This is a genomic window from Agarivorans sp. D1326, assembly GCF_056958115.1.
Genome location: NZ_JBTWEN010000003.1, coordinates 403,515 through 461,185, shown reverse-complemented (window position 1 = coordinate 461,185; position 57,671 = coordinate 403,515). Strand labels below are relative to the sequence as shown.

The window sequence follows — 57,671 nt, the reverse complement described above, 5'->3', positions numbered from 1 at the left end:
GGTTTATGCTGCGCATCGTCATACCAATCTTCATTATCTATTCGTGTAGGTCGTTTGGATTTAAAATGGCAAACATATACATGTACGTTCTCCTCATCGGCATGAGGCTTTATTTGAAAATGCAGCACCGGGCGAGAGAAGCTATTAATATCTAAGTCCAAGGCGCCGGTTTGCGCATCATCCCCTTGGCTGGCTAACTTAAAGCTTGCTGGAAACTGACTAATCCACTCCGCTTGCCCTACCAGCAATTCATTACGCACTGCTGCTGCACAAGCAATTTTACCTTGATGTCCATCGGGCACCAGTAACTGATATTGAGAATCTAACCCAGCATTTTGGAACAAATCCAATAAAGCATCGGCATGCCACAATTCTTGAAAACCCCATAAATCCGCACCAATAGTTTGCAACTGATTTACTAACCAACGCACCTTATTGTCGTACTCGTTTGGCAACCAACCTTGTCGATCCCTATACATAGGTAAATTGGGTCTATTAAGGTTTAAGGTATTCGCTGTCGCTACAGAAAATTTCACCGCCATGGCTTGCTCCGCTTAATTAGTAGTCTCTCATTAAGCAAGTATGGTGCAATTTAGCAGTTTTATTATTGCGGATTTATGATTTTGTTTTTAGACAAAAGTTATAGCAAGCTTTAGCGGTATACGGCCTTAGGAGCCAAGTGCTTTGCCCACAAAATCTAGCACTCATGAGTTAGCTACTTAGGCAAATGCGCTTTAATTATTTGATACAACTCCGGTCTACGCTCGGCGATCTCCTTTGGGCTTAAACCTTCAAGAGAATGCGGATACTTTAACCATTGCTTGGTTTCATGCAAATAGTAATCTGGCACTCGGTCGGTTTTATTGCGCTCTGGCTTAAAATACGGAACCGCAACCCGAATATCACTAGGGGTATTTAACCTCGCTAAGCGGCTTAGCTCATTAATAATCGCTTCAATAGAGCGGCCGGTATCGAATACATCATCAACAATCAATAAACGGTCATGCTGCTGTACATGCTTCACCAAGTAGTTGAGCCCAAATACCTTAACCTGCTTTGCTTGACTATCTATCGCTGCAGCGTACGAAGATGTGCGAATGGCAATGTTATCGCTAGCAATGCCGTGATAAGCCAAAAATTCTTGAACCGCGATACCAATCGGTGCACCGCCGCGCCACACAGCAATAATAAAGCTAGGTTTAAAATCGCTTGCCAATACTTTTTCAGCCAAGCGAAATGAGTCTTCGAGTAGCTCTTGCCCAGTGATGTAAAGTTTGTCGCTCATAATTACCTACGATTAAAACTGACCTTTTGGTCAAAGGTGTAGTATAAAACTATCATTATAGAACTCGTAAACTCAAGGACACTTTTCATGCCAATGAGCCAGCCGACAGCCCAACTACAAAAGCACTACTTAGATGAAGACAGCTTAATTCAAGATTCCTTTCGTTTAGCTGTGCATATTTTCGAAAGTGGTTTTCGCCCTACTTTTATCGTTGGCCTGTGGCGCGGAGGCAGTGCTGTAGGCATTTACGTGCAAGAGTGCTTACAAACCTTAGGAGTTAAAACCGACCATATCTCGGTACGTACCTCCTACCAAGGGCAAGCCAATTATCATCAAATACTCCAAGAACCCGAGTCGATAAGAGTTCATGGTATTCAGTACTTACTGGAAAACCTAAACGTTGAAGATAGCTTATTGATAGTGGATGACGTGTTTAGCAGTGGCCACAATGTAGAAGCAGTGATTAAGCGTTTAAAATCCAAGCTAAAACGCAATATGCCTAGCCAAGTTAAAATTGCCACCTTATGGGAGCGACCTAAGTTTAACCAAACATCATTAAAGCCCGATTTTTGCCTGCACCAAACCGAGCAATGGCTAGTCTTCCCATATGAATTAACCGGCTTGAGCTTAGAAGAAATACAGCAACACAAGGGCTTTGTAGCGCCACTGATTAAACCAGAATTATTAGAGTAAAGTTCTTCTGATATAAATAAAGCGGCTATTAGGCCACTTTTTTCTGCGCACGGGGGCTAAGCTAAAATCGGATATTCTCCCCTTTGCATTTTGAAATCTAATACTGCTGATTAGCTTTTCGATAATTACCTTGATAATCAAATATTCGGTGTTCAATAACCCAGTAGTGCTTTTGCTTTTTAGCGATAACAAAATCGGGGGATACAAGTTTTGTTATTAGTGCTTCTGCTTCTTTTGCATCGTTAATAAGAGCAGCTTGCTCAGAGACTCTGCGACTAAACAAGGTGTTAAATTGTTGCTTGGCTTTGGCGTAATCAAAATTAAAGGATTCGCTAAGCTCTGCGCCATCTTCATCGTGATAAACCAATTTAAGTTTATTTCCATCACAGCTAGCCGAGATGCCGCTGCACCTTAACACTTTACGATCTTTTAACTGCAGCGCATCTTTAAGCTGCTTGTCTGGGTCAATTAATTGAAAGCCACAGCTTTCGCATTGCCGTGCTGCAATATCGTTTTCGGCATTACATTGTGAGCATTGTTTGTATTTATAGCGGTAACTACATTGGGTTTGTTTTGCTGGCTCGTCAGGGCCTGCCACTAACCCTTGGCAACGTCGACCATAATGCTCAATAACATCGCCATCTTTATCGGTAATGCCCCAAAACATATTGGCAAATTGGCATTGCGGGCAACTTACTTGCACCAATGTGCTGTTAGGGTTGGGTTTTATTTCGCCAATTTCTGGCTGATAGAGATCGTAGTTATTACCTGCATAATCAACAATTAGGCAATCGGTTTTGTCTTTGAATAAACGTAAACCTCGGCCGGCGATTTGTTGATACAAGCTTACCGAAGCAGTGCGCCGCAAAATAGCAATTAAGTCCACATGCGGTGCGTCAAAGCCCGTAGTTAACACCGATACATTCACTAAAAACTTAAGCTGCTGGTGCTTAAACTGTTCAATTAAGCTGTCTCGCTCAACATTGGCGGTAGCAGCGGTGATGACCGCCGTTTGTCCTGCTGGTAAATAGTGTGCAATTTCCTTGGCATGGTTAACCGAAGCAGCAAACACCATTACGCCTTTACGCTGCTCTGCCAATTTACCCAGCTGGTTACATATGGCTTGAGTGACTCGTGGGCAAGCAGCTAAAAATTGGTCGAGCTGTGCCTCGCTGTATTGCTGCGGTAAATCATCAAATTGATAACGCGCCGCGGGAGCATCCACCACCATCGGCTTAGTTAAATATCCTTTAGCAATGAGATGGCGCATCGGCAGCTCGTAAATACACTTTTTAAACCAAGCTTGATCGCTGCCACGTACATAGCCGTGATAATGATGTTGGTAGATCCAACCTCTATCTAAACGGTACGGGGTAGCCGTTAAACCCAGCACTTTTAGTTGTGGGTTTTGTTGCTTTAAATGCTGAATAATTTGTTGATACTGACTGTCATCGTCTTCGCTTACCCGGTGACATTCATCAATCACTAGCAAAGAGTAGTAGCCAGAAAAAGCTACAAGGTTGCGACTTAAAGACTGCACACTGGCAAAGGTAACTGGAAGTTGGTTTTGTTTTAAGCCTAAACCTGCGGCATAAACGCCTGACTCAAAACCATAGTCTTTAAACTTTTGATGATTCTGTTCGACTAACTCTTTGACATGGGCCAGCACCAGAATAGGGTGACGCGCTAAACGCGCAAGTTCGGCAATCACGATGCTTTTCCCAGCACCAGTTGGCAGCACCAACACAGCGGAATCGTCACTTTTTCGAAAGTGAGCGAGAACGGCATCTACCGAGGCTTGCTGATAGTCGCGCAGTTGAAACATTACTTGTTAACCCTAAGCTAGTTAAAAATCGGCTTATTATGCCATGTTTAAGCCGGTGTGCTTTATAGTGGTTATTTAGTTGCGTCATAAAGCGGCTACCAAATTGGCATTAAAAAAGGCGGCCTGAGCCGCCTTGTTCAAAAGGTATAAATACTAAGGTAACACTTCACAGCTTGGCGCTTCAAAGCTTCCGTTGTATCCACCTTGAAGACCAAATGAGGTACTTTGGCTAGGCGCTAAACGACCGTTGTAAACTTCGTTCACAGCAGTTAAACCTAAACCATCACTTGAGGCTTGGTATTTAGCATTCCAACCATTTACCAAACTAATTGGTTGAGGGAAGCTTAGGTGAACTTTCCACCCGGTTACCTCTTCACCGCCAGCATTAGTCACTTGAAGGTTGCCTAATACAAAGCCAGTATTCCAAACATTGGCTTCGCCAACAGTACAAGTAAGCTCAGAATCACCACCGCCTACAGGAGGCTGCTCACCCGCTTTAACATTTAAGTTTAAGCTAGCTTCGGCTGATAATTCTTCACCTTGCTCGTCGGTAGCAATTACTACAATCACTACCTGCCCTTCTGTTTCTGGCATAGTCAGTGCTACGTTACCGCTGCCAACTCGACTGGTTGCTAATGCACCATCTACGTATACATTCGCGCCATAAGCATTGGCTAAATCAAGACGAAGCTGAACTTCACTAGCTGGTCGAACTTCACTGCCATTGCTAGGAGAGCTAATTGCTACTGCAGGTACAATCGGTTCTGCAACTGTAACTGTGACTTTAGCTTCTGCTGACTTAGCACCTTGGTCATCAATCGCCAAGAAGGTGAAACTATCGCTACCAAATGTACCCGTATTAGGTGTGTAGGTTGCAAATTTACCACTAAGACTAACCGAGCCATTTGCAGGCTGAGAGGCTATCTCGTAACTAACAACATCACCATCAGAATCACTGCCGCTTAGCTCAACAGACACTGCTGTGTCAGACTCAGTGCTAACACTTTGGCTTTGCGCAATAGGCGCACAGTTGATGCCAGTAGTTGGGCCACAAGCAGCCGATGGTTCGTTACCCCATACCAACTCGCCGTTATCATACAAAGCAATGTTATTAGCTAGCTTGTATGCATTGCTAAAGTTTTCCCAAGATGGGTCATTACTGTTGTCCCAATCTGGGTTGTTGGTATTGGTTGGTAACGATAAACGGAACTGCACTTCTTTCTTAGAAGCTGATTGACCGCCAGGGTATATATCTACGCCATCAAAGCTAATCTCAGCGTAATAGATATTGTCTTGGTTATTGCCCCAAGCGTGTAGACCGCTATACCCAGAACCTTGGCTGTAAGCTGTTGATAAACGTACATCATCAACCGAGTAACCAGCATCAAACACTTCAGTTAGATCTACCCAGTAGCGATAGCTTAATTTATCGGTTACCCGTGAAGGCCACGCAGTATGGTTGTGTACACGAGTCGCTAACTCAATATGGCGAGTGCCTTGTGAGTTAATTTTAGCTTCTACATATAGCTCGGTATCGCGAACCTCTTTAGCTGGGAAATTTGCTTCTGCAATGGGATCACCGCCATGGTCAAGCCACAGGCGCGCTAACGCAGAGGTAAAGCCAGCATTGTAATCGGTTGCCACTTCGTTTTTCACGTAGTCGCCACGATCATCGGCCCACGAATCATCCAAACCTGGGCCACCAACCAATGCACCAACTAATAAGTGACGGTTTTCTACTGGATCGCCAGAGTTGTCATTCCAGGTACCATGCGCAGTGCGGTGATGCGGCTTGGTTGGGTGGTAATCGCCATAACCAATTTGGTAAGAAATATTTAGTGGGTTATCACCTAAAATGTAATCCAACTGGCTTTTAGCGAAGTTGTAATACACATCTGCTTTAGCGGTTTTGTTGGTGTTTTCTTTAAGATAATCAGAATACACCAAAGCTAAGAAAGAGGTATTTGAGGTATAACGTGCAGCCCCCCAAGTATCTAGGAACGCTAATCCACCTGGCGTGTAACGAATTTTTTGGCCATTGTAGCCAACGGTCCAATAATCTAACCAACGCTCAGCATCAGCTTGATATTGTGCTTCTCCAGTTAGGCTTGCCATTAATACATAGGCGCCGTAAGACTTATCATCCCAGGCTTGGCCCCACTTGTAAGAACGCGTATCTGTTTGCGGTTCAGTACCTAAAGATCCGTATTCTGTTTTAGCTTTATTTAGGTAAGTGTCGTCGCCAGTTGCGCGGTATAACCAAATGGCACCCCACACCAATTCATCTTGATAACCGCTCCAAGAGTTGTAAAAAGCGGTTGCATCGGTAATTGCATCTGAGTATTTGCCACGGTAGTTATCGGCAAACGAATACAGCTGCTTGGCGTGCTCTAACAACATAGCGGCATAGCTCGGATCGCTATCTTTAAACACCATAGAAATAGACGCTAACGCCGCTGCGGTTTCACCCGCTAGATCAGATCCAGGGTTAGCCGCGTCAATTTTGTATGAAGGACGCTCCATTTGCATCACTTCGGCCGAGCCCCACCAAGCGTGATCCACGCTACCTTTGCCAACTTGGCCATAAAACTCATTAGGCGCAGTGTGAGCCTTAACAAAATAGTCGGCAACAAAGCGTAAATTGTTTTTGATATGTTTAAGCTGGTTGGTTTGCTCGTAAGCTTGTGGGTAATCAACTACCCCCCAAGCAAGCATGGTGGCAGTGGCCGCCATAGGAAAACCAAATTTTACGTGGTCACCTGCATCGTACCAACCACCGGTAAGATCTACGTTGTTATCGCTACCGTCTTTTAGCGCAGAATCACCACGCCATTCAGTACGATTCCAACTAGGTAATACCCCAGACTGCTGGGCTTCATAAAAATAAATCGATTTTTGTAGCGCTTCACCATAATTTGCTGCTTGAACAGACATTGCACTGGAAATGATCGCGCTTGCTAGTAAGGTTTTCCTTAACATCTTTAGTTATCTCACAAAAATTTAGAACGTAATCCTTCTTCAGCCATTCTTTGTAGCGGTAAGAAGTAATGCCGTTTACCGAAAACTAAACTCTTTGCCCAATAACCATTGGTGTTGTGCAAGTTCACCGCACAGCTATTGAAGCTTAGGTTTCTGAAATGACCAACAAATATGTTATTCATCAGTAAACCCGCAAGAGCTTACCCTAGTTGGTCAGAGTTTTTTATTTCCAGTGCTAAAAAATACTCGGCAGCTGAAACTGTGAAAAGTTTAGGAAGGATAGTTTTATTATCTAAACAACAAAGCCAAAAATGAAGTAAACAGCATATAACACTAGCGTTAAGTAAAGCCTTTTCCCAAAAAGTAAAAAAGCCCTCAAATTGTAATGAGGGCTTTACAGCTATACTGCTAATTTAGTCAATAAATTGAAGGTCTTACTAACGCATACGACAGCTCGGTGCAGCAAAGTTACCTGAATGACCACCTTGCAAACCAAAGGAGATACTCGCCCCTGGTGCTAATTGGCCATTGTACGCTTCATTGGTGACCTCGATGCTTTGGGCAGAAGCATTAAACACGCCGCCCCATCCACCCACAAGCGTTACACTTTGCGAGAACTCAAGCACTGCGTTCCAAGATGAAACAGTATTTGAGCCGGTATTTGTAACCGTAATGCTGTTAATCACAAAACCGCTAGCCCAAGAATCTGCCGCGCCAACTTCACAACTCAAGTTTGCCGCTGCCGGTTCAAGCACTTTTAAGCTAATACTGTCTGTTGCATTAAGGTTTTGTCCCTGCTCGTCTTGCGCAGTCACCGTTAAGGTGTAATCCCCTACTTCTGCAGGCGCAGTTAACTCACCGCTGGTACCACTAAACGATTGCAGTTGTCCGGCTAAGTTAGTTTCAAACCCTGCGGCATCTTTTAAACTCACTGCCACACTAAAGCTACTACCGGCTTCAATACTGGTATTGTTGGCAGGTGCACTTAAGCTTACTTCTGGCTGCAGCGGTACTTCGTTCAGAGCACTTAAAGTAATGCTGTCGCTTACTGCCATCTCCGTACCGTTGCTGTCTACAGCAACAATCATGATGGTGAAATCACCTTCTGCCGCGGGAGCGGTGATACTAGCACTGCCTGCAGTAGGTGCGTTTTTCACCAAACTTCCATCAAGATAAATATTAACCGAAGCCGCTTTGTTCACCGAGTAACCAAGCACGACTTGTGAGCCTGTAAGCACAATGCTATTTGCAGCCGGAGAATTGATGCTTACCGAAGGATTTAGCCCTTGGTAGTAATCATTCAAACTAATACCGGTAGTACTGCCCTCTCCTCCAAGTGCAACCTCATGATCTAAGCTAATAAATTTGCCAGCATCGTTAGTCCACAAAGAAGGCTTAAACAAAGCATATTTATCTTCGTCCCAAGTTGTCCAATCGTGGCCTAGCAAGCCTCCGGTATCGCCAGAGTTAGGATTAATACACCAAAAGGTGTGGTGTAATTGATGCTCAATAATCAAATCACGGATTGCTACCATCCAAGCTTCATTTGGACCGCCATCCATAAAGCCGCCCCACTCACCAATTAGTAGCGGTGCAATGCCTTCTTCATGAATAAACATCCAGTTATCTTTCCACACATCTTGGTACAAGGTGTCTTTGTTAAACCCTGGATAGAACCACTCTTGCTCAAATACTAAAGGCCCATAGTCGTGTGGTGAGTACATAAATTGCTGTTGGCGTGCGCCTAAATCAATCGGGAATTCACGTACGCCACGTAAATTACCGCCCCACCAATTAAAGTGAAAGTCGTCTTTACCTTTGCTTTCCCAGTTTTTACCTTCCACGGGATACGCTTCAATGCCTTCACACATCACTAAGATGTGAGGGTTAATATCTAACACACGGTTAGATACTGTTTCACAGGCATGCTTCCAGTTGTTTTCATCGGTACTGTCATCCCACTTGGCAAACTCACCAGCGGCACTTTGCTGAGGGTTACCATGGGGTTCATTTTCTAGGTCATAGGCGATGATGGTGTCATCATTTTTATAACGTTCGGTTACCCACTCCCAAGTGGAGTAAAAATCTTCTGAAGTAATATCGCCTTTGTACCAAAGCGGCGCAATATGCCCCATGTTATCGGCTTCGGCGCCGTGAACATCAAGCAAGATCTTCATACCGCTCGCTTTAGCAGCGGCGATTAAGGCATCAAACACTTCCAATGAAGTAGCTGTCGCTAAATCTGGATTGGCCGAAGCATTCACTTGAATTGGCACAAACTGGCCATTTTTCCATTCTTTAAGTAACTCGGTAGAAATAGGCACCCGCAGTAAGTTGACACCGCGAGTAGCAATATCCTGAATGGTGCTCTCTAAGTTCACCGACCACAAACCATGCAATACTCGCTCGGTAGTATTAAAGCCAAACCAGTTAGCCCCGGTAAGCCAAACCGTATTGCCTTGCATATCTTTAATTTGATTGCCTTCTACGTGAAGCCAATCATCGCCAGGCAGCGGAGCCGCCAGTAAACTTGCGCTGCATAACGAGGCCGCAGCAAAACCCACGCATTTAGCGAGTAGTGTTTTAGATGTTTTCATTATGTTCTCCATAACATGTCCCAATGAGAAAAGCGGCCAATGAAGGCCGCTTTGGGGTGTTAAGTTCTAAGGTAAAACTTCACAGGTAGGGGCAACAAAGGTGCCAGAATGCTCGCCTTGTAGACCAAACGAGGCACTTGCATTAGGCGCAAGCTGACCGTTGTATACCTCGTTACTAGCGCTAATACCTAAACCATCACTTGAGGCATTAAGCTGGGCATTCCAACCGTTAGCTAGGCTCACTGGGTCGGTAAATACTAGATTTACTTTCCAGCCACTTACCGCTTCGCTGCCTGAATTGGTTACCGTGATACTGTTAATCACAAAGCCGGTAGACCAGGTGTCAGCTTTACCTACTTCACAGCTTAAGCCATCACCTACTGGAGGCTCTGCACCTTGCTTAACCACCAAGCTTAAGCTGGCTTCTGCGCTTAACTCGCTTCCTTGTTCATCAGTGGCAATGACTAAAATAGCCACAGCACCTTCTGTAGCAGGCATGCTAATAGTTACCGCACCACTGCCAACTCGGTTGGCGGCTAATGCGCCATCAAGATAAACATTAGCGCCATAAGCGTTGGCAACATCAAGCTGCAACACAACGTCACTGCTAGGGCTAACCTCTGTGCCGTTATCCGGTGAGCTAATAGCTACCGCTGGGATTATTGGCGCAGCAACCTCAACCGTTACCGTCGCTGTTTGAGAGACTTCACCTTGATCATCAGTTGCGGTAAAGGTGAAGCTATCGCTACCAAAGAAACCTGCATTAGGTACGTAGCTAGCAACATTCCCTGTTAGTGTTACCGTACCCTGACTTGGCTGGCTAGCAATGGCATAACTTGCTATAGAACCGTCACTGTCGGTAGCAGATAAGGTGACAGACGCCGGAGTATCAAAGGCTGTATCTACCGATTGGTTTTGGGCAATTGGCGCACAGTTAATACCGGTAGCACCTCCACACGCGGCACTTGGCTCACTGCCCCACACTAAAACGCCTGCATCGTACATGGCGATTTTCGGTGCCAGTTCATGTGCATTAGTGTAGTTATCCCAAGAAGGATCGTTTGCGTTATCCCAATCTGGATCGTTGGTATTGGTTGGCAAGGCTAGTCGGAACTGTACTTCTTTTTTCGATGGCGATTGACCACCTGGGTAGATGTCTACACCAGCAAAGCTAATATCTGCGTAGTAGATGTTGTCACCATCATTCCCCCATGGGTGTAAACCGCTATAACCAGTACCTTGGGAGTAAGCCGTTGAGATAGTTACATCGTCAACGGTGTAACCCGCGGCAACCACTTCGGTTAAATCAACCCAATAACGAATACTTAGATCATCGGTAACACGAGAAGGCCAAGCTGTGTGGTTGTGTACCCGGGCGCTAATTTCGATATGGCGCGGCCCTTCTGAGTTTACTTTTGCATCAACAAATAACTCGGTGTCGCGCACTTCTTTAGCCGGGAAATCGGCTTCAGCAATTGGCGCTCCACCATGATCTAGCCATAAGCGCGCGAGAGCTGAAGTGAAACCAGCGTTATAGTCGGTTGCAACTTCATTCTTATAGTAGTCACCACGATCATCGGCATAAGAATCATCATCACCAGGGCCGCCCACTAATGCGCCCACTAACAAGTGACGGTTTTCTTCTGGATGGCTTGATAAGCTATCAGCCCAAGCGCCATGCGCCGTGCGGTGATGAGGTTTGGTTGGATGGTAATCGCCATAGCCAATTTGGTAAGAAATGTTCAGTGGGTTATCACCCAAAATGTAATCTAATTGGCTCTTCGCGAAGTTGTAATAGGTTTCCGCCTTGCCTGCTGCAAGGTTATTGGCTTTTAAAAAGTCGGAATAAATCAGCGCTAAAAATGACGTATTAGAGGTATAGCGCGCTGCGCCCCAAACATCCAAAAAGGCTAAGCCACCCGGTGTGTAGGTGATTTTTTCGCCGTTAAAGCCGGTGGTCCAATAATCTAACCAGCGCTCTGCATCATCCTGATAAACTTGCTCGCCAGTAATTTTAGCTAACAAAACATAAGAGCCATAAGACTTATCATCCCACGCTTGGCCCCATTTATAAGCGCGATACTCTGTTTGTCCCTCGGTGCCTAAATTAGGATATTCAAGTTTGGCTTTATCTAAGTAAGCAACATCGTTAGTGGCTTGATACAACCAAATTGCTCCCCACACCAACTCGTCTTGATAACCACTCCATGAGTTATAAAAGGCTTTTGCATCGGTAATTGCATCTGAGTATTTGCCACGATAATTATCGGCAAAGGCATAAAGCTGCTTCGCGTGCTCCAACAACATCGCTGAGTAACTAGGGTCACTGTCTTTAAACACCATGGAAATGGCTGCTAGCGCTGCTGCGGTTTCCCCCGCTAAATCAGAACCAGGATTAGCTGCATCAATTTTGTATGATGGACGTTCCATTTGCATTACTTCGGCAGAACCCCACCAAGCATGGTCTACGCTACCTTTACCTACTTGGCCCCATAATTCGTTTGGCGCGGTATGGGCTTTAACAAAATAGTCGGCCACAAAACGTAGGTTGTTTTTAATGTGTTCTAGTTGGTTGGTTTGCGCATAAGCTTCTGGGTATTCCACTACCCCCCAAGCCAACATTGTGGCGGTCGACGCCATTGGGAAGCCAAACTTAACGTGGTCGCCTGCATCATACCAACCACCGATTAGATCTACATTGTTGTCGCTACCGTCACCAAGTGCCGAGTCGCCACGCCATTCATTTCGGTTCCATTCGGGCAAAACTCCCGATTGTTGAGCTTCGTAAAAATAAATGGATTTTTGTAGCGCTTCACCATAATTGGCTGCGTGCGCCGACACCGCACTGGTTACCATCGCCGTAGCGAGAAGTGTTTTCCTTAACATCATTGCGTATCTCTCTATATTTGCAAAATTAGCTATTTTCTTCCTCTTCATCTTTGTGAAGGTAAGAAGCACACTGGTGTGTAAACCGCTGCAAACGAAGAGCTTAACCATGCCATGCTAACTCATGAACGCTCTCATTAGGCCTCACACCATTTTTGGCAAACCTTACTTTGAGGTTTTACTCAATAATGAAACTAGCAAGCAAAAAACAGTTCTCAAGGCCTTTATTGACAAATATGAAACTAATCAAGGAAAAGATTTTTGTGATGAAATGAAAAGGAAAAAATCAGGCTTGTTTCATACAAAATGTTGCGCGAGGTCGCGAATGACGACTGATAAGACCAGCGTCATTCCCACTTAAAAGCAGTTTTTACCTTGAGATTTTTTTAGAGAGGCAAATAAAATCAGGCACTTAAGGCTTCTTCCACTGCTACTTCTCGATATTTAATGCGCTTGTAAACCAATACCATAACCATGGTAATGTTGGCAGTTAGTACCAAGGTAGTAGTAACTGACAGCAGAGGATCGCCCACTACAAACACCGTATAAGACCACGCTAATACCGCATTACATTGGAACATAATCCAACTTAAAAACGAGATATCTTTAGCGGGGCCTTTTATCCGCATTAAGCGAATGATTTGCGGGCTGAAGGACAAAATAGAAATGATCCAACTGAAGGGATACAAAAATTGAATAAACTGTTCCAAGTAAATCTCCGATAGCCAAAACGCGCCATCCGAGGCGAACAGTCATACCATTAGTGCAGGCAAAAATTAGTGAGTAATTCTAAAGCTGCGCGATGATACACCAGCAAAGCTAACTGGTCAAAATACAATCAAATAATTACTCAACTTTATGTTGATACATATCTTGGTCTGCCAAGGCCAGGATGCCTTCAACCTCCATGTTTAAGTCAACATCAATATAGCCGATGGCCACCGTGTACAAGGGTAAGTCTTGCTCAGAGTATTGAGCAAACTGGTCGGTAAAGCGCTGGGCAATAGCATCAAAATCAGAATCATGCTCAATTAATACTAAAGCAACAAACTCGTCCCCGCCCATGCGACCAATCACATCAGAGCTGCGTACGCATTTGTGCATCGCTTTAGCCACATCAATTAATACTTCATCCCCTACGGCATGCCCGTAGTTATCGTTAATTTGCTTAAACTTGTCTACATCGAGGTAAAATACGCCCAAGCGAGAGCCCATGCGTTTTGCTAAGCGGATCCGCTGCTGAGCTAAAGAGCAAAATCCGCGGCGGTTGTTTAACTCGGTTAAAGGATCGGTAACCGCCAACTTTTGCATATGAGTGTACAACTCAAGCAAAGACAAATCGGCTTCTAAAATGTCTTTTAACTGCTCGATAAGTTCAAAGTAAGTATCATCGTAATTGGTTTCTCGATAATCCATCACACAAAAAGTGCCAAAGGCTTTTCCATTTGGCCAAAATACCGGTACACCTAAATATGAGCGAAACCCATCGCCATGCACCTCTGGGTTACTATCCCAGCAAGGATCTATCATTGCATTGGCCACATACAAACTTTTACGCGTTTCAACAATTTTGCGGCAGAAGATATTAGCCTGCGGCTCTACCACCATGCCCGCGCTGTAGGGATTCGTGTTCTGCTCGCTAGCAATAGTGATTTGGTAACCACTTGGTGTGTGTTGTACTAAAAAGCCGGCAGGCGCATCAAACAATTTAGCCAGCAAATTAACTGTACGCTGCCATTTGGTAAGAGATATTAGGTCATTTGGGTTGGATAAAATCCATTGTTCTGGGTCAATCGCGGGCTTTAAGGGCATCTACACCTCCAAAATAACCAAACTCACCGAGTTTGCTAAGTAAGGCCTTAGCTAAGCTGATAAATAAAGTTTATGAAAGAAGTACTTATAGTGCCCGCTATCAATAATCGTTAACTAAGACTTGAAGCCTGATCAACTGGCAAGAAATATTTACTATAGGAAAAATAAATGGAGTGAGGATAAGACGAGTTTCTTTAATTAACACTATTTATGACCGCCTCCACAGCCAGAGTTCTGCCACATATCAATTTGCTCTTCGGTAAGAAAAGCGCCTTGCTTGTTGGTATTCGATTGCTTGATAGAGGCCAACAAATCCTGATTATAGTTTTGATTATCTTCTGCCCTATCGTCGCCGCTGCTCGTGGTAGCTTGGCTAGAACAGGCCGAAATAAGTACGCAGATTATTACCGGAATTGCAGATTTCATCATTTAGGCCCAATGCAACATTTGCTTAACAACTTAGTCTGAGTTTAGCTCAAAGTCATCCTGTTTTTTCGAAAGACGCTGAATCGAAGTTTAATTAAGTCACATCAAAAAAAGATCTCGATGATTTTGCTAGCCTATTCGCCAAGCCTTAGGACTGTTCAATGACTAATACCAAAATCAACAAGACAATTGAAAACTTCACTTGCATTGAAGAAGCATTGCGCTACTTCGAAATCGACTTTGATAAGGGTTTTATTGATGAATGTCGAGACTTGTTAGTTAAACGTTTTGGCGGCAACCTCATCTTAAGTAAAGCAGATGACTGGTTTTCGGCACGCCGAGCCTTAAAGAATGCTTACTGCAAAACTCAGCGTGAGCGTTTAGACAAACATACCCGCTCTGCTTGTCGCGGCTGTACTTCCTGTGAACGTAGGTAAACTCTGGTAAAACTAATTGCCCACCCACGAGCCATTTACACATTTATAGCTACCTATAGTCGCCCCTTCTGGATACACATTACCGCCGTGTACGCAATCAGCGTAACTGGAAAAGCTAAGCACAAAGCTCAATATAATCATAACTTTAAGTAAGAGTTTCATTCTTCTACTCCTGATTTCTCGGGCTGTTTAACCGTTTCTTGAGAAGCACTAACATGTATGCCGTTACGACTAATCAAAGGCTCCTCTGGTTCTTCAACTGGATCCGCTTGTCTTATCGATGTGAATTCTCCATTTTTACAAACTAAATTACCTAGTTTGGCCCCTTCCGGGTATACGTCACCTTGTAAGGTACATTCAGCATTCACTGCGAAGCTCAAGGGGACCAAATAAATGACCATTCTATTCATTTTTCGCACCATCGCTCTAATTTAGTGGCCCAAGCCTTATTCCAGTTTCGCTCTTTCGCTACAGTTTTAGCTTGCTCCAAGTAGTCTTTACGGCGGCTCTCCAAATCCTTTTTTGCCACCGAGTCTAAGACCAATAAGTGCTCTAAATCTGTTAACTGTTTGTACTTAGCAGGATTTTGATTCAGCATGAAGGCAGCTAAATCATCATCAATCAACGACCCATATAAGGAGTGGGTTTGCAATAACATACCTGCCAATTGCGCCAGCTCTCGTTGACGCTGCTCGTGCTGCTGACTTAAGCTCAAAGACTCTTCTTGTGAGCTAGACTTGTTTATTCGCAAACCACGTAAATTGCTAAAGATAAAACTAGAGCCAATAAAAGTAGCTGCTCGATCAAGCTCCGTACCCGAGCGCTCAATCGATACGCCAGCAAAATTGCCCCAGAACACCCGCGCACCATGCAACTTACTCTTGTTAAAGTTAACGTTATGAAAATTCACGTAACTTGATTCAGGCATATCAAAGGCGATGTCAGCTAAATAACTATTTTCAAGATTTACGCAATAAAGGGTTGTGGTTTGAAAGGTAATATTTTTGAGCTCAACATTACTTAAATCTTTTCCAGCCAAAGAAAGTGATTTTTTGTTTTCAAAACTTCGAGTGGTATTGAATAAATAGGCCAAGTCATTACTGGCCAAAAACTGGATCACTTGGGCAATTAAAGGTGGATAATTTAAACTTTCAAACAACAACTGCGAGCGTGAAACTATGAACCGCTCTAACCTCGCTTGCTCGGTATTCGCCATTACAATTGCATCACTTACCGCAGACACAAAGTACGCTACGTTGGCAACTTGAGCCGCGCGTTTTTGCTCTTCCAATTGTTTGGCGAAGTTATCTGCCGAGCTTTTAAGCGACACATAAGCCAAAACAACTGCAATAATCGTTGCTGCCGAGCTGAGCACGCCATGATGCGAGGATACCCAGTTCCAAATGGCAAGTAAGCACCATTTTAATTTGCTAAACATGAACGATAAGCTTACTGATAATGACAATTAATAACTTAATGCATATTTGGTACCTAGAGAGACATTGTTAAACAAATCAATGCGTTTGATTTTTGACCAAAAACCCATAACGCAGCTTTTGTAAAGAAAAGTGACACAATTGTTAACAGTTATAAATAAGCAGCTTAAGATCGCAAATCTATCAACAAGTTAATCTTGAATGTGAGCTTTCTCTATAGCCACTTTGCTTTTTCTTGCAAATCACTCATGTTTTTTCAATGCTGAGTCGGCAAGCTATCGGGAAAAACATAATGAAAATAGGGATTACCAGCGTAACGCTAAGCTGTGCTTTAGCGGCGTTTTCAAGCCTAGCGCAGGCCGACACTCAGCAGCCAGAGCTCACTATATGGACAGGCAAAAGTCACCAACAAATGCAGCTTATTGCGAAACAATTTAGCGCAGATACCGGCATTATTGTTGAGGTGAAACAACCCGTCGACATCACTGGAAACTTTGAAATTCAAGCTCGTAATGGTGAGGGACCAGACATCGTATTTTGGCCCCACGACAGAATGGGCGATTGGGCAAATGCTGGTCTTATTAAACAGTTAAAACCCAGCCAAGCGCTACAAGATTCCGCGGTAGACTACGCCTGGGAAGCGGTGAAAGTTGAAGGCAAAATTTATGGCTACCCGATAGGCGTAGAAGCGATAAGCCTGATTTACAACAAAGCCTTAATTAAGGAAGTTCCAACTAGTTTTGAGGAAATTTTCGCTCTAGATAAGCAGCTTCAAGAGCAGCAACAAACCAAAGCCATTTTGTGGGACTACAACAATACCTACTATACATGGCCACTATTTGCTGCAAATGGCGCTTATGTATTTGGCAAGCAAGGCGGGCAATACGATGTAAAAGACACCGGGGTTAACCATCCCAGCGCTATGTATGCCGGCAAACTACTAAAAGACATGCTCGACCAACAAATAATGCCGCGTAACGCGGATTATTCAATCATGGATATGCAGTTTGTTAAAGGCAAGGTGGCCATGGTAATTAATGGACCTTGGTACTGGGATGAGTTGGAAAGTGTCGGTATGGATTTTGGCGTTGCGCCGTTACCTAAAATTAATGGTAAGCCCGCCAAAGCCTTTGTAGGCATTTGGAGCGCCATGGTGAATAGCGCAACTAACCAACCCGCATTGGTAGATGAGTTTCTAAACTACTACTTAATGAATGTAGACAACCAACGCTTACTGTTTAGCAGCGGAGACATTGGTGCCATGGCAAACTTGCAGTTGCAGCAAGAGTTAATTAACGATCCCAAAGTACAGGCCGTTTATGCCAGTGCAGCGCAAGGCGAACCTATGCCAAATGCTGCAGCAATGGGTAAGTTTTGGGCTGCTATGGCCACCAGCCTCACCAACATCACCACCGGTAGACAGGCCGTAGATAAAGCCCTAAATGCTGCCGCTAAACGGATTACTCGTTAAAAGCTATTGAGGCTGAGCTTTCACTCAGCCTCGTTAATTTACTAAACAATACCCCGCGATAAGCCTATTTGACGCCCTTCTTCCATCTCCCATTGCACACCGTAGGGATCTATCCAATAAAAGAAAGTAATAGGGAAACCGTCCAACTTATCAGGATGATAGCTGTTGTTGGTATTGATCATTGTTACTCCAGAGTGGGCTTTTAAGTAATGAAATACTTCATTACAGTTGCTCACTTCCATTGCAACATGACGAGGCCCACCCAAATCGTAGGTTTTAGCCTGTGGTGGTAGTTTAGAGTTACCTTTAGGATAGCGATAATGCATTAGCTCCAAATACATACCAGCTTGTGGATGCTTTAAAAACCGCACATCTACATCCACTTTCCCATCACTAATACCGGCGTCCAACGCAAACTCACTCATGGTTACACCTTGGTAGTCCATCAACTCCCCTTGAGCATCTCTAGCCATTTCAAAGCCTAGGGCAGACTGATAAAACTCGGTGGCTTTCTCTACATCATCCACAACAATATTGATATGAGACATGCCTAAAACAAAATGCTGCATATCATGGGCTTTAATTTTGTCTAACAAGATACCTTTACTCACATCACTTATTGCCGTGCAATAACGAACTTGTCGACCAGACTTAATTTGCTTAGAGCACAGAAGGTAATCTTTATCTTGTCCTTTTTCTGTATCACTAGGGCCTTGGGTAATTTCAACATCCCACAGCTCCGCGCTAAACCAGTCCCCATTAATGAGATACGCAGCAGCAATTAGATCAAAGGGGTTAAAGCCGCCAGCGCCAAAGACCAACTCCCATTCCAGTAACCAAGGTTCTGACTTTTCTGCCAAATACCTAGCAACTCTACTGGTTTTAAGCATACCCAGTAGATCATGTTGCTTAATCCAAAATGGCTTACACGCTTCATAGGGGACTAGAACGAGGCTTATTTGAGTATCTAAAATAAGCTTGTATGCATCCACATCTGCTTCAAAGTTTAAATCTCGAAACGGCTTAGGCTGATGGTGTCCAGAAACAAAGTGATCATCTATGCTTTGCCGTCCGGCTAGCAGTACAATTTCATCAATATTATTAATTAGATGAGGGTAGTGCTTAATCAGCAAAGCAATGTTGGTGGCCGCGCCAATCCCTAGTATCTTAAGAGGACCTTCCTCCAAAGCCTGAGCCATCGCTTTAACGCCTTCGGGAATATCTGTCTCGGCAGATAGAGGTTTAGCTGCGCCTTTACTAACCACAACACTGTTTGGGCCAAATCGCTTAAGAAAATCGACAGCAACGGCGGTGCTTACTTCAATATTATCGGTATTGCCTAAGGTGCTGCTTATGCCTACAACATCAACTTCAACTGAGCGCAGCAAAGCTGCAATTGCATACCCATCATCTACATCACAATAGCTGACTAAGCTATTTTTCTGACCTAGGGTAATATCACTATCTATCCAAATACGCGCTTGCTTTTTAACTGTTTTGATCATCAGAAGAGTCCTGCAGGGAAGTCCATTGAGTTAATTCGATAGCATTGCGACCAGCAGCTTTAGCACGATACAAAGCCTGGTCTGCAACTTTGTATAGCTGATCGATATCTGATAGTTGAAGAAGGTCATCTGAACAAACAAAACACACTCCTATGGACATAGTTACCACATCATATGGTGCATTTTGAGGGTGCTCAATTTCCAAGCCTTCGAGTTGCTGGCACAACTGAATCGCAATAGGGTAAATGTCATCAGCCTGTTGGGTTTGCAGCAACACCACAAACTCTTCCCCGCCCAAGCGAAAGGCCATGTCGGTATCTCGCTTCATCGTTGATTGAATGGACAAACCGACTCGCCTGAGTACTTTATCCCCTTCGGGATGGCCCAAATTATCGTTATAAGCTTTAAAGTTATCCAAATCACAAATTAGAAAACCTAAACACTGCTTAGCTCTTTTCGCTTGATTTAGATAATCGTTTGAACAGGCGTTGAAATAGAAGCGAGAGCCTAATTGCGTTAACGCATCTACCTCAGAGAGCTGCTCTAACTCCACAATCTGTCCTTGGGCTCGTTGTACCAATGTTTGAAATCTCCGGGCGAGTACTCCAACCTCATCTTTTCGCGCAAGTTCAGGCATATTGGATACATCAATATCTACCACATGAGCACTCATGGCAGTAGCTAAACGCTTAATTGGTCGAACAATCCACCAGCTAGCCCAAACAATCAGAATTACTGAAAACAAAATGGCAGTTATAGCTTCTTTCAATAACTGAGTTCGGATCTCGCGTTGCAGTTGATAAAGGTGCTTCGCATCGTAGAACAAATGGATACTTCCTTTTTGTTGATTACGTAATGCAAGGTGCAAAACTAATTGCTGAGTTTGTGGATTAAGCTGATAACCACCTTGGTCAATATTCGGCAATGGGAATAAATCTTGAAACTCTTCCTGTCGACCTATATCAACATAGTGCCGCAATAATCGCTCTTGCGCTCGACCAATTAAAAAAGTCAATTTAACTTGATCAGATCCATCCTCCATAAGGCGCTGCTTTAACTCAGCTAACTTTGCTTCGTCGGCAGCGACTTCATGCTCTGTTATGTTGGTTTTCCATACAACACCGGGGTCACTAATGTAAGAAAATCCAAAGCGCTTCGCTGAAAAGTCTGACTTTGCTTCCACAGAAAAGAACAGTAGGTTTTCAGCTGCTGCATATAATTTTAATGCGGAATCAAGCTTAATATTGGTGTAGTTGAGGCCAGCGGCAGAGGGAGAGACTAAATCGATAATAGCGTTACTGTTAGTACGAGCACTGCTCACTGCATGTGAAATACGGGTACCCCACTCGCTTTGATAGCGATTGTAGGTCATGGTAAAAACCAGCCAAATCACCAAGATTAAGTGAGAGACCAAGAGTAGCTGACTGATTTTCAGACTGTTAACTACATTTGCGAAGGGCATGTAGTTTACTTATCTTTGAACAGATCAATCACCGGAACGCTACAGGTACCATTTATACAGATATCTTGATAAGCAGTATGACAGCGGCTACAAAACTCCGGCTCAAAGGTAGGGTGCTCAGAGCTAATATCATTTCCCTGGGTATCATAGGTGCCATACAAAGGCTCACCAGCTAAATGCTCAGTAACAAACACTACGCCAGGAGTTTCATATACCCCTACTACGGTTACTCCGTCATCATAAGGGCCATGTGTAGAGTACTGGTCTACCTTATCGGGATGAACATAGGTAGTGAGCTTGGTGCCTTTGCCGTCATTAATCCAGTTATATGCTGCCACCGCTTCTTGGATAAACAGCGGCGTTTCTTCTGGAAGAACTACATCTTTGCCTGGCACCATGCTAATGCCTACAACGGTCCACTCACGCCACTCTGGCGGGTAACTGGCAATAGAATCTGCAAAAGAAGATATACTGAATATAAGAAATAACTTAATAAATACGAATCGAGATAAAACCTTCATCTACCGTCCCTGTAATGAAATCCCAGACAAATACTAAGTCTAATTCATTGATACAGGCAAGATGAAAAACATCACGCATGTAAATAAAACATCTTTTTGTGAGTTGAAGATCTTTGTTGTGCAAATGTAAAAAAGCGGCAAAAGCCGCTTAAGTAATCTAACAGTTTTCTGTAGATGAAGGTCGCCCTAATCAACCATACACCTCTCTAATTCAACTAAACGCTCCTCACCTCCTGGGTGGCTGCTTATCCAAGTAGGAATGTGTGACTCGTGGTCTTCGAATAAACGCTGGTAGCCGGCGAGTAATTGATCTTGAGGTAAATCTAGCTGCTTGCTCCAATGACAAGCGAACAAATCGGCTTGTTGCTCAGCTTCTCTAGAGTAACCAAGGCTTACCCCTAGCACTGCGGCGCTTACTAGGCCATCTACCAGTAAGCTGCTATCGCCAACAACTAACACCACAGCTGTACTGATCAAAGCCGAACGCACTAAGCTTGCCATCACATCGTTATGAGCCACATGGGCTAGCTCATGTAATAAAATGCCATTGAGTTGCTCTGGGCTATCTAGCAGTTTTACTAATTGATCTGTCACCACAATACTGCCATCGGCCAACGCAAAAGCATTTGCGTCTTCGCCCATACTGTAGAAGTACAACTTAGGCTGCATGGGTAGGCTATCGATTTGTTCTACCAAACTATTGAAGTTTTGCTCTATTGCTTGCCGTTGCTCTGGGCTGATTTCAGTTTCACTAAAACCTAAAGTTTCAAATTGCTGCAGCGTTCCTTCGCCTAGCTCTTGGCTAATGGAAACCGGCACTTTGCTAGCCAAGTAATGACTTAACCAAGGAAGCCCTTGGCTGGCAGCCGCGTAAATAGCCGCCGCACTCACTACAAAGGCTAAGATAATCATCAACACATTGCGCTCTAAGGTTTTTAGCCAAGAGCCTTGGCCTTGTTTATCCAGCCAACTATTCAAACGGCTTGGTTCATCGGCAACAAAGCGACTGCCATTGCTAAAACCAATGGCGCGCGTTTGCGAGCCAATCGACATCGCAATATCTAGCTCAGATACCGGCGCTCGAATAGCGCCAAATTCATCACTTAGCTCAAGCCAGCCTTCATCAGAGCAATGCAACTTGGCAGCTCTAGACACTGAGCTATTTTCTACAAAAACCTTTCCGGTAATGATCATGTGGCTTAAATCACGCCAATTTCTACACTAAAGGCATCAGCAACTTCATCAGCAATGGCTGTTTTGCTATCACTTACTTGGTTGTTAGTTGCAATACTTTCGATATCACCCTGTACTGCCGTGGCTTGTGCCAAAAACTTCGCCATACGCACTTTTGCAACAGGCGTCGCTAAACCAAATGAGAATACAATAATCAACATATTGCTAAGCATTACGCCCATAAATGCCAAAGGCTTTACTGATGACACCATGAACAATTGGCCTTCTATGTCTGTTTGTCCAAACTGATAGTTTCGCAAACAAGCTTTTAAGTAGGCAGTTACAAACCAGCCCAGCAAAAAGAAGCTGAGATAAATCAGCATGAAGATCCCAACCAACGCGCCGCCGGCTGCTAGATCTTCAGCACCGCCTTGCTCCAATGAAGCAAACATAGCGCCGAGTTGGCTAAAGTCTGCGCTAAATAGAGCAAACGCCAGTAAAGCTCCCACTAGACATAAAGCCAGTACACCGCCCAAACCAACCGCTGCGGCTTTTAAGAAAATTTTAAACATGGCCGCAGACTCAATATCTGCAGTAAACTTCATGCTGCCCCATTGGTAGTTATTCAATACATAGCGGCTCATGTAGGTAGCCATAAAGGCATACAAGTAAGTACACCCAGCGCCAATAACCACTACACCTAGTACACCTGATACTAAAGGTGAAATAACACTACCAAGTCCAATAACTAATCCAGCAGTTAAAGCAAAAAAGACGGAAGCTAAAAACGGCATCACCATTAACGCCATGTAGGCTCCGCCATAGCTGCCTACAAAATCAAATCGAACATTTCTGTAGCGGGTTACCCGAGAATCAAAACGTAAGTTTTTCACTACTAAAACTGGCATCACTGCCACAAACGCCAGCATTAGAACAACTTGAAGCAATTCATTTATCATTGGCGACACAGCCCAAATAATCACCAGAGTTACTGCAATTATCCGCCCCAGCAAGATTTGTAAGGGTTTCGCTAAATACTCGAATCGCTCACCCGCTAATTCACTATTGCCGTAAAAATACTGTTTATTTCGCACTTTTGCCCAAGCTGAATAAATACCCAAGGTAACAATGCTGAGCAATACATTAACGATCCAAATTCCAAAATACTCGTCGGTTTTTCCATGAAATTTAAAACGGTTTTCACTTAAGTGCTGACTTTCCATGCCAAGAAATCCTGATGTTTAACTAATTGAAAATAAATAAGTCAAAAGACTTTAATGACAATAATATCTAAATAAAACAGATTTTTGTTATTAAAAATCAAAGAGGAGGAAATTTAAGATTAAATAGTGTGATTAAAACGTTTTCAATCACACTCTATATAGAAAAATGAAGCACGCTAAGTGGGTGCTTCATTTATATTTGTTCACCTGGTGCAAACTCAGAATAGATATTGTTGCATGTTCACCGAGTAATGGTCTCCATCATCTACGCCACTTTGCTGCACAATAAATGCCCCCAGTTTATCTTTGCTTAACCACAGTTCGCTGCTCTCTCCTTCGGTATTCAAAGCAAATCCATGGCTAACATACACCCGGTTTGCAGCACTTAATGGTTTTTCTCCTAAGTACTTAACTTGATACTGAATAATGTCAAACTCATCAAGGTCTAGCACTTTGAATACCTGGGTGTTTTGATGATCAATGGATGCCATCAAGTAATCAGGAAAACTCAAAGAATCAGAATCAAAATCACTGCGTTGTAAAATAGCATCAGGAGCTTGCTCAAAACGATTTAGCAATAGTGCCATGCCATTAGAGTTATGCTCATTCTCAATCAACTGCAACAGCTTATTGGTCCATGTGGAGTTGCTGCTAGCTTGGTTTTCTAAAGCATTAATATGGATACCTTGCTCTAATTTATCATTGCCAAAAATCAAATAGCTCTCTTGATTTTCATCAACCTTAAAAGCGAACTGTTTCAAAGCTCCATTATCCAACATTACTTTTCCGCTACGCTGGTAAAACTCCTTAAACCACAGAAAACTAAAATCTAACTCCACCTCCTCTTCAATGACTAAGCCATTAGGAAATTGGTTATCGATGATTCGGTTCCGTTGGTATACGCCAACCACATCACCTTCCACCGCAATTTGATAAATAATGGTTCTAGACTCGTGGGCGGCGTTTGCAATACCGGCCCCAAATGTAGCAACCATCACCAATATCACACTAAGCCTAGAAAGTTGCGCTATCCACATTACGATTACTCCTTAGCCTGCTAGTTGTTAAAACTCGTAAGCGACACCCATTAACAAACCTAACGATTTGCTTTGATAGAACTCAATGTTGCTATCGCCTTTATCGTAAGATGCCATCAGGTATACCGAGGTATTCTCAAAATCAAAAGGTTGGGCATATCCATAAATGGCGTTTATACCAAAATCGTCATCATCCTGAGTTTGGTTAAATATCGGATTACGGCCTTTGTAATCACGCTTAGCATAATTAATGTAAAGGCTGGTGAAATGGCGCTCGGCAAAGCTGTAGGTGGTTTCTAAGCCAAAGGCATAAGCATCAAACGCCATTGCATCACCATCGGTATCAGCCTTGGTATAAGTAAGCTGAGGTGTCACGGTAAATCCATCTTCATCGTAAGCCAATATCTCGGCAGAGACTCGGTGATACTTGCCGTCACGCTGCATTAACTTTTGTTCGTTAGCATCTAAACCAAAGGCTTGACCACTACGCTCGTTTTCTATATCTGCCGTCGCAAAGCCGTAACGCAAGGTTAGTGGCGTATCAAATAAATAACGCCAAGCTACCCTAAAACCACTGCTATCAGCATCGGTTTTTTGCCGCGCACTGCCGGTTAAATATGGATCTTGCCAGGTCTCACTAAAACCTGGCAGCTTAGGGAAATACGCCAGTTCTAACTGTGAATACTCACCCACCATTTGGGTAATGCCCAGTTCAACTTGGTCTTGGCCACGCACAATGTTTTCTTCTTGTTGACCTAAGAAAATCTGAGTTTTCTTGTTAGCGAAGGTGTAGTTTAGCTCCGCTAAAACAGCTGGGCTTACACCGCTACTTTTATTACCTGAGTTATTAAGATCCTGAGTCACTGCGTTATCGTCATCAGTATCAAACTGAGATTGTTGCTGGCCTACCATGCCGCCCAACAATAACTCAAAACCAAACCCAGCCTCATCGTCTACATAACCAGTAGCATTGGCAGCACCAACAGATGCAAACGTAGCTAGTACGCTACTTGTTAATAGACGCTTAGTGTGAAATTTTTTCATCCTGTTCCCTATCCCTTTAATAGACTTTCAAGCATGCGTTTGCATGCCGAGCAACCACTTGTTGAGCACATTGTAAAATGCGACAAATTCTCACTCAGTCAGTCTTATGTCAGGGATAGTCACAGTTTTCCGATATTCCAAACTAGATATTGAGAATTAGTTTACATTTAAATGATATTTGTCGTAGTTTTGTAAGTGGTAATTGCATCGGCCTAAGGGCTCTCTAAAATGAGCCAGCTGAGGGAGTTGTCTATGCAGGGAAACAAGTTGAGCCAAGAACACAAAAAAATCGTATTAATTGAAGATGATTCACGCCAACAACAGTTGGTGGCTACGTTCTTGCGCAGCGAAGGCTTTGAGGTTATTTCTTCAGAGCGTGGCGATCAAGCGCCAGAGCTAATTGCCAAACATTCTCCAGATGCAGTGCTGCTAGATTTAATGCTACCAGGCATGGACGGCATTCAAGTATGCCAAGTGGTTCGAGACTTTTATTCTGGGCCGATCTTAATGGTTACCGCCCAAGGCGACGATGTAACCGAAGTGTCTGCACTAAATTTGGGTGTTGATGACTTCTTAAGTAAACCATTGCGTCCACATGTTTTGCTCGCTAGGCTTCGTTCTGCACTGCGCCGCAGTGAGCGCGCCAGTGCCATCGATGCTTTACAGCTAAGCAATAGCGAACCGGTTCGCCACCCCAACCGAATTATCTGCCAAGAACTGATTGCCGACAAAACTCAGCGCCGTATTTGGCTAGGAGAGCAACTGCTAGAGCTTACCGACGCCGAGTTTGACCTACTCTACTTTCTTATGGACAACGCAGGCCACGTATTGCCGCGCGATGTACTATTTAGAGAAATGCGTGGCATTGATTACGACGGCCTCGACCGCTCGCTAGACATGCGAGTATCAACGATACGTAAAAAGCTAAACGACAATACGCCACCTTATCGCTACATTAAGTCGGTGCGTGGTAAAGGCTATTTATTTGTAAAAGCAGCATAGCGAGCTAACCCCGCTTGATTACTTTATTTCTAAAGCTGTTTCTGTCTTCGGTGTTATCAATTATTGCCGCCACCTTTATTTACGGCGTGATTATTGAAGAAAAAGTGCAGCACATTGAGCGCGAACAAATACGCCAAATTGTGCTGCCTATTTACTACCTGCTAGACCGAGATCTGCTGCAAGCAGAGAACCCAGATGTAGACAAAGTACTCACTCGCTACCAAGAAGAATTCCCTTTCTTTATCCGCATTTTTCCAATTACCGAACTAGACGCAGAAGCCCGCTTAAAGCTAATGCGTAACGGCGAATACATATCGGTTAAAAGCAACTTTTTAGATGACGACGACATTGTTCTTTATTACCAATGGCCCGACCAACAGGTTCTCGAATTAGATTTAGACGAAGAGTTTGTGGATTACGGTGACTGGCTATTTTGGTACATGGTAGCGCTAATGGGTGGCTGTTTAGCCGCTACCGTAATGTGGTTTTCTTTCTCAATTACTCGCCATACGTATCGCCTAGCTAAAGTGACCAAAGCCTTAGGTGACGGAGATTTCGACGTGAGCGCCAACGAAAAAGCGCCTTCGCCGATTAATCACATGGCACGCAGCTTAAATAGCATGGCCGCTAAACTTAAGTCGCTGATTCAAGAGCAAGACTCAATGACCATGGCGGCGTCTCACGAACTAAAAACCCCGATTAACAATCTGCGTTTTGCCTTAGATATGACTCGCTCAATTACCGACATGAAAACCATGCACGAGCATATTCAAGAAATGGATGAAGACTTAGATAGCTTGGAAGACCTGACTCACGAGTTAATTAGTTTTTCTCAGTTAACCAAAGCGCGTGAAATAAACCCGCAATCAATTAACCCCTACCCTTTGCTTTACAACATGTGTGAGCGCCTCTCTAAGCTCAGCCCCAAATTAAAGATCCAAATTGAATGTCCGGTGGGTTTGAGTTTAATGGCCGATGAAAAGCTAGTGCGTCGCGCCTTAAACAACTTGATCGTAAATGCTCAAAAGTATGCCGAAAAGCTCATTCTTATCCGTGCTTATGTGGTCAACAAATCGGTAATTTTTGAAGTACATGACGATGGTAGCGGTGTACCAGAGAAATACCGCGAATCAATTTTCCTGCCCTTTGCTCGGGTAGATGATAGCCGCAGCCGCCAGAGCGGTGGTCATGGCTTAGGTTTATCTATTGTCGAGCGAATTGTCACCAACCACTGCGGTAAAGCCAGTGTAAGCGATAGCCATTTAGGCGGCGCTTTATTTACCATTGAACTATCACTATTTACCATGAAAAATTCCTAGTCGTATAAAGGTCTATTTTTGTAAGCTTTTTATGGCAACTACAACCCTCTCACGGCAACCCAGCGAAATAACAGCTCTCATTTACGAGCAAATACATTAAATACCTGAAGCTTTCTACCGCAGAAACCAATCATTTACTTTTAATTTACATTTTATTAACTTTTTTGTCGCATTTACAAACTACTCAACTAAGGTTAACAGACCATATTGAGATTTATGACAATAAAAAGTAGACGATCTTTAACTCCACTCGAAGAGCTGTAGGATTTGTTGCAAGCGTCACCACCAAGTCCATAAATTAACTAGTGATGCTATTACTGGAAAAACACAATGAAGACAGCGATACATCCATTCATAGAAAAAGCATCAGAAAGCATCAATCAGCCTAGGGTTCAAGAAATGTTAGAAGAGCTATCAGCTTATGGCCTAGGTATATGTGTTCCTCACTCTCACGATAACACTGGGAAGTTCATTCCTCTTGAAGAAGGCATTACATCATTTGAAGAAGACCTAACAATTTCATTTCATACAGCCAAAACTGCTCCAAAAGGCAACCATTTAGCTGTGGGGTGGCGTTGGAATATCAAAACAAAGTCACCAGAAATCACCAACAAATGTACAAAATACGGACATTGTGATTGACACGCATGTATCAATTTACCACTAGCCATGCTGTGCACAGGTGCTTACAGAGCAAGCTGTTGACTTTAAATGAAGAAAGAAGGACAAAGAAATGCCACAATCCATACCTTACGACTCATCCCTAACATTAGGTAACTTAATACCTGAAGATAAACTTAAAATTTTGGAGGAAATATCTGATCTACAAAGGCCCATTGACGAACTAGAAGAGGCGATGAACTCAAGTATAGAAGTACGCAGAAGCCTAGATTTAACAATTTCTGAAATGGTTAATCTGGGTATAGACACATCTAAACTCGATTCAGCCCATGAAGTGGCTAACAACGCGATTCAAGAAAATGCGAAAAAATATGCTGAGGCTCGAGCGAGCAATTTAGCAACAATAGCCAAAAAGAAAAGTTCATTAGGAGGAATATCTTCCAACATAGAAAGTCCTATTGATTACAACAAGACTCAGATAAAAAAGATGCCGCTATCGTCAGATTCATTGAGAATGAACGCACAGTACTTCTCTTTTGAACAAACCAAACAAAACTCCGACGCTACTGTTACACAAGCTAAGGGCTTTGTTTCTGGCATGACTAAGTTTTTGGGCACAACCCGTTCAGCCGAACTTACTACGGCTGTCGGAAACCAAATGACATCTCAAAAAGAAACAAATGATATTGAAGGCACGCTAATAATTACAGTAACTTGTACGCATAAAGATGCAGCACTATTAGCCCCATTCGTCTTAGATGTTGATAAAGCAATACGAGTTTGGAATGAGTTATACAAAGACAAGCTAATAAAAATTGACGACGTGAAAAGCTTTCAAGAAATAGCTGTTGAAGAAGGCACCACGGATGAGAAAAAAATGCACTTGTTGTCCGGAGTAACCTACGGTTCAAGTTTTGTTGGTATGGTTCATGTTTTGAAATCAACTAGCTCCGAATCAGCTCAGAAAATAACTTCTGCTGCAGCGTCACTTCAAGCACAAATGGAAACGGGAAACTGGTTCGCTAGTGCCTCAGGAGGGTTTGGAGTTGATTCATCTTTTTCTAATGACGTTAAAAGCTTATTAAGTTCACAGTCACTATCTTCAACCGTGAGCATTCTTACGATGGGTTCTATTCCAGTTATTAAGTCTAACGAGGTTCAATTAGGCGTCCAAAAATTTGCTGATTTTGACCCGGCTAAAATGATGGATAAACTGACAGTAGCAGCTAATGCGACAAAAAGTGATCAAGCTTCCGTAGCAGAAAGAGCACAATCAGCTAGAACTGGAGGACAAATGCTAGCTATTCGCAACGCCGAAATCAACTCAGTGGTTACAGGACTAGCTCCGATTGATTCAAGAAAAAATAAGCTACTCGATACAGATACTTTAATGACTGCATTCGAAGACTACGTTAACAAAGCTCTAGCAGGGAACTTAGGTGTACCAATAAATTTCTACGTAAAATCAATAACCCGAGCGCAACTTGCTCAAATGTGGGTAGCTAAGTACTACCCAAATCAGTATTTGATGATACAAGGTGACGATTCCCCCCAAAAAATAGATCCGGACAAAGAAAACGAAGAGTAGAGTGCAAAAAAGTAATTAGCGTCAGCGAAAAATTGCTGGCGCTTATTTCAAAAGGAGTGAACAAAGTTCATATTACGACAAAAAAGAAGCAATTAGTTTTTAGTCAATTAAACCTAACTTCAAGTAGCCGAAGACCACAAAGAATAATTGGGATTCCCCCCTTAACCATTGCCTTTTCGCTGAGCGGCGTTACCATTGTGGGCTCAAATTAATGACTAGAAGCTCGCACCATTGACCGCTCAAGCCCCTGCTAACACCGTTGTTGTTCTCGATTTTGAAACCACAGGTTTATCGCCAACTCAAGGCGACAGAGCCATAGAGATTGGTGCCGTATTACTAGAAGATGGCCAAGCTACAGCGCGCTTTCAAGAGTTGATGAACCCAGGCTTTCGCATCTCTTCTTTTATCGAAGACTACACGGGTATTACTAATGCCATGCTACAAGAGGCGGCGCCTTGCGATGAGGTAATGGAGCGCTTTTATCAATTTGTTGGCCAGCACAATATGGTGGCGCATAACGCATCCTTCGATCAGCGTTTTTTAGAAGCCGAGTTTGACCAAATAGGCCGACGACTTAACGGCGACTTTGCTTGCTCGATGTTATTGTCACGCCGGCTATTTCAAGACGCACCGAACCATAAACTCGGCAGCTTAGTCGCTTACAACAACATCGACAATGATGGCGTTTTTCACCGTGCCTTAGCCGATTCTGAAATGACAGCCAAGCTTTGGCTGTGTTTACTCGAGCAATTAGAGCAACACTATTCGTTAATAAATCCAAGCTTTGCGCTAATGCAGCAAATTAGTCGTAAGAGCAAAGCAAATGTCGCGAGCTTTTTACACAAAATTGCGTAACAATATGTGAGATAAAACAAACCATGAATTTGCGCCAAGCTTGGGCTATTGCAACACGCGAGGTTCCCGCCGCCATATTCACTCGCACACATTCACCCGCAATTATAGGTGTTCCATGAAAATACTTGTCCGTAACCTCGCTCGCAGCATTACAGAAGCCGACTTACTCGCTTTATTCGAAAGCCATGGCGCTGTAGAAAGCTGCGATTTGGTATTGGATAATGAGACAGGCAAATCTAAAGGTTTTGGCTTTGTCAGCATGCTTGACGAAACAGAAGCCAATGCAGCTATTGCCGCGCTAAATTCAACTAAGCAAGCAGGTAATAAAATACGGGTTAAGTTTGCCGAAGAAAAAGGCCCATCTGAGCAACAAGCTGTTTGGCCTGAGTCTGAATAAACTTCAGCCATTAGCGAGTAAGCCCGTTACTCGCTAATAAACCTAATTTGCCGTAGCGGTTTTACTATCACTATCCCTTTGTTAGCTAACGCAGCCACCACTTGCTGAGTAAGCTCCTGTTGTTCACCACTTTCATTCGCCTCACTTAACAAAGATTGGCTTGCATAGGCGCAGCTCACCAGCAGGCTGTCGGGAAAGCGCTGAAAGTTAACACTGTGGCTAATCCACGCAAAGCCTACACAGCGTTGCTTGGCGTCCTCACATACCTCGGTTAAAGCAGCTACGATATCCTTATCGCGTTTTTTGTCCATCTTTCGCATTAGTTTGCTTACTCGTTTAAATGATTTGCCACTAGTTGTCATTACTTGTTAGTAAACTTGGCGCTTTAAGCTGTTGATTAAGTTGATCGGCGCGGGCTTCTGGCGAACCACTTAAACCACCGAGTAAATGATACAAACACGGTACCACAAATAGCGTGACTAAAGTGGCCAGCAACATGCCGCTAAATATCACTATACCAATAGCAAAGCGTGTTTCGGCGCCCGCTCCCGTTGCTAGTAACATTGGCACCGCACCCAACAAGGTGGTCATGGCAGTCATAATAATCGGGCGTAGGCGATTGGTGGCAGCTTTAATAATGGCTTCTTTAACCGCTAAACCTTGGTCACGCAACTGATTAGCAAACTCTACAATCAAAATACCATTCTTGGTTGCCATGCCAATTAACATCAACAAGCCAAGTTGGCTGTAGATGTTAAAACTCTCTCCGGTAATCAATAAGCCCAACAAACCTCCCAGCAAGCCTAAGGGCACCGTAAGCATTACAATAGCTGGGCTAATAAAGCTCTCAAATTGAGCGGCTAACACCAAGTAACAGACCAGCAAGGCCAAAGCGAATAACAACCAGATCTCGCGTTGGTTATCGTAAAATTCTTTTGATTCCCCCGCGTAATCAACTGTATAACCACTGGGTAAAATCTCGCTAGACGCTTGATTTAAAAAGCTCAGAGCTTCGCCTAAACTTACGTTGTCACTTAAGTTGGCTTTTAAGTTAATCGACTTTTTACGCTGGTAATGGAACAAGCCGCGAGCCGAAGCAACATCTTGCGCTTCTACCAAGGTATCTAAAGACACCAAAGCGCCAGTATCACTGCGCAAATACACTTTGCTTAAATCACTGGGAGATTGAAATTGGTTCTCATCGGCTTTTAAGTATACGTCGTACTCTTCACCAAACTCTTCAAAACGGGTTTGAGCACGTCCTCCTAGCAGCACCTCTAAAGTGCTGGCAATGTCATTAACGCTAATGCCGAGCTCTCTGGCTGCTAGTCGATTAACATGCAGTAAAATCTCTGGCGTTGTAGGATTGTAGTCCAGCTGCACACCATGCATTAGGCCACTGTCTTTGGCTTGCTGCTCTAACTCTAAGGCGTATTGATAGAGCTGGGTGTAGTCGTCACCTTGCAATACAAACTGCACAGGCTCGCCCATTCGCCCACCAAAACTAGGTTGGTAAGGATACACTTTAACATCGGCGACATCATGGGCCGCATCGCGGATCATCTCTACCACTTCGGCAGCATCTTGGCTGCGCTCACTCCAATCTTTTAAGCGAACAATAAAAAAGCCTTGGTGATCTGCCCAACTGCCAAAAGCTGGCGCCGAATAGTTAAGGGTTTCGATTGGCCCTTCGTCACTCATCATCGGCAATAGCCGTTGCTCAATCTCAGCCATGCTTTTAACCATTCGCTGGTAGCTCGTTGCTTCTACACCGCCAACATAGACGTTAACAACACCTCGGTCTTCCTTTGGTGCAAAGGCAGGTTGTTGCTGTTGATAGGCCCACACCAATAAACCCATACATAAAGCCACAACGGCAAGTGCAGAAAATTTAAAGTTTATAATTCGAGTCAACAGCTTGGCATAAGCCTGCTGCAGAGCGCTCATGGCGCGCCCCACCGAGCGGCTCATCCAGGTGGCTTGATTGGGATTTTTTTCAAACAACTTACCTGCCATCACTGGCGCTAAGGTTAGAGCGATTAAAGAGGAGAAGATCACCGCTGCTGATAGCAATACAGCAAATTCGGTAAACAGGTCACCGATTTTTCCTTGCATAAATACCAAAGGCAAAAACACCATCACCAGTACAACGGTGGTAGCAATTACTGCAAAGTTGAGCTCTTTAGCTCCTCGAAATGCGGCAACTAATGGCGGCTCGCCAGCGGCGCGGTGGCGAATAATATTCTCTACCACCACAATCGCGTCATCCACCACTAAACCAATGGCCAAGATTAAAGCCATTAGCGTCACTAAATTGATGCTATAGCCAAATAAATAAGCCACTGAAAACGCTGCGACTAGTGATACCGGAACGGTTACAGCTGGAATGATGGTTGCGCTTAATCGCCCCAAAAACAGGTACAACACCGCCACCACCAGCAGCGCACAAATTAGCAAGGTGGAATACACTTCACTAATGGCCTGGCGAATAAATACAGTGCTGTCGTAATCAACCGTAAGCTCTGCACCTGTGGGTAAAAAGCGTTGCAATTCGGCCAACTCTTTTTTTACCGTATCTGCTACTTCTAGCGGGTTAGCCTTAGACATTGCCACAATGCCCAAGCCCATGCTGTCCACGCCGTTACTTTTAAAAGTAGTGGTATCTTTTTTAGCGCCAACGTAAATATGCGCGATGTCTGACAAAGTAACGTGGTCACCGTCAAAGTTGGCAATTTGTAGCTTGGCAAAATCATCTGCCTGCTGGTACATGCGCTCCATACGCACCACAATATTTAAACTGTCGTTACGCACATAACCCGCGGGCAATTGTAAGTTTTCACGGTTTAAGGCATCAATCACATCGTTGGTGGTTAAGCCGCGTCCAGCCATTGCGGTGGGGTCTAACTCCACATACATCACCCGTTCAACCAAGCCAGAGGTATTTACCGCACTCACGCCGGGCAATAAGCTAAGGCGCTCAATTAAGATCCGCTGGGCAAAATCGCTAAGCTCTACTCGGTCTTGCAGAGTAGCGGTAAGATTAAGCCACATAAACGGGGCTTCTTCGCTGTCGTTTTTGCGCACCACGGGTTCATCAACATCATCGGGCAAGCGATTACGCGCTCGGCTCACCGCATCGCGCACATCGCTCACCGCGGCCAACATATCGGAGCCTTGCTTGAAGGTAATGGTAATGCCTGACCAGCCATCCCACGACGATGACCAAATATAATCAATGCCATCAATACCGCTTAGCTCGTCTTCAATCGGCTTGGTGATTTGTGATTCAACAATGGAAGAGGCACTACCGCGATAAGGCGTACCAATAGACACCACTGGGCTTTCAATGTCGGGCATTTCTCGCACCGCCAGCTGGCTATAACCTACAACCCCAAACAGCATCAGTAGCAAACTTAGTACTATCGCCGCTACCGGACGATACATCGACAGATCAGATATTTTCATTAGTTGAGTACTTCAACCTCGATGCCATCATGCAGCTTCACCAGCCCTTTATTCACGACCTGTTCACCAGCATTTAAGCCACTAAGCACTTCTACTAAGTTGTCGCCGCGCTGGCCTAACTCCAACTCAACTTTTTCTGCAACTTGTTGATTAACTCGGTAAGCAAAACGGCGATCGCCGTTATAAGCAATCGCCTGTAGGGGAATTAACACCCGCTCGCTAGCACTTAAATCTAATTCGCCAGTGACCAAAGTGCCTGGAGCAATGCCTGCTTGTTGATTGTCGATAGACAATTGAATGTACACATTTAAGCTTTCGCCGCGCACTCGGCTGTCAATACTAGTCACTGAGGCACTAAATATACGTGAGCTTAAACCCGCTTGGTGCAGCTTAGCCTGCTGCCCAACCTTAATTCGGCCTAAATGGCGCGCGGCAACGGGAACGTTAAGGCGTAAAGTAGTGGCATCATCTAAGGTGGTGAGCACGGTATCAGAGTCAACTAACTGCCCAGGGCTTAAATCAACAAGGCCGAGTTTGCCACTAAATGGCGCGCGAATAGCCCTGTCTTGCAACGCTGCTTCAGCTAACGCGAGCTCGGCTTGCTGCATAGCAACTTGAGACTCGTAACGGTCAACTTCAGCTTGGGTGGTAGCCCCTTTAGGTAATAATTGCAGCAGATTTTGATGCTGACGAAGAATATCATCAAGCCGTGCTTGCTCGCGCTGTAACACAGCACGTTGGTGGCGGTCGTCTAATTGAACCAACAATTGACCAGCACGCACTGCTTGGCTAGAGCTAACAGCAATCGTGTCTATGCGACCATCCACCTCTGCTTTCACATTTACCGAATGAGCAGAGAATACATTGCCTAATAAATGCACTTGTTCGCGGAGCTTGCCTTGCTCTACCGTTACCACTTCTACGGTAACGGGTTTACTTGATGTTTGCTCTGTTTGAGCCGCGTCGTCACTGTAATACATCCATGTAACAACAGTAAGAAGCGCCACCACAACTAAAATGATGCGTCGCATTACTCTTTACCTTTTCAAACTGAGAGAAGACTCTAGCGCAAGCAAAGGTTGCGGGTCTATCTTTAGTTGATTACAAACTGCATAAATGCGAATTAAACAGCATCATGCACTACAAAAGATAACAATAAACGAATTTTAATTAAAAAAAGTCAGGTAAAAGCAAATTATTTGTTTAGACAAGCAAGCTTGTTTCTTTTGCTACAAGCCACGCCAAAGCTCACTCTACGCTAAATTAAATAGCTAGTTTAGATTTACTCAACAACAATCCCTCTCTACACTGGATGCGAAATGTTTGCGAAAAAATGCAACTTTTCCAACACTTATACACCTAAGTAGGACGGATCCTGCTCGGCATATTGTACGTGTGCTTAAATAATTAATTGCTATAGGAAGTTATATGGGTATTGAGTTTGACAATGGAGTTCTACTATTTGACTCCTTTTTTACCGCCACCATTGGTATTTTGGTGCTATTTATCGGTAGACGAATAAATGCAGCGGTAGGTTTTCTTCGCGAGTTTAGTATTCCCGAACCCGTTACCGGCGGTATTCTGTTCTCGGTAATGATTGGTTTAATCTACGCCCTCACTTCTGTTGAAATTGAATTTACCCTAGTGGCCCGCGACATTTTGCTAGTGTACTTTTTCACCACTATTGGTATTAACTCAAGCCTTAAAGATTTGCTCAAAGGCGGCATGCCACTGGTTATTCTCTTAGGTATTACAATCGGTTACATGATCCTGCAAAACTTAACTGGTATTACTGTAGCCAAAATATTTGGTTTAGAGTCTGCCGTAGGTATGCTCGGTGGTAGTGTGTCGCTGATTGGTGGTCACGGCACTGCTATTGCTTGGGCCCCTAGGATTGCTGAAGATTTTGGCATTAGTAACGCCATGGAAATTGGTATTGCCAGTGCGACTTTTGGCCTAATACTAGCCAGTTTAATGGGTGGTCCAATTGCCCAGTTCTTAGTTAATCGACACAACTTAAAGCCCAAAAAAGAAGAGCCTTTGGATGTAGGTGTAGCTGAAGAAAACAAGAACAACAGCATTACCGGTTTTGATTTCTTAGATGCGATTCTAGCCATTCATGTATGTATTATTCTTGGCTTCTTGTTAAACGAAGCCATTGCGCAAGCGGGCCTGCAACTACCGCTGTTTGTTACCTGTTTGTTTGCCGGTATTGTAATGACCAACTTGGTACCTCAGTCGCTTCCGCGCTTAACCGGTACCCAGTGGCCTTCTCGCAAACCAGCGGTTGCTTTAATTGCCGACATATCCCTAGGCACCTTTTTAGCCATGTCATTAATGAGCATGCAGCTATGGACCTTAATTGATTTAGCCGGTCCAATTTTAGCGATTCTTGCAGCACAGTTTTTGATTGCTATCTTGGTGAATATTTTTGTGGTGTTCCCGGCCATGGGCAAATCTTATGATGCAGCGGTAATATGTTCAGGCTTTGGAGGTATTTCTTTAGGTTCTACCCCCACTGCAATGGCTAACATGTCGGCGGTTTCACAACGCTACGGTAACTCTCATCTGGCCTTCATCATTGTGCCGTTGGTCTGTGCATTCTTTATCGATTTAGTGAACGCCCTGCTAATTCCATTCTTCCTAGCTAATTTCTAGCGTCATTGAGGGTAAGGTTATTAAGCCTTACCCTCAAAATTTTTAAGCTTTTGTTTCTTATATCTATTTACAGCAAAATCAGCACACCTTCCTAGGCTTACTCGTCTCACCTGCCCATTGTTCTGCTATAACTTTAATGTTTAATTGTTCAAAATTCACCCAAACCTAAGGAGGCGCTTCCTATGACAATGATTAGCGCTAAACAGTTTTCAAGCTGGCTACGAGATCGCTTTGGCGAAGACAAAAAAGGGGTGTGTTTATCACGAGAAGACATCAATCACCTTACTGGTCGGCAAAGCTTTTCGTTAAGCTTTGTACACGATATTCATTACGAACTGATGCCCCACGGTATGGCTTTTGTTACCGACACCAATCGAGAAACATTCTACCTAGTGCCAATAAGCCAACGAAACTGGCGTGAACACCTAGAAAAACAATACGAAAAGGACTTGTTCTGCAACGTATTGCCATTAGATAAATCTGCCAGTAACAACTAGGGGCTGTTTATCTTTAGAGCCTAGTTAAGCGATCTAATTGCCACCTTAATGCGTTTTACTAATAAGCGTTCGATGAGGTGGAAGTTTGAAAAGTTTACAACGAAACTACAAGTTACTCGGGTATGCTGGCTTAAGTGTTTTTATCGCTTTGGCATTGGCGGTAGTATTTGGAGTAACAAATACGGGCCCATCGCCTACCCAATTATTTTTGTATTACAGCGTCAGCATTTTGTGTTTTTTGTCCGGTAGCCTATGGGCGCAAACCGTTTCGGGAAATGCATTTGGTGCAGCTCAGCTATTTATAAGCAATGCCCTTACCTTGCTAGGTTTTGTTTGCTTGGCCATTAACTCTCCAACTTTTGCACTCGCAATATTAGCCTGTGCTTTTAGCTACCTTTACTACTGTGAATGGCACAGTGCTAATCCCAGCCGATTAGGTAAAAGCTACCAATCTATGCGCTTTAAACTCACCACAGTAGTGGTACTTTGCCACCTTGTGGTTCTTAGTCATCAGTAATCTGGAGCCTATATGCAATTACGAATTTTTTATGATGCCCAATGCCCACTTTGCGCAGAGGAAATGCGTCAACTTAAGTTTTTTGACCATCGCCAACTGATTGAGCTGCAAGATATTAATCAGGCAGATTTCGCCAGCAAATATCCACATATTGATCGCAGCGAAGCCAGCGACATACTGCATGCGGAAACAGAAGAAGGCACCTTGCTGCTAGGCTTAGACGTTACCGCGCAAGCGTGGGGCTTGGTCAATCAGAAACCTTGGATACAACTGTTACGCACGCCCTTATTGCGCAAAGTATCCGACAAAGCCTATTTGGTTTTTGCCAAAAACCGCTTCAAAATATCTAAGCTGTTAACCGGTAAAGAGCGCTGTGATGAACAAAGCTGCGGCGTGGGCAAACAGTTTGATTGACCAACAAGGGCAGCCTTAAGATGCAACGACTAATCGATGTCAACTTAGTACTTCGGGTCTATGAAAAGATTTGTCGCTTAGGAAAAAAGCAGCAAGAGCACTACTTGTATGAAGGGCTAAGTGCCAGTTCAGACTGGGACGGTTATACCATTGTTGTTGCCAACTCCCAGCTTGAGCTAAGCGTGTTTTTTCATAACAAGTATCAGTTCTCTAGTCACGACGACAAAGCGATTGAACGCTTTATCAAGCAGCTCAAATTTATTGACGAACAGTGAATGCTGCGAGATCTAGCTCGCAAACTAGCGCTCCAAGGCTACTGGTCAGAGCTCCAACTGCTAAAGTAACAGTTTTTTAACAAGTGAGCAGGAAGCTTATTGTGTCGAAGCCAGTCAAGCAATGGTTTAAGGAATATGCGCGTAGCCATCAACATCCTACAAACAAGGCCATCCACTGGTTTATGGTGCCGGCCATCTACTTTAGCATTGTGGGCTTGTTGTGGTCAGTTCCCCTACCGGGAACGAACTCTGCGAACAGTAATGCGCTATGTTGGCTCAATCTAGCCAGCTTGCTAGCCATACCGGTTCACGTCTTTTACTTCCGCTTATCTAAACCCCTTTGCTTAGCCATGGCGCTGTTTACTGTAAGCTGCTTTTTAGTTTGTGATTTGATTACTCAATTTAGCCCAATTGCCATATGGCAGGTGAGCCTAATAATCTTTGTTGTCGCTTGGATTGGCCAATTTATCGGCCACAAAATAGAAGGCGCTAAACCTTCATTCTTTGAAGATATTCAGTACCTACTAATAGGTCCGCTGTGGTTGATGGGTTTTGTATTCGATTATCTAGGTTTAGATTACCAACAAAAATAAGCCGCAAATTTAGCAAACCAAAAAAATACCCCGCTTTAGAGCGGGGTATTTTTAAACAAGGTGACAACTAAAGCTTATTTCTCAGTGTAACTATCGTGAGTTGCTTTTAGCTTATAGAAAGTTGCTTGAGAGTAATCATCTAAATCGCCAGAGATGTTTTGGTTGTAAACACCGGCTTTAAAGTACATGTACTTACCACCAACATCGTAGCCACTGTCGCTCATGTCAACTACCTGAACAGCGTCTTCTTTGCCTTCTCGAGAAACGGTAACCGTCATGGTATTGCCAACAACTTCGATACGGTAGCTAAATATTTCGCCTAGCGCGATACCATCTTCACCAACCTCAGCCGTTAAATCACCTACTAGCGGATAGAAATCCTCTTTGGTGGCGTCTTGGCTTTCGTGTGCAAAGTAAACAGCACCGGTTGCTTGGTTTGGCAGCTTACGGTAGTACAAACGAATTGGCTCATCGTTTTGGTCGTGGATTTGACCAATAATAAAGCGACCTACTTCGTTAGCTGCACCAGTAGTGGTGGCGTGGTCAATTTTAAGGGTAGCTTCTAGAACGCCATCAATACCGCCGGCAGCTTTTAAGTCTGCTTCTGGAGCGCTTGAGAATACCCAGTTGTTTTTGTTCACACCTTTAGTTTTGTGCGACATGTTACCGCGACGTAGCATTTCACGAAGCTCGGTACGCGCATACTTGGTGTTTTTAGAGGTACGAACCCCTTTCACGTATGACTTGAATACTAAACCACCATCGTCTGCTGTATAGAAGATCTCAGGGTGCTGATAACCATTTGCAAGGTTCCATTCAGACACGTCATCTGGGCGTTCATTTTTATCGTGGTCGAAAGGCTGCGATAAGTACCAGTAAGACAGGTCAAAGTTTTCGCTTGGCGCGTTACCTGGTAGTGGCGTTTCAGGTAAAGCCGGAGTTGGAGGAAGCTCAGAACGCAAACACGTTACTGTGGTTTCACAAGGGTATACGGCTGGCGCACCAAAATCACCTGAACGAAGGTCTTTACGCGCTGCTTTACGTGCTTTCTCTGCCGCTTTCATTTCTGCAATCATTGAAGCTTCAGCTGCAACTACTGCACTAGTAATGATGTGGCTTGATGGACAAGCGTTAATGCTACAGTTAACGGCTGCGAGTTCAGTTACACTGTTCCAACCATTTTTGGTGTTGCCGTGTCCTACGTATCGTACGTAGCGGGCATTTACTGCAGGCTCAAACTGAAAACGCTCTAAACCAAGGGCTCTACCAGAGCTCTCTTGAGCTTCTAAAACAGTGGTCCAGCTTTCACCGTCAACACTCATTTGGATATCAAATTTAGACTGACGCTCGTTACCTTTACTAAAGGCAGCTTGTACAGCATCAAACTCTTGAACTGAGCCGTAGTCTAGCATTGCCCATTCGCTATCACCGGCGGCAGACCAACGCGTTGTAATGTCTTGGTCGAATAAACGATCAGGGCCGTTACCATCATGGCTACTTGCAGTAATGGCTACTGGCGTTAATAGAGCTTCACCTGTTTCTTTGTTATTCGTAAACTTTTCAACAGAATCAGGAGTAGAAGTTGATGTACAGCCTACGGCTAAAAAAACAGAAGTTGCTAACAAGCTTTTAAGATAGATATGTTTCATGTATCCATTCACCTAATGTTGTATAAATCAACTATATAGTTTTTTATATAATCGACTCAGTGCTGTGTGTTGACGTGGAAATAACAGCTATCTCCGTTTCCACATTATCTGAAACCCTATACGAGAGCGTTTTCAAATCTAATGAACCATAAAGATAATATAATTTAATAATACAAATATATATGAATGTTGATAAATGCGATTAAGATCTAATCCTGCAGTCCGCAATAGTGATCTATGTTCAAAAAAATAGCACATATTTACCCGTTTCCTAGGCGATTCAAGTTGTCATTTTGGATAGGCCACAGCCTTTGCGCTTGTAAGGGTCTGTTCTACTTCAGCGGTTTATAGTCGGCGATTTCACCAAAAATGATGCGCCCTATTTTACATGAGCCAAGCACTGTGATGATTGTAGTAGTGATGCCAGCACTTCAATTTACCCGCTGCCTAACAAAGAGGAGGTCTACGGTTTTTGGAAGTTCGATATTTACAGGGTAGTCTACTAGGGAGAAAAGGCTTTATGTATGACAACTTAAGCGTTGAAGACGCAGATAAAAAATAAGCCGCAAATGCGGCTTAGTCTATTTACACTTTTATATTTATGTTTTCGCCTAGTCCAGCTCTAGTCGCAGGTGCGGCTTCTGGTACGTCAGCTGCGGCCACTAATTCTTGCACCGCTTTACCATCTTGCTCTTGCTGACTTTTCGCCAGCTTGGCTGAAATCACTTCCATTGATTGCGAAGTGCTTGCTCCACTGATTTCCATTCTACCTCCTATTCCTGGACATCAAGCCTATAGCGGCAATACTGAGCTTTTCTTTAGTAAAATTTGCTATTTAATTATCACAAGCTTCTGTTGTGAGTTGGTGCTCGCCTTTATCTTCACCTTCGGCAATGACAAAATCGCTAACAAACTGATAGCACTGCACCCCACCCTGCATCGCCAAAGCTTTAATGGTAATCACTCCACTGTTGCCAGACTTGCGATTACTCCATTGCTCCTTAGCACCTTGTTTTGGCTGCTTCATCAGCTTCTTCATGGCTTGTTCGTATTCATCTCGATCTTCATCAGTAATGCTGTCGGTGCTCTTAAGGCCTAAACGCTCTGTAGTACTGTCGCCAATCCTGCCAATTAGATTAAACGGTGAGGTTAGTATTCCACCGACAAACCCTGTCACTAACCCTTTGCTGGCTTCTTTACCTGCATCTTCGGCTTTGCTCACTAAGTCATCGGCACTGGCAATCATTTCAGGGATTTCAATCCTTAATGCCTCGCTCTCTGCCAAAATAAGCGGCACTTGTGGCACCACTTTAGCAATCTCTTTATTGGTTCCACGCACCGTAGTGTTGGTTTCATCCACTCGCTTGAGGATCGCTGGTAGTTCTTCGCGCCAGGCTTCTGTTTGTTCTAATACCGGTTCAATGGCTTGGCTAATTGCGGCAACTTCATCAATGATTAAAGGCAGTTGAGCGTTAATGTCATCAACTCGGCTTAATACCTCGGGGATCAACTCTTGGTAACCTTCACTCTGCTCTATAATTTGCGGTATGAAAGTTTGTAGCTCTGCTATTTGCGCCACTATTGGGTCAACCCGCTGAGCAGTACTATCCACCTGCTCTAACATACTCGGCAATTGGATCCGCACTTGGCGAAGTTCTAAGGTAAAAAATACAATCGCTGCGGCTAGTGCAAACAACCCCAAGGCAGTGAGTATTCGAACAAAGCGTAAAAAACCTTCCATTTAAGCCATTTTCCCGTTGATTCTTCTCGCATAACCATAACCTATCTCTAGAGCCGAGTCTGCGTAAACTGCGGCAAAACCNTCTAGAGCCGAGTCTGCGTAAACTGCGGCAAAACCACTAATACCAATCACACTAAGTAAGTGATCAGAAATAACGCAAGAAACATACTCGAGAATAAGGCAGGATTTTTCGATAAGCAGTTATTCTACAATCTAAAATTCTAAGGCAGTTATCGAGAATTTTAACCAGATAGAATGAACAGGTACTTAGTACGATTGGTATAATAGCTTTAGCTGTGACTAATTGAAGCTGATACAATTACTCGGTAAGAAAACAATAGGCTTCAACATGACCCAAGTAAACAATCCCCTGCACGGCAAAACTCTCCAAAGTATTCTCGAAGAACTGGTTGAATTTTATGGTTGGGAAGAACTAGGCGCGCGCATTACCATTCGCTGTTTCACCCACGACCCAAGCATTAAATCTAGCCTTAAGTTTTTGCGTAAAACGCAGTGGGCACGCGACAAAGTAGAACGTTTATACCTACGAATGAAAGGCTTAGCATAAGTTTTTAGTTCCACTTAACACCTTGTCGCTAGCGAGCAAAGCTAAACGAGCATATAGTAATAAAACAGCTAAGTTGCTGATTACTAAATAGAGGCTAATTGTGGAACTTCGACTAATACTCAACGGAAAGAAAGCTCACCTGCCCGAGATACGCGAAGCCGTGCAGCAACTGCGCAAGCAAGGGCACGACATTCAGGTACGAGTCACCTGGGAAGGTGGAGACGTTGAACGTTTAGTCGCCGAGGCCCACCAGCAAGGTTGGAATTCACCAGACAAAAAACTAGTTATAGGTGGTGGTGACGGTTCGGTGCAAGAAGTAGTATCTGCGCTTATGCAATACCCCGCAGAGCAACGCCCAAGCCTTGGCGTATTACCACTAGGCACAGCCAATGACTTTGCCACTGCCTGCCAAATCCCCGATACCGCCTTAGCAGCGCTCGAGTTTGCATTATCAAACAGCGCCAAAGCGGTTGATGTAATCCAAGCGACCGATTTAGAAAACCAGCAAAAGTTCTATTTTGTGAACGTACTCACCGCAGGTTTTGGCGCCCAAATCACCGCAGAAACCCCAGTTGAGCTTAAAAACTTTTTAGGGGGTGGCGCTTATACCCTCTCTGGCATTGTGCAAGCGCTAAACTTCAAACCTTATATCGGCGAGATAAATAGCCCCGACAAACAGTTTTCTGGCGGTATCATCATTGGCGCCTTATGTAATGGTAAACAAGCTGGCGGAGGCCAAGTATTAGGGCCAAATGCCTACCTTAATGACGGCCTAATGGATATTTGTTTAGTTCGAGATTTCCCCGCTACCGCGCTAAGCCAAGTGCTGCAAGAAGCATCAGCCTTTGGTAATGACGAACAAATAAATGCCGACTATGTTGTCTCTTGGCAAACGCCTTGGTTAGAAACAAAATCTGAACAGTTTATTCCCACCAACCTCGACGGCGAACCGCATAAATTTAACCACGCGCGCTTTGACGTTGTTCCCAATGCTTTGCCGCTAATAGTGGCCGACTCTTGTCCTTGTTTAATGCCTTAAAGGATGGACTAGCAGCTAATTTTTTAGCCTCTAAGGCTTGCTTAACTGCCCTAGCTTAGCGAGTTTCGACTAAGCTGAAAGGTAGGCCAGCAAGCTAACGAGGCAAACATGTTAGGTGAAAACCACGCGCTTATTTTCGAGTTTCCGGAACATCGGGAAAGAATTCATCAACTTAAAGTAGCAGACAGCGATTTTAATTCGCTAGCTAAGCGCTACCATCAACTCGACCATAAAATACGCGGCTTAGAAGCCACACAAGTTCCCGCAGAAGACCAATACTTCATGCAAATGAAGCTACAACGCGTTCAGCTCAAACAGCAAATCTTTAGCATTTTGTCACAAGCCAATAGAGCAACTGCAGAATAGTAGCTAAAAAGAATAAAGCTAATAAGTTAATTTTATTCGCTTTTACTTGAACCTTGTTGCTAAAACTACCTATATTGGAACTAGTTTTTATTGTCGCTTGTCATGCAAGGCTAAAAGGAATTACCAATGCCAAAGCAGAAAAATAAAGTATTACTGCTATTTGCGCACCCGTCGCAAGATCGCTCCGAAATCAATAAGCCTATGTTCAAGCTTGCCAGTAAAATAGATGGTGTAACCGCCATAGATTTATATCGCGAGTATCCCACTTTTCGAATCGACGTAGACAAAGAGCAACAACGCTTGCTCGCGCACGATATTGTGATTATGCAGTTTCCGCTTTATTGGTACTCCACCCCAGCCATATTAAAAGAATGGCAAGACTTAGTGCTGGAATACGGATTTGCTTATGGGCACGACGGCACCATGCTGCATGGTAAAACCTTGCTTTGCGCCATAACCGCAGGCGGTGCAGAAGCGGCTTATAGAAAAGAGGGTTATAACCATTTTACTATTCGTGAATTACTGCATCCATTAGAGCAAACTGCCTCACTCATCGGTATGCGCTACCTGGCACCTTTCACCCTATTTAGCTCTCGTACCGCGGCCGAAGAAAATCGCGATAAAAAACATTTAGAAGATTGGACTCAGCTACTTAACGCATTAGTAAACAACCAACTCGATTTTGAACTTGCTGCAGGCTTAGCCAAGCTAGATGTGCAAAATATTGACCTTATCAAGGAGTTGCTATGACCGGTTACTTCTTACAAGCCTTTGTTTACTTAATTGCCGCCGTGCTGGCCGTGCCACTGGCCAAGCGTTTAGGTTTAGGCTCCGTGCTGGGCTACTTAATTGCTGGGGTAATTATTGGTCCTGTGATTGGATTGGTAGGCGCCGAAACCGCCACTATCCAACACTTCGCCGAGTTTGGCGTAGTGATGATGTTATTTGTGGTAGGCCTAGAACTAGAGCCTAGAATGCTCTGGAATATGCGCCATAAACTCATTGGCCTTGGCGGCCTGCAAGTAGGTATCACCACCTTGGTGGTGATGTTAGCCTGCTTAGCTTTTGGGCTGCAGTGGTCGATCGCTTTGGCGGTTGGTTTAATATTCTCGCTCTCCTCTACCGCCATTGTGCTGCAAACCTTTAACGAAAAAGGTTTAGGTAAAACCGATGGAGGGCGCTCTTCCTTCTCGGTATTGCTGTTTCAAGATATTGCAGTAATCCCCATGTTGGCACTTATTCCTTTGCTAGCTTTGCCAGAGCTCGTGGCCTTATCCGAAAAACTGGGTGAAGCAGCCGCAGAACACGGCGATAGCTTAAACCTAGTGGCCCACCTGCCTGGTTGGGCCTACGCCATTGTGGTGGTTGTGGCCATTGTTGCCTTAGTGGTTGGTGGCCATTTCCTTAGTCGCCCACTGTTCCGTTATGTAGCTAGCTCTGGGCTTCGCGAAATTTTTACCGCCGCCACTTTAATGCTGGTTATTGGTATCGCAGCGCTAATGGGCTTGGTAGGTTTATCGCCTGCCTTGGGCGCATTCTTAGCTGGCGTGGTACTCGCCAACAGTGAGTTTAGGCATGAATTAGAATCAACCATCGAGCCTTTTAAAGGGCTGCTGTTAGGCTTGTTCTTTATTACAGTGGGTGCGGGTGTCGACTTTGGCGTATTGCAATTACACTGGGGTAAAGTTATCGCCATGGCTTTAGCCATTATGTTAATCAAAGCCACCATTTTATTTGTTTTGGCAATTATCTTTAAGATTAAAAACAGCGACCGTTGGCTATTTGCCCTTAGCTTGGCCCAAGCCGGTGAGTTTGGCTTTGTACTGCTTAACTACACTGTGCAAAACCATGTTATTCCGCATGACTTATCACAAATCTTGTCGTTAGTTGTGGCCTTCTCAATGTTCTTAACACCGAGCCTGTTCATACTCTATGACAAAGTGATTTTGCCACGTTACGAACGTTCCGAGAATCACCAAGAACCCGATGAAATTGATGAAAAAGGCACGGTAATTGTGGCGGGCATTGGTCGTTTTGGGCAAATCATCAACCGCTTTTTAGTGGCCAACGGTATTAAAACCGTGGTGCTCGATCACCAAGCGGGCCAAGTAGAATTAATGCGTAAAATTAACATTAAAAGCTACTTTGGCGATGCCACCCAACCAGACCTACTGCATACAGCGGGGATAGAAGAAGCCAAGCTTATGGTGGTCACCATTGATGATAAAGAAAAGGTGCGCGACATCGTTAAATACGTAAAACACGCGCACCCGCATGTGCGCTTAATGGTACGGGCGTTTGACCGCGGCCATGCTTACGAACTGCGCAGCTTAGGTGCCGACCACATAATTACCGAGGCCTACTATTCTGCACTAGAAATGGGTGGCCGAGCTCTTAACGAATTGGGCTTTCATCCCTTTAAGTCTGAACAGCTTAAAGCCGCGTTTGACCAAATAGAAAAAGACAATAAAGAAAAGCTCTACCAAACTTGGTTAGCGGGTAACGAAGACAACCGCTTTAGCAACGACTACCGCGAACTGTTTTTGCAGTTAGAAGAGTTACTAGGAAAAGCCATGAGCAAAGATCGCAGCGACGGTCACTCGCTCACCGAACGCGGTTGGACACCGCCACCTAAAAGCTATCAAGACGACTTTAAGCAATAACGACTAAGCCACGCTAAACCAAACAGCCCCCATAGCAAAAGCCATGGGGGCTGTTTGTTTTTAAACGGGTAAAAGCTGGCTGCTAGGCGTTGCAGTCAATCTTCGCTTAAGGCTTAATAGGGCAAATTTTTGATATTAAGCGCAGTATGCATATCAACCAAGCTGAACGAGACGCCCTGTATAAAGTTATCTACTCCCGCCGCGATGTGCGTAAAGACTTCTTAAGCACCCCAATTAACGACGACGTTATTCAACGTATTCTAGCCGCTGCTCATCACGCGCCCAGCGTAGGTTTTAGTCAGCCTTGGGATTTTATTTTGGTAAGTAAACAGCAAACCAAACAAGCGATTAAACAGGGCTACCAAGCCGCTAGTGAAGAGTCTGCCAAACAGTTTTCTGATGATAAACGCGAGACCTACCAAAGCTTTAAACTTGAAGGCATTTTAGAAGCGCCCTTAGGCATTTGTGTTACCTGCGATAGAGAACGCAACGGCCCAGTGGTAATAGGCCGCACCATAAAGCCAGAAATGGACTTATACAGCACCGTATGTGCTATTCAAAACATGTGGCTGGCCGCCCGCGCCGAAAACCTTGGCCTAGGCTGGGTAAGCATTATTCACGACGAGGTTCTTCGCTCTGCCCTTAACATTCCAGAGCGTTTAGAAATTATTGGCTACCTGTGCATCGGCTATGTATCCGGCTTTGAAGACAAACCAGAACTGGAGCAATTTGGTTGGTTAGAGCGAGAGAACTTGGACCAGCTGGTTCATCACGAGCAATGGTCAGATAAATCTAAGTAAACAAGGTAACTGCCTATCTGGTGTTAGACCACAACACATCAGTAAAAGCTCGCTATCGTATTCAATCAATTGATTTAAATTGACTCTGACACCATTTACTCTCTTTTTTCATGACTTACCATGTAATAACATGATTTCACTGAGCAATATAGATGAACTGCTAAAGCCATGCTTTAAGGGATAAACCATGCACAAGCTAACTTTGACGCGAGGGATACTAGCCTGCCTTATTGTTGGCCTATTAGGGTGTGATTTTTACAGCAATGAGCCTTTAATAGCCAAGTTAAAGCCTACCTGCGAACAAACAGAGTACACAGAAGCTATATGGAGTAATGTAATGAACTCAAGGGTGAAAGCTTCTGATGTAGCTTTCGACTTATATACTAGACAGGGGCTGTGTGAGTTTAATCATGGAAATATAGAAACTGCTTCTATGTACTTTTCAACGTCTTCTTTATTGGGTGACCCTTACGCTAGATATATGAATGCGCTTCTTTCTCACCGAGACCTCGAACCGCAGAATAGAGGAACACCTATCATGAATATGTTAGCCGTTGCAAACAACACCAAAGATTCATTTTCTCATACAGCTAGAACAGCGGCAGGAGTAGCATTAATTATGCAGGCCTCAAGCGCTCATATTCCTAAGTTAGTATCTGAGGAAATAAGGGCGAAGGGAATTACCCATTTAAAAAAATCACTCGTTAATGATGATTGGTTTGCAGAATGCTATTTACTCGCGCTCAACGAAATTCAAGAAAGCACTATACCGTCAGAAAAATGTGAAGCAGTTAGGACAGAATGGCGCTCAAAGTTCGACTTATACATCGAATAAAAATTTAAAGAACTGAGGCCTTTATTTGGATGAGCCCTGAGTTCACCAATTGCCAACTTCTTAAAAGGCAATAAAAAAGCCAGTGAACAATTACCTTGCTCACTGACTCCTATACCAAAACCCTAGCAACTAGGCCTTATAACTTGGGTAATCCGTTAGGCCTTTTTCGCCACCGCCAAACAGGCTGTTTGGATCGTGTTCGGCCAGCGGATAACCATGCTCTAGGCGTGCGGGTAAATCGGGGTTTGCTACAAAAGGGCGGCCAAAACCAATCATGTCGGCGAGGCCTTCATCAATAGCTTGTTGGGCGCTATCCGCTTTGTAACGACCAGCGTAAATAAGTACACCTTTAAAGGCATCGCGCAGCGCTTGTTTAAAGGCTTTTGGCGTTTCTGGCGCGTCGTCCCAATCTACTTCGGCAATGTGCAAATACACGATATTGTGTTTATTTAGCAGCGCAGCAGCGGCGGTGTAGGTTTCTTCTGGCTTGGCGTCTACGGTGCCATTTAAAGTCGTGAGCGGAGCTAAGCGCACGCCTACTCGCTCGGCGCCAATGGCGTCTACCATGGCAGCAACTACTTCATCTAAAAAGCGCAGACGGTTGGTTAAGCTACCGCCGTATTTGTCACTGCGTTGGTTAGACTCTGAATCGATAAACTGGTTAATCAAGTAACCGTTGGCGGCGTGAAGCTCGATGCCATCAAAGCCTGCGGCAATGGCATTAAGCGCTGCTTGGCGGAACTGCTGAATAACTTCATCAATGTCTTGTTGAGTCATTTCACGCGGGGTGACTACGTCTACAAAACCTGGTTCGTCGCTGCCGTTATCAATAAACACTTTTACATTTTCGGCTTTAATGGCAGAAGATGAAATTGGCTGTTCGCCGTTAATATTGTCTGGGTGAGTCACTCGCCCTACGTGCCAAAGCTGGGCGAACATAGTGCCGCCTTTGGCATGAACAGCATCGGTGACTTGTTTCCAGCCAGCAATTTGTTGTTCGCTATAAATGCCCGGTGTCCAAGCGTAGCCTTTACCCATTGGCGAGATTTGAGTGCCTTCGGAAACGATTAAACCAGCACTGGCACGTTGTGCGTAGTAGCTGGCCATCATTTGATTTGCCACATCGCCCGGCTGAGTAGCACGAGAGCGAGTCATAGGTGGCATAACGATGCGATTATTTAAGGTGTGAGTACCAAGCTTTATTGTGTCAAACAATGATGTGGTCATGAGTGAGGTTCCTAGTCATTTGCTAACAGCATAATAGCAACTGCTCCATTATCTATTTAGATCAAAAACAACAAATTAATGTTGCACTGGCGGCAAAGAAGCTGAGCCCCCAATTTAGCGCGATGGTTGCCAATTTCTCGGCAACTCCGCATACTCTAAGCAGGTTTAATGAAGGGGTTGCTTATGTCTGCTGGTATTTCTTTGCGCATCGATATTGTGTCGGATGTGGTCTGCCCTTGGTGCATAGTGGGTTACTTACGCCTGCAACAAGCACTGTCAAAAGTTGACGAGAGTATTCGACCACATATTGAATGGCATCCCTTTGAGCTAAATCCGAACATGCCAAGCGAGGGGCAAAACTTACGTGAGCATATTCAAGAGAAATACGGTAGCACCCTTGAGCAAAGTGAAGCGGTTAGAGAACAACTAAAAAGCTTGGGTGATGAACTTGGCTTTAGTTTTAAGTTCAGCCCCGACTCTCGTATCTACAATACTTTTGAAGCTCATCAACTGCTGCATTGGGCACAGCCTTACGGCAAGCAAACCGAATTAAAACTAGCATTGTTTGATGCTTACTTTAGCCAAGCTAAAGATCCTTCCGACCGCAATACCTTATTGGATGTAGTTGAAAGCATTGGCCTAGGCCGAGATTTAGCCGAGCGAGTGTTAGTAGATGAAATGTATGTGGAAGCGGTAAGAGACAGCCAGCAGCAGTGGCAAAATCAGAACATTAGAGCAGTGCCGGCTTTTATCTTTAATAATCGTTACTTATTGTCTGGCGCGCAGCCTGTGGAAACCTTACTACAAGTGATTAACGAGTGTACCAACAGCGCTAGTTAGCGCCCACCAACTTTAGTTGCAGCTTAAGGAAGCGGCTGTCTTCAGATAAGCAAATGCCTAGAAAAAGCTAGTTAGACTTAGTTAGCGCCAATCAGTTTACGTTGCTGTTTAGGGAATCGGCTGTCTTCGGATAGCCAAATACCCAAGAAGTGCTGGCTAAATAACTTATCTTCTAAAGAGCCTAAAAGCTTACCATTTAAGTAAAACTGACCTTGATTAGCTGACTCGGCGACCAGCTTTAGTTGATCGCCTTTTTTTAAGTCTGGCCAAAGTTGTGAAAGCTCTGCTAACCATTGCTCACAAGGTGCTTGCTCGCATACGCCTAAGCGCTGCCACTCGTCCTCGGTTGCTTCTAGCAACTTATCGCGTTTTATTTTGCGTAGGTAATCAATGGTGAGTTCCATTGGGTAACGGTTTTGCTGATAACGCCCATCGGGGCTGTGCAAGCTAACCGTGTAAATGGGCCAAAACAATACTTGCAGTTTGGCGTTACCCACCAGCTGCATTTGTGTTTCTGCTTGGCTAGAAAACGCCAATAAAATACTGGCTAGTGCCATGGCTTTAAACATAGCGTTTCTCCAATAGCGAATTAGCTAAGTAAGCAAAGCCCGCCCACAAGGGGAACAATATAAGCAGACCTAATATTGCATCGGGCTGTATCGCAAATACCTGCGCTAAACTCGCTAGGTAGTAAGACACCGGGCCCATTACCGCCACAAATAAGGGCATGAAGGGTTTGGGGAAACTGGCGAGGCTTGGCAATAACAAGGCAAAACTTGCCCAAAGCAACATCATAAACAGCGGTAAATTGGGCGAACTAAAGCTAAGCACTCCCATTTTTACCAAACTGAAATCTAAAATAACCCCAACCACGCTGAGCATTGCACAGGGAATAAGCACAGCCCATTGGTAACGGCGAACTTGCAAAACCACCAAGCCGATTAACCCCAGCGCCATAAACATCACCGCTTGCTGCCCCCAAAAGAAGGCTGCTAACCAGTTAAGTTTAAATAGCAGCAATACCGGCCATTGCATGAGCTTAGGCCTTAACTAAAGTAAGTTGCTCGGTACCAATGTTATGGCTTCTAAAACCTGCTTCGCAGTAAGCAAAGTAGAAATGCCATAGGCGGTAGAACTGCTCGTCGAAGCCGAAGCGCTGATTGTTGTTATGCTGCTGTTGCACCCGCTGATGCCAGTGCTGCAGGGTTTCGGCGTAGTCGATACCTATCTCTAGTCGCTGTAGAGATTGTAAGCCTTGCTTGGAAAATAGCTGTTTGAGCAGCGATGGCGAAGGTAAGAAGCCACCAGGAAATACATACTGCTGAATAAAGTCGACACTTTTGCGATAGGCCGAAAAGCGGCGGTCATCAATGGTAATGGCTTGAATAAGCATTAAACCACCGGCCTTTAACCTGTTGGCACATAGCTCTGCAAAACCCGGTAAAAATTTCTCGCCCACTGCTTCGATCATTTCGATAGAGACCAGTTTGTCGTACTGGCCTTCTAAATCGCGGTAGTCTTTATTTAGCACAGTCACTAAATGACTGAGCTTACGCTCCGCTACCTTCTCCACCACGTAGGCGTGCTGTTTGTCGGATATGGTGGTCGTGGTTACCTTGCAACCATAGTGGCTGGCTGCATACATCGCCAACCCACCCCAACCGGTGCCAATCTCTAAAAGGTGATCACCCGACTCAAGCTTTAGCTGCTCGCATATGCGCTTAAGTTTGTTGTCTTGCGCCTCGGCTAAGGTAATGTCTTGGCCGCCAAAAATGGCTGATGAATACTGCATTTGCGGGTCAAGAAACGATTGATAGAAATCGTTGCCAAGATCGTAGTGAGCCAGAATGTTCTTTTTCGCTTGGCGTTTGTTGTTGCGACGAAAGAAATGCTGCACTTTAAACCACGCATCGGTAAACCAGTGCAGTTTTCTGTCTAAGCTATCGAGGTGATCTTGGTTGTCGGCCAAAAGCTGCAGTAAGCGGTGCAAATTAGAACAGCGCCACAACCCTTCCATGTAGGTTTCGCCTGCGGCAATGCTACCGCCTTTTAAAATACGAGAAAAAACTTGAGAATCGAGGATATGAACTTCAACGGTTTCGGGGTGGTCTGCTTCACCTAAATGAACCGACTCGTAACCTGCTTGACTCATTAAAATGGCGCCGCCTTTTAAACCGTCAAAGGTTTTTAATACAAGGTGGCGGGTCCAATCTAAACCACTGGAAACTGAAGCAGAAGAAAGCGATTTTGCAGTAGCCATAGTTTTTCCTTAGGGCAATTTTAATTATTTTTTAGCACTGGCTGGATGACCATAAAAAGGCACTTTTTTCATCCATAGCTTCAATGCTTGCCAGTAAATTCCTGTAACAACTTTAAGAGTCATTAAAGGGTATGAACTTATTACGCGGCGAAGACTAGAAGAGTTTAACGGCTGCTTAATTAAATTTATTCCGGCGCTAAATTCTTTCTGTTCGCGCCAGCAATTAATCACAATATTCACCTGTTGTTGCACTAGCTTTACTTGCCAGTGATAACGCATGTCCATGGGATTAAAAGGGGAAACATGAAAGGTTTTGTCGTGATCTTTTAACTCGTTTAAATCCAGCCAATATTGGTGCTTTTCTTTCCAAGGAGTATTGGTGACTTCGGCCAGCATATAATCAAACTTATCGCCGTCGCCATAGAGCACAAAGTTAACCGGGCTAAAGTACCAACCCAAGCAGCGCAGTTGACCAAGCAAGACCACTTGCTTGGCTTGATAGTCGGGCTGAAAACGCTGCTGAGCGCGCAAGGCTTTATCGCGGATAGTGCCTTGTTCGCTGCCTAAATAGTCGCCCGCTTTTAAGCGAAACCAAGGTAAAAAACGCCCAAAGCTTTGCAGCTCTTGCCGCACGGTTTGTTCTTCGGCCAAATCAATCCAAGCGTAATACAGCCGATAATTAAAGCCGTGTTTACGCGGCACAAAGCGTTGATGAAAGGTATCGCCAAAGGCGATAGCCGAGTGCTCTATGCTCATAGGTCCACTCCAAACTTACGACACACTTCCACAGCCGAGCGCACGCCATCTTCATGAAAACCGTTGTGCCAATAAGCGCCACAAAAATAGCTGTTGTTGTGCCCACAAATATTGTCGCGTTGTTGTTGGGCTTGGTGGCCGTCTATGGAAAATACCGGATGCATGTAATTAAAGCGCTTAATCACTTTATCTTCGGCTATCGGCTCTAGGGGATTTAGGGTAACGCAAAGTTGCGGCGCATCGCTTAAGCCCTGCAAACGGTTCATGTCGTAGGTAACACTGGCTAGGCGGTCGCCTCTATCACCACCAGGCGGTAATAGGTAATTCCAACTAGCTCGAGCACGATGAATGCTTGGCAATAAGCGCTCGTCGGTATGCAGAATTACTTCGTTATTTTGATACTTGAGTTTGCCTAGTACCAAACGCTCATCATCACTGGCTTGTGCGCCTAATGCCGACAACGCTTGGTCACTATGACAAGCAAAAATTACCGCATCACCCTGCCATTGCCAGCCATCGCTGGTTGTAATCTTAACGCCTGAGTCATCTCGCTGAATGCTACTCACTTGGCTATTCAAACGGATCTGCTCATCTAAGCCCGCTAGCAGCGGCTTAATGTATTGTTTTGAGCCACCGGGGATGACATACCATTGCGGCCGGTTGGCTACGTCTAACAAACCGTGATTCACAAAAAAGCGAGCAAAAAACTGCATCGGAAACTGCATAATGCCGTTTAACGAAGAGGACCAAATAGCCGCGCCCATTGGCAATAAGTAGTTCTCTTGAAACATGCGCGAGAAGCGATGCTGCTCTAAAAACTGACCGAGGCTTACCGCGGTATCGATGTCTACCGCTGCTTTAGCTAGCTTATTAAACCGTAGTATTTCATTGATAAACTTATAAAAGCTGGGTTTGAGTAAGTTGCTGCGTTGGGCAAACAGTGTATTTAAATCGTGGCCGTTATACTGCAAGTTGAGCTCTGGATTTACCACACTAAAGCTCATTTCGGTTTCTTGAGCTTGAATGCCCAACTTGGCTAATAACTTGTTAAACAGAGGATAGGTGCGGTCATTAAACACAATAAAGCCGGTGTCTACTGCATGCTCTTTGCCCTCTATAGTGACTTGGTTAGTGGCGGTGTGGCCACCTAAGTAGTCATTTTGTTCTAATAGCGTTACCTCGTGCTGCTCTTTTAATAAGTGCGCACAGGTCATGCCGGAGATGCCGGCACCTATAATGGCGATTTTCATTCTATCTATGCTCCTTCCTTGTGAGCTAAACGGCGACAGATATTTTGCTGCCAGCGATATGGCAAGCAATTGAGTATGTGCAGAAAGCCGCTGAATAAGCTAGGGAAGTTAATCACAGTTTTACCTTTGTTGAGGCCTTTGATGATTGCTTGACTAGCTTGCTCGGGGCTAATAATACTGGGCATAGCAAAGTTGTTTTTGTCGGTGAGTGGGGTTTTAACAAATCCTGGTTGAATACAATGAACGCTCACCTGTTTGTCACCCAAATCGGTGCCTAGGGCTTGGGTTAAATAATGCACCGCAGCTTTGCTACTGCCATAAGCGCCGGCTTGGCTAAAGGGCAATAAATGAGCAAGGCTACCAACTAACGCCAGTTGAGAGCCGGGCTTTAAGTTAGCCCATAGGGCATCTAAACAGTTAGCGATGGTAAGCACATTGCTTTGCCACACTCGCTCAAACAGTTTGGCGTCGAAACGCTGAGGGTCTAAGTATTCACAATTGCCGGCACACAACACTATGAGATCCATTGCTGGCAAATCGGCAAAGCTGCTGCGCACCTGTTCTAGCTCGCCAAGTTCTACTTGCAGCGGCGTGATGCCTTGTTCGGCTAGCTCCTGCAAACGCTGTTGGTTACGCCCCTGCCCCCACACCGAATGGCCTAGCTTTTGGTAATCAAGCGCCAACTGCTTGCCAATGCCGGAACTTGCACCAGTGATTAGAATATTCATTGTGCTAGCCCATTTTTAAGCTTTTTGGATAGCCAACCAATTACTGGAATATGGTCATGCAGCATCGCGCTTACGTCATAGTAATCACGGTGGTAATAAATTTTGTCGTTAAACTTAAGGTGGCTTATGCCATCTAGCGACAAAATCCGCCCATTGCCTAATTTGGGATGAGCAAACTGCATTTGCCAAGTGAGGCTAAACTCACCTTCTGCAATTAGCCGAGAGTGAAATTCAAAATGGCATTGGCTGGTATTTTGTAAAAGATGTTCAAAATAGCTACGTAAGTCTTGTAAGCCATGAAGATGATGCAGAGGGTCGATAAACTCGATATCGTCGGCATAAATATCAGATAAGCGCTCAACCTGCGCCATACCTAGCTCACTGTAAAACTGCTCTAGTTGCTTAACAATATGCGGTGCAGATGCCGTGATACTCATTCAATTTTCCTTTACCAAACAAATCTAAGCATTTGTTTCTATTGTCGTTAATCATAGTACGTCAGATAAATTAAGAAAGATCATTCATCCTTTTGGCAACTTTTAGCGTTATATAAGACAAACCATCCATTTCTAGGAATATTTACTTGAGCAGTAGTTGTTGTTTTCCATTAATGATTTCTCGTGAGCACTTTATGCCGCAGCGCTTTGCACGGATGAAGGGGCAAGGCGTGGTTTTCATCGCCAGTTTGCGCGCTGCTGAAAAAGCCGGTGGGGTTTGGCTGGCTTTTCAAGACAGCGATGGAAACAGTGCGGTACAAGCTAACGACTTAGTGAGTTTTGCCCAAGTCAGCCATATTGATTGGTTAAGCAAAGCACAAATTGAAGTGGAATTTAAAGTTCTGCACTGGGGTAAAGTAACGTCGGGCAAACCGGGGTTTTCTTCTACTTGGGTATCGCCTACCCTTTGCGCCGACAAAATTGAGCTTTGGCCCAACAC

55 protein-coding genes and 1 pseudogene (2 of these 56 cut by a window edge) are annotated in these 57,671 nt (G+C 44.3%); 24 read left to right on the top strand and 32 right to left on the bottom strand.

The window, feature by feature from the left end; all coding sequences use genetic code 11:
• Window positions 1–542 carry the 5' portion of an endonuclease/exonuclease/phosphatase family protein gene (locus ACYFDN_RS08635; protein WP_152779829.1) on the bottom strand. The gene continues 478 nt to the left of window position 1, outside the view, so 542 of the gene's 1,020 nt are visible here — the first part of the coding sequence; the start codon lies at window positions 540–542; its stop codon lies beyond the left edge, outside the window.
• Window positions 543–715: 173 nt separating this feature from the next.
• On the bottom strand, window positions 716–1,285 hold the full coding sequence (locus ACYFDN_RS08630) for a phosphoribosyltransferase (RefSeq protein WP_483510770.1): 570 nt from the start codon (window positions 1,283–1,285) through the stop codon (window positions 716–718).
• Window positions 1,286–1,378: 93 nt separating this feature from the next.
• On the opposite strand from ACYFDN_RS08630, the gene ACYFDN_RS08625 reads away from it, so the two are divergent.
• Window positions 1,379–1,978, top strand: a complete 600-nt coding sequence (locus tag ACYFDN_RS08625) for a phosphoribosyltransferase (RefSeq protein WP_483510769.1) — start codon at window positions 1,379–1,381, stop codon at window positions 1,976–1,978.
• 97 nt (window positions 1,979–2,075) lie between these two features.
• Here ACYFDN_RS08625 and radD read toward each other — a convergent pair whose 3' ends face one another.
• The 7 genes from radD to ACYFDN_RS08590 form a co-directional block, all read right to left on the bottom strand.
• On the bottom strand, window positions 2,076–3,803 hold the full coding sequence (gene radD, locus ACYFDN_RS08620) for a DNA repair helicase RadD (protein WP_483510768.1): 1,728 nt from the start codon (window positions 3,801–3,803) through the stop codon (window positions 2,076–2,078).
• Between the two features lie 153 nt (window positions 3,804–3,956).
• Window positions 3,957–6,782 carry a glycoside hydrolase family 9 protein gene (locus ACYFDN_RS08615; RefSeq protein ID WP_483510767.1) on the bottom strand — a complete coding sequence of 942 codons (2,826 nt, stop codon included), beginning with the start codon at window positions 6,780–6,782 and terminating at the stop codon, window positions 3,957–3,959.
• A gap of 437 nt (window positions 6,783–7,219) precedes the next feature.
• Window positions 7,220–9,379, bottom strand: a complete 2,160-nt coding sequence (locus ACYFDN_RS08610) for a cellulase family glycosylhydrolase (RefSeq protein ID WP_483510766.1) — start codon at window positions 9,377–9,379, stop codon at window positions 7,220–7,222.
• Window positions 9,380–9,445: 66 nt separating this feature from the next.
• Complete coding sequence (locus ACYFDN_RS08605) at window positions 9,446–12,268, bottom strand: glycoside hydrolase family 9 protein (RefSeq protein WP_483510765.1); 2,823 nt, start codon at window positions 12,266–12,268, stop codon at window positions 9,446–9,448.
• A gap of 401 nt (window positions 12,269–12,669) precedes the next feature.
• Window positions 12,670–12,975, bottom strand: a complete 306-nt coding sequence (locus ACYFDN_RS08600) for a hypothetical protein (protein WP_406609228.1) — start codon at window positions 12,973–12,975, stop codon at window positions 12,670–12,672.
• A gap of 136 nt (window positions 12,976–13,111) precedes the next feature.
• Window positions 13,112–14,077 (bottom strand): sensor domain-containing diguanylate cyclase, encoded by a 966-nt coding sequence (locus tag ACYFDN_RS08595; RefSeq protein ID WP_016400989.1) that lies wholly within the window; start codon window positions 14,075–14,077, stop codon window positions 13,112–13,114.
• A gap of 204 nt (window positions 14,078–14,281) precedes the next feature.
• Complete coding sequence (locus tag ACYFDN_RS08590; RefSeq protein WP_483510764.1) at window positions 14,282–14,506, bottom strand: hypothetical protein; 225 nt, start codon at window positions 14,504–14,506, stop codon at window positions 14,282–14,284.
• Between the two features lie 158 nt (window positions 14,507–14,664).
• Between ACYFDN_RS08590 and nifW the strand changes: the two genes are divergently transcribed.
• Complete coding sequence (nifW, locus tag ACYFDN_RS08585) at window positions 14,665–14,940, top strand: nitrogenase-stabilizing/protective NifW family protein (protein ID WP_152779847.1); 276 nt, start codon at window positions 14,665–14,667, stop codon at window positions 14,938–14,940.
• Window positions 14,941–15,098: 158 nt separating this feature from the next.
• Here nifW and ACYFDN_RS08580 read toward each other — a convergent pair whose 3' ends face one another.
• The gene (locus ACYFDN_RS08580; RefSeq protein ID WP_483510763.1) at window positions 15,099–15,350 is read right to left on the bottom strand and encodes a hypothetical protein; all 252 of its coding nucleotides are present in this window, start codon (window positions 15,348–15,350) and stop codon (window positions 15,099–15,101) included.
• A complete protein-coding gene (locus ACYFDN_RS08575; RefSeq protein WP_483510762.1) occupies window positions 15,347–16,378 on the bottom strand; it encodes a pentapeptide repeat-containing protein in 1,032 nt (343 codons plus the stop codon). The genes ACYFDN_RS08580 and ACYFDN_RS08575 overlap by 4 nt, the downstream gene beginning before the upstream one ends.
• Before the next feature lie 290 nt (window positions 16,379–16,668).
• Here ACYFDN_RS08575 and malE point away from each other — a divergent pair, with 290 nt between their 5' ends.
• Window positions 16,669–17,847 carry a maltose/maltodextrin ABC transporter substrate-binding protein MalE gene (gene malE, locus ACYFDN_RS08570; protein WP_483510761.1) on the top strand — a complete coding sequence of 393 codons (1,179 nt, stop codon included), beginning with the start codon at window positions 16,669–16,671 and terminating at the stop codon, window positions 17,845–17,847.
• Window positions 17,848–17,888: 41 nt separating this feature from the next.
• On the opposite strand, the gene ACYFDN_RS08565 is transcribed toward malE, so the two are convergent.
• From ACYFDN_RS08565 to ACYFDN_RS08535, 7 genes are all read right to left on the bottom strand, one after another.
• Entirely contained in the window at window positions 17,889–19,352 is a 1,464-nt protein-coding gene (locus ACYFDN_RS08565; RefSeq protein ID WP_483510760.1) for a nucleoside hydrolase, read from the bottom strand.
• The gene (locus ACYFDN_RS08560) at window positions 19,336–20,814 is read right to left on the bottom strand and encodes a diguanylate cyclase domain-containing protein (RefSeq protein ID WP_483510759.1); all 1,479 of its coding nucleotides are present in this window, start codon (window positions 20,812–20,814) and stop codon (window positions 19,336–19,338) included. Before ACYFDN_RS08560 ends, ACYFDN_RS08565 begins: the two co-directional genes overlap by 17 nt.
• A 5-nt stretch (window positions 20,815–20,819) precedes the next feature.
• Window positions 20,820–21,335, bottom strand: a complete 516-nt coding sequence (locus tag ACYFDN_RS08555; protein ID WP_472590350.1) for a hypothetical protein — start codon at window positions 21,333–21,335, stop codon at window positions 20,820–20,822.
• A 186-nt stretch (window positions 21,336–21,521) separates the two neighbouring features.
• Window positions 21,522–22,529 carry a M48 family metallopeptidase gene (locus ACYFDN_RS08550; RefSeq protein WP_483510758.1) on the bottom strand — a complete coding sequence of 336 codons (1,008 nt, stop codon included), beginning with the start codon at window positions 22,527–22,529 and terminating at the stop codon, window positions 21,522–21,524.
• 5 nt (window positions 22,530–22,534) lie between these two features.
• Window positions 22,535–23,731, bottom strand: a complete 1,197-nt coding sequence (locus tag ACYFDN_RS08545; protein ID WP_483510757.1) for a YjgN family protein — start codon at window positions 23,729–23,731, stop codon at window positions 22,535–22,537.
• Between the two features lie 218 nt (window positions 23,732–23,949).
• The gene (locus ACYFDN_RS08540; protein ID WP_406609237.1) at window positions 23,950–24,768 is read right to left on the bottom strand and encodes a hypothetical protein; all 819 of its coding nucleotides are present in this window, start codon (window positions 24,766–24,768) and stop codon (window positions 23,950–23,952) included.
• 27 nt (window positions 24,769–24,795) lie between these two features.
• A complete protein-coding gene (locus ACYFDN_RS08535; protein ID WP_483510756.1) occupies window positions 24,796–25,812 on the bottom strand; it encodes a DUF2860 family protein in 1,017 nt (338 codons plus the stop codon).
• 252 nt (window positions 25,813–26,064) lie between these two features.
• On the opposite strand from ACYFDN_RS08535, the gene ACYFDN_RS08530 reads away from it, so the two are divergent.
• The 6 genes from ACYFDN_RS08530 to ACYFDN_RS08505 all read left to right on the top strand — a co-directional run bounded on the left by ACYFDN_RS08530 (window position 26,065) and on the right by ACYFDN_RS08505 (window position 31,594).
• Window positions 26,065–26,814, top strand: coding sequence for a response regulator (locus ACYFDN_RS08530; RefSeq protein WP_016400979.1), 750 nt, complete (start codon window positions 26,065–26,067; stop codon window positions 26,812–26,814).
• 14 nt (window positions 26,815–26,828) lie between these two features.
• Entirely contained in the window at window positions 26,829–28,133 is a 1,305-nt protein-coding gene (locus ACYFDN_RS08525; protein ID WP_483510755.1) for a sensor histidine kinase, read from the top strand.
• Between the two features lie 330 nt (window positions 28,134–28,463).
• The gene (locus ACYFDN_RS08520) at window positions 28,464–28,775 is read left to right on the top strand and encodes a hypothetical protein (protein ID WP_483510754.1); all 312 of its coding nucleotides are present in this window, start codon (window positions 28,464–28,466) and stop codon (window positions 28,773–28,775) included.
• A 91-nt stretch (window positions 28,776–28,866) separates the two neighbouring features.
• On the top strand, window positions 28,867–30,342 hold the full coding sequence (locus tag ACYFDN_RS08515) for a hypothetical protein (protein ID WP_483510753.1): 1,476 nt from the start codon (window positions 28,867–28,869) through the stop codon (window positions 30,340–30,342).
• A 231-nt stretch (window positions 30,343–30,573) separates the two neighbouring features.
• On the top strand, window positions 30,574–31,197 hold the full coding sequence (locus tag ACYFDN_RS08510; RefSeq protein WP_483510752.1) for a 3'-5' exonuclease: 624 nt from the start codon (window positions 30,574–30,576) through the stop codon (window positions 31,195–31,197).
• A 115-nt stretch (window positions 31,198–31,312) separates the two neighbouring features.
• Complete coding sequence (locus ACYFDN_RS08505) at window positions 31,313–31,594, top strand: RNA recognition motif domain-containing protein (RefSeq protein WP_483510751.1); 282 nt, start codon at window positions 31,313–31,315, stop codon at window positions 31,592–31,594.
• Between the two features lie 26 nt (window positions 31,595–31,620).
• Here ACYFDN_RS08505 and ACYFDN_RS08500 read toward each other — a convergent pair whose 3' ends face one another.
• The 3 genes from ACYFDN_RS08500 to ACYFDN_RS08490 are packed head-to-tail and all read right to left on the bottom strand — an operon-like array spanning window position 31,621 to window position 36,090.
• Entirely contained in the window at window positions 31,621–31,914 is a 294-nt protein-coding gene (locus ACYFDN_RS08500) for a hypothetical protein (protein ID WP_483510750.1), read from the bottom strand.
• Window positions 31,915–31,945: 31 nt separating this feature from the next.
• A complete protein-coding gene (locus ACYFDN_RS08495; RefSeq protein WP_483510749.1) occupies window positions 31,946–35,059 on the bottom strand; it encodes an efflux RND transporter permease subunit in 3,114 nt (1,037 codons plus the stop codon).
• A complete protein-coding gene (locus ACYFDN_RS08490) occupies window positions 35,059–36,090 on the bottom strand; it encodes an efflux RND transporter periplasmic adaptor subunit (RefSeq protein ID WP_483510748.1) in 1,032 nt (343 codons plus the stop codon). The genes ACYFDN_RS08495 and ACYFDN_RS08490 overlap by 1 nt, the downstream gene beginning before the upstream one ends.
• Window positions 36,091–36,487: 397 nt before the next feature.
• On the opposite strand from ACYFDN_RS08490, the gene gltS reads away from it, so the two are divergent.
• From gltS to ACYFDN_RS08460, 6 genes are all read left to right on the top strand, one after another.
• Entirely contained in the window at window positions 36,488–37,717 is a 1,230-nt protein-coding gene (gltS, locus tag ACYFDN_RS08485; protein ID WP_016400972.1) for a sodium/glutamate symporter, read from the top strand.
• A 182-nt stretch (window positions 37,718–37,899) separates the two neighbouring features.
• Complete coding sequence (locus ACYFDN_RS08480) at window positions 37,900–38,214, top strand: hypothetical protein (protein ID WP_016400971.1); 315 nt, start codon at window positions 37,900–37,902, stop codon at window positions 38,212–38,214.
• Window positions 38,215–38,299: 85 nt separating this feature from the next.
• On the top strand, window positions 38,300–38,731 hold the full coding sequence (locus ACYFDN_RS08475; RefSeq protein ID WP_483510747.1) for a DUF3429 domain-containing protein: 432 nt from the start codon (window positions 38,300–38,302) through the stop codon (window positions 38,729–38,731).
• A 12-nt stretch (window positions 38,732–38,743) separates the two neighbouring features.
• The gene (locus ACYFDN_RS08470) at window positions 38,744–39,145 is read left to right on the top strand and encodes a thiol-disulfide oxidoreductase DCC family protein (RefSeq protein ID WP_338621954.1); all 402 of its coding nucleotides are present in this window, start codon (window positions 38,744–38,746) and stop codon (window positions 39,143–39,145) included.
• Window positions 39,146–39,165: 20 nt separating this feature from the next.
• Window positions 39,166–39,420 (top strand): DUF3081 family protein, encoded by a 255-nt coding sequence (locus ACYFDN_RS08465; RefSeq protein WP_338621955.1) that lies wholly within the window; start codon window positions 39,166–39,168, stop codon window positions 39,418–39,420.
• A gap of 101 nt (window positions 39,421–39,521) precedes the next feature.
• Window positions 39,522–40,013 carry an Mpo1 family 2-hydroxy fatty acid dioxygenase gene (locus ACYFDN_RS08460; RefSeq protein ID WP_483510746.1) on the top strand — a complete coding sequence of 164 codons (492 nt, stop codon included), beginning with the start codon at window positions 39,522–39,524 and terminating at the stop codon, window positions 40,011–40,013.
• Window positions 40,014–40,087: 74 nt separating this feature from the next.
• On the opposite strand, the gene ACYFDN_RS08455 is transcribed toward ACYFDN_RS08460, so the two are convergent.
• The 3 genes from ACYFDN_RS08455 to ACYFDN_RS08445 form a co-directional block, all read right to left on the bottom strand.
• Window positions 40,088–41,662 (bottom strand): polysaccharide lyase family 7 protein, encoded by a 1,575-nt coding sequence (locus tag ACYFDN_RS08455; RefSeq protein ID WP_483510745.1) that lies wholly within the window; start codon window positions 41,660–41,662, stop codon window positions 40,088–40,090.
• Window positions 41,663–42,247: 585 nt separating this feature from the next.
• Window positions 42,248–42,427, bottom strand: a complete 180-nt coding sequence (locus ACYFDN_RS08450; protein ID WP_016400965.1) for a hypothetical protein — start codon at window positions 42,425–42,427, stop codon at window positions 42,248–42,250.
• A 70-nt stretch (window positions 42,428–42,497) separates the two neighbouring features.
• Complete coding sequence (locus ACYFDN_RS08445; protein ID WP_483510744.1) at window positions 42,498–43,403, bottom strand: hypothetical protein; 906 nt, start codon at window positions 43,401–43,403, stop codon at window positions 42,498–42,500.
• 349 nt (window positions 43,404–43,752) lie between these two features.
• Between ACYFDN_RS08445 and ACYFDN_RS08440 the strand changes: the two are divergent.
• From ACYFDN_RS08440 to ACYFDN_RS08410, 7 genes and pseudogenes are all read left to right on the top strand, one after another.
• Window positions 43,753–43,965: pseudogene (locus ACYFDN_RS08440) on the top strand (VF530 family protein); the annotation flags it as partial.
• A gap of 106 nt (window positions 43,966–44,071) precedes the next feature.
• Window positions 44,072–45,010, top strand: a complete 939-nt coding sequence (gene yegS, locus ACYFDN_RS08435; protein WP_483510743.1) for a lipid kinase YegS — start codon at window positions 44,072–44,074, stop codon at window positions 45,008–45,010.
• Between the two features lie 108 nt (window positions 45,011–45,118).
• Window positions 45,119–45,376: an HP1242/YdcH family protein gene (locus ACYFDN_RS08430; RefSeq protein ID WP_483510742.1), complete on the top strand. Its 258-nt coding sequence runs from the start codon at window positions 45,119–45,121 to the stop codon at window positions 45,374–45,376.
• A 126-nt stretch (window positions 45,377–45,502) separates the two neighbouring features.
• Window positions 45,503–46,126, top strand: a complete 624-nt coding sequence (locus ACYFDN_RS08425; protein WP_406609250.1) for an NAD(P)H-dependent oxidoreductase — start codon at window positions 45,503–45,505, stop codon at window positions 46,124–46,126.
• Window positions 46,123–48,039 (top strand): monovalent cation:proton antiporter-2 (CPA2) family protein, encoded by a 1,917-nt coding sequence (locus ACYFDN_RS08420; RefSeq protein ID WP_016400958.1) that lies wholly within the window; start codon window positions 46,123–46,125, stop codon window positions 48,037–48,039. Before ACYFDN_RS08425 ends, ACYFDN_RS08420 begins: the two co-directional genes overlap by 4 nt.
• A 146-nt stretch (window positions 48,040–48,185) precedes the next feature.
• Window positions 48,186–48,839 (top strand): 5,6-dimethylbenzimidazole synthase, encoded by a 654-nt coding sequence (bluB, locus tag ACYFDN_RS08415; RefSeq protein ID WP_483510741.1) that lies wholly within the window; start codon window positions 48,186–48,188, stop codon window positions 48,837–48,839.
• A 187-nt stretch (window positions 48,840–49,026) separates the two neighbouring features.
• A complete protein-coding gene (locus tag ACYFDN_RS08410; RefSeq protein WP_483510740.1) occupies window positions 49,027–49,674 on the top strand; it encodes a hypothetical protein in 648 nt (215 codons plus the stop codon).
• 129 nt (window positions 49,675–49,803) lie between these two features.
• On the opposite strand, the gene ACYFDN_RS08405 is transcribed toward ACYFDN_RS08410, so the two are convergent.
• Window positions 49,804–50,901, bottom strand: coding sequence for an alkene reductase (locus tag ACYFDN_RS08405; RefSeq protein ID WP_483510739.1), 1,098 nt, complete (start codon window positions 50,899–50,901; stop codon window positions 49,804–49,806).
• 168 nt (window positions 50,902–51,069) lie between these two features.
• Between ACYFDN_RS08405 and ACYFDN_RS08400 the strand changes: the two genes are divergently transcribed.
• Complete coding sequence (locus ACYFDN_RS08400; RefSeq protein ID WP_483510738.1) at window positions 51,070–51,741, top strand: DsbA family oxidoreductase; 672 nt, start codon at window positions 51,070–51,072, stop codon at window positions 51,739–51,741.
• 77 nt (window positions 51,742–51,818) lie between these two features.
• Here ACYFDN_RS08400 and ACYFDN_RS08395 read toward each other — a convergent pair whose 3' ends face one another.
• From ACYFDN_RS08395 to ACYFDN_RS08365, 7 genes are read right to left on the bottom strand one after another with little or no spacing between them, the layout of a single operon-like run.
• Entirely contained in the window at window positions 51,819–52,310 is a 492-nt protein-coding gene (locus ACYFDN_RS08395; RefSeq protein ID WP_016400951.1) for a chalcone isomerase family protein, read from the bottom strand.
• Complete coding sequence (locus tag ACYFDN_RS08390; RefSeq protein ID WP_472590331.1) at window positions 52,303–52,776, bottom strand: DUF2878 family protein; 474 nt, start codon at window positions 52,774–52,776, stop codon at window positions 52,303–52,305. Before ACYFDN_RS08390 ends, ACYFDN_RS08395 begins: the two co-directional genes overlap by 8 nt.
• A gap of 4 nt (window positions 52,777–52,780) precedes the next feature.
• Entirely contained in the window at window positions 52,781–54,001 is a 1,221-nt protein-coding gene (locus tag ACYFDN_RS08385; RefSeq protein ID WP_483510737.1) for a class I SAM-dependent methyltransferase, read from the bottom strand.
• Between the two features lie 24 nt (window positions 54,002–54,025).
• A complete protein-coding gene (locus tag ACYFDN_RS08380; RefSeq protein ID WP_483510736.1) occupies window positions 54,026–54,757 on the bottom strand; it encodes a DUF1365 domain-containing protein in 732 nt (243 codons plus the stop codon).
• The gene (locus tag ACYFDN_RS08375) at window positions 54,754–56,007 is read right to left on the bottom strand and encodes an NAD(P)/FAD-dependent oxidoreductase (protein WP_483510735.1); all 1,254 of its coding nucleotides are present in this window, start codon (window positions 56,005–56,007) and stop codon (window positions 54,754–54,756) included. Before ACYFDN_RS08375 ends, ACYFDN_RS08380 begins: the two co-directional genes overlap by 4 nt.
• A gap of 5 nt (window positions 56,008–56,012) precedes the next feature.
• The gene (locus ACYFDN_RS08370; protein ID WP_483510734.1) at window positions 56,013–56,735 is read right to left on the bottom strand and encodes an SDR family NAD(P)-dependent oxidoreductase; all 723 of its coding nucleotides are present in this window, start codon (window positions 56,733–56,735) and stop codon (window positions 56,013–56,015) included.
• Complete coding sequence (locus tag ACYFDN_RS08365; RefSeq protein WP_016400944.1) at window positions 56,732–57,172, bottom strand: nuclear transport factor 2 family protein; 441 nt, start codon at window positions 57,170–57,172, stop codon at window positions 56,732–56,734. The genes ACYFDN_RS08370 and ACYFDN_RS08365 overlap by 4 nt, the downstream gene beginning before the upstream one ends.
• A 146-nt stretch (window positions 57,173–57,318) precedes the next feature.
• Here ACYFDN_RS08365 and ACYFDN_RS08360 point away from each other — a divergent pair, with 146 nt between their 5' ends.
• Window positions 57,319–57,671, top strand: partial view of a hypothetical protein gene (locus ACYFDN_RS08360; RefSeq protein WP_406609263.1) — the 5' portion only. The gene runs 262 nt beyond the window's last position; 353 of the gene's 615 nt are visible here — the first part of the coding sequence; it begins with the start codon at window positions 57,319–57,321; the stop codon falls past the right edge of the window.

Bases quoted from the DNA above. Each gene is read 5' to 3' on its own strand.
- ACYFDN_RS08490 (WP_483510748.1), bottom strand. From the start codon at position 36,090: ATGCGACGCATCATTTTAGTTGTGGTGGCGCTTCTTACTGTTGTTACA.
- ACYFDN_RS08430 (WP_483510742.1), top strand. From the start codon at position 45,119: ATGTTAGGTGAAAACCACGCGCTTATTTTCGAGTTTCCGGAACATCGG.
- ACYFDN_RS08505 (WP_483510751.1), top strand. From the start codon at position 31,313: ATGAAAATACTTGTCCGTAACCTCGCTCGCAGCATTACAGAAGCCGAC.
- ACYFDN_RS08380 (WP_483510736.1), bottom strand. From the start codon at position 54,757: ATGAGCATAGAGCACTCGGCTATCGCCTTTGGCGATACCTTTCATCAA.
- ACYFDN_RS08605 (WP_483510765.1), bottom strand. From the start codon at position 12,268: ATGATGTTAAGGAAAACACTTCTCGCTACGGCGATGGTAACCAGTGCG.
- ACYFDN_RS08590 (WP_483510764.1), bottom strand. From the start codon at position 14,506: ATGATGAAATCTGCAATTCCGGTAATAATCTGCGTACTTATTTCGGCC.
- ACYFDN_RS08500 (WP_483510750.1), bottom strand. From the start codon at position 31,914: ATGCGAAAGATGGACAAAAAACGCGATAAGGATATCGTAGCTGCTTTA.
- ACYFDN_RS08455 (WP_483510745.1), bottom strand. From the start codon at position 41,662: ATGAAACATATCTATCTTAAAAGCTTGTTAGCAACTTCTGTTTTTTTA.
- ACYFDN_RS08395 (WP_016400951.1), bottom strand. From the start codon at position 52,310: ATGTTTAAAGCCATGGCACTAGCCAGTATTTTATTGGCGTTTTCTAGC.
- ACYFDN_RS08465 (WP_338621955.1), top strand. From the start codon at position 39,166: ATGCAACGACTAATCGATGTCAACTTAGTACTTCGGGTCTATGAAAAG.
- ACYFDN_RS08495 (WP_483510749.1), bottom strand. From the start codon at position 35,059: ATGAAAATATCTGATCTGTCGATGTATCGTCCGGTAGCGGCGATAGTA.
- ACYFDN_RS08560 (WP_483510759.1), bottom strand. From the start codon at position 20,814: ATGCCCTTCGCAAATGTAGTTAACAGTCTGAAAATCAGTCAGCTACTC.
- ACYFDN_RS08580 (WP_483510763.1), bottom strand. From the start codon at position 15,350: ATGAATAGAATGGTCATTTATTTGGTCCCCTTGAGCTTCGCAGTGAAT.
- ACYFDN_RS08400 (WP_483510738.1), top strand. From the start codon at position 51,070: ATGAAGGGGTTGCTTATGTCTGCTGGTATTTCTTTGCGCATCGATATT.
- ACYFDN_RS08520 (WP_483510754.1), top strand. From the start codon at position 28,464: ATGAAGACAGCGATACATCCATTCATAGAAAAAGCATCAGAAAGCATC.
- nifW (WP_152779847.1), top strand. From the start codon at position 14,665: ATGACTAATACCAAAATCAACAAGACAATTGAAAACTTCACTTGCATT.
- ACYFDN_RS08375 (WP_483510735.1), bottom strand. From the start codon at position 56,007: ATGAAAATCGCCATTATAGGTGCCGGCATCTCCGGCATGACCTGTGCG.
- ACYFDN_RS08470 (WP_338621954.1), top strand. From the start codon at position 38,744: ATGCAATTACGAATTTTTTATGATGCCCAATGCCCACTTTGCGCAGAG.
- ACYFDN_RS08370 (WP_483510734.1), bottom strand. From the start codon at position 56,735: ATGAATATTCTAATCACTGGTGCAAGTTCCGGCATTGGCAAGCAGTTG.
- malE (WP_483510761.1), top strand. From the start codon at position 16,669: ATGAAAATAGGGATTACCAGCGTAACGCTAAGCTGTGCTTTAGCGGCG.
- radD (WP_483510768.1), bottom strand. From the start codon at position 3,803: ATGTTTCAACTGCGCGACTATCAGCAAGCCTCGGTAGATGCCGTTCTC.
- ACYFDN_RS08410 (WP_483510740.1), top strand. From the start codon at position 49,027: ATGCACAAGCTAACTTTGACGCGAGGGATACTAGCCTGCCTTATTGTT.
- ACYFDN_RS08450 (WP_016400965.1), bottom strand. From the start codon at position 42,427: ATGGAAATCAGTGGAGCAAGCACTTCGCAATCAATGGAAGTGATTTCA.
- ACYFDN_RS08425 (WP_406609250.1), top strand. From the start codon at position 45,503: ATGCCAAAGCAGAAAAATAAAGTATTACTGCTATTTGCGCACCCGTCG.
- ACYFDN_RS08630 (WP_483510770.1), bottom strand. From the start codon at position 1,285: ATGAGCGACAAACTTTACATCACTGGGCAAGAGCTACTCGAAGACTCA.
- ACYFDN_RS08530 (WP_016400979.1), top strand. From the start codon at position 26,065: ATGCAGGGAAACAAGTTGAGCCAAGAACACAAAAAAATCGTATTAATT.
- ACYFDN_RS08610 (WP_483510766.1), bottom strand. From the start codon at position 9,379: ATGAAAACATCTAAAACACTACTCGCTAAATGCGTGGGTTTTGCTGCG.
- ACYFDN_RS08445 (WP_483510744.1), bottom strand. From the start codon at position 43,403: ATGGAAGGTTTTTTACGCTTTGTTCGAATACTCACTGCCTTGGGGTTG.
- ACYFDN_RS08555 (WP_472590350.1), bottom strand. From the start codon at position 21,335: ATGAAGGTTTTATCTCGATTCGTATTTATTAAGTTATTTCTTATATTC.
- ACYFDN_RS08550 (WP_483510758.1), bottom strand. From the start codon at position 22,529: ATGATCATTACCGGAAAGGTTTTTGTAGAAAATAGCTCAGTGTCTAGA.
- ACYFDN_RS08540 (WP_406609237.1), bottom strand. From the start codon at position 24,768: ATGTGGATAGCGCAACTTTCTAGGCTTAGTGTGATATTGGTGATGGTT.
- ACYFDN_RS08365 (WP_016400944.1), bottom strand. From the start codon at position 57,172: ATGAGTATCACGGCATCTGCACCGCATATTGTTAAGCAACTAGAGCAG.
- ACYFDN_RS08575 (WP_483510762.1), bottom strand. From the start codon at position 16,378: ATGTTTAGCAAATTAAAATGGTGCTTACTTGCCATTTGGAACTGGGTA.
- ACYFDN_RS08390 (WP_472590331.1), bottom strand. From the start codon at position 52,776: ATGCAATGGCCGGTATTGCTGCTATTTAAACTTAACTGGTTAGCAGCC.
- ACYFDN_RS08535 (WP_483510756.1), bottom strand. From the start codon at position 25,812: ATGAAAAAATTTCACACTAAGCGTCTATTAACAAGTAGCGTACTAGCT.
- ACYFDN_RS08420 (WP_016400958.1), top strand. From the start codon at position 46,123: ATGACCGGTTACTTCTTACAAGCCTTTGTTTACTTAATTGCCGCCGTG.
- ACYFDN_RS08595 (WP_016400989.1), bottom strand. From the start codon at position 14,077: ATGCCCTTAAAGCCCGCGATTGACCCAGAACAATGGATTTTATCCAAC.
- ACYFDN_RS08385 (WP_483510737.1), bottom strand. From the start codon at position 54,001: ATGGCTACTGCAAAATCGCTTTCTTCTGCTTCAGTTTCCAGTGGTTTA.
- ACYFDN_RS08565 (WP_483510760.1), bottom strand. From the start codon at position 19,352: ATGATCAAAACAGTTAAAAAGCAAGCGCGTATTTGGATAGATAGTGAT.
- ACYFDN_RS08405 (WP_483510739.1), bottom strand. From the start codon at position 50,901: ATGACCACATCATTGTTTGACACAATAAAGCTTGGTACTCACACCTTA.
- ACYFDN_RS08545 (WP_483510757.1), bottom strand. From the start codon at position 23,731: ATGGAAAGTCAGCACTTAAGTGAAAACCGTTTTAAATTTCATGGAAAA.
- bluB (WP_483510741.1), top strand. From the start codon at position 48,186: ATGCATATCAACCAAGCTGAACGAGACGCCCTGTATAAAGTTATCTAC.
- ACYFDN_RS08615 (WP_483510767.1), bottom strand. From the start codon at position 6,782: ATGTTAAGGAAAACCTTACTAGCAAGCGCGATCATTTCCAGTGCAATG.
- ACYFDN_RS08480 (WP_016400971.1), top strand. From the start codon at position 37,900: ATGACAATGATTAGCGCTAAACAGTTTTCAAGCTGGCTACGAGATCGC.
- gltS (WP_016400972.1), top strand. From the start codon at position 36,488: ATGGGTATTGAGTTTGACAATGGAGTTCTACTATTTGACTCCTTTTTT.
- ACYFDN_RS08515 (WP_483510753.1), top strand. From the start codon at position 28,867: ATGCCACAATCCATACCTTACGACTCATCCCTAACATTAGGTAACTTA.
- ACYFDN_RS08625 (WP_483510769.1), top strand. From the start codon at position 1,379: ATGAGCCAGCCGACAGCCCAACTACAAAAGCACTACTTAGATGAAGAC.